This window comes from Deltaproteobacteria bacterium RIFCSPHIGHO2_02_FULL_44_16 (assembly GCA_001798185.1).
Classification (GTDB): Bacteria; UBA10199; UBA10199; order 2-02-FULL-44-16; family 2-02-FULL-44-16; genus 2-02-FULL-44-16.
This window is the reverse complement of sequence record MGRM01000007.1, coordinates 1-53,010: the sequence shown is the minus strand read 5'-3', so window position 1 is coordinate 53,010 and position 53,010 is coordinate 1. Positions and strand designations below refer to the sequence as shown.

40 protein-coding genes are annotated in these 53,010 nt (G+C 44.3%); 12 read left to right on the top strand and 28 right to left on the bottom strand.

The window, feature by feature from the left end; all coding sequences use genetic code 11:
* Window positions 1–117: 117 nt before the first annotated feature.
* The gene (locus A3C46_06635) at window positions 118–507 is read right to left on the bottom strand and encodes a hypothetical protein (protein OGQ23111.1); all 390 of its coding nucleotides are present in this window, start codon (window positions 505–507) and stop codon (window positions 118–120) included.
* A 219-nt stretch (window positions 508–726) separates the two neighbouring features.
* On the opposite strand from A3C46_06635, the gene A3C46_06630 reads away from it, so the two are divergent.
* Entirely contained in the window at window positions 727–1,014 is a 288-nt protein-coding gene (locus A3C46_06630; GenBank protein ID OGQ23110.1) for a hypothetical protein, read from the top strand.
* A 155-nt stretch (window positions 1,015–1,169) separates the two neighbouring features.
* Here A3C46_06630 and A3C46_06625 read toward each other — a convergent pair whose 3' ends face one another.
* The 13 genes from A3C46_06625 to A3C46_06565 form a co-directional block, all read right to left on the bottom strand.
* The gene (locus A3C46_06625) at window positions 1,170–1,454 is read right to left on the bottom strand and encodes an addiction module antitoxin RelB (protein ID OGQ23109.1); all 285 of its coding nucleotides are present in this window, start codon (window positions 1,452–1,454) and stop codon (window positions 1,170–1,172) included.
* Entirely contained in the window at window positions 1,435–1,656 is a 222-nt protein-coding gene (locus A3C46_06620; protein ID OGQ23108.1) for a hypothetical protein, read from the bottom strand. The genes A3C46_06625 and A3C46_06620 overlap by 20 nt, the downstream gene beginning before the upstream one ends.
* A gap of 104 nt (window positions 1,657–1,760) precedes the next feature.
* Window positions 1,761–4,418, bottom strand: a complete 2,658-nt coding sequence (locus tag A3C46_06615; GenBank protein ID OGQ23113.1) for a DNA polymerase I — start codon at window positions 4,416–4,418, stop codon at window positions 1,761–1,763.
* A 147-nt stretch (window positions 4,419–4,565) separates the two neighbouring features.
* The gene (locus A3C46_06610; GenBank protein OGQ23107.1) at window positions 4,566–5,531 is read right to left on the bottom strand and encodes a delta-aminolevulinic acid dehydratase; all 966 of its coding nucleotides are present in this window, start codon (window positions 5,529–5,531) and stop codon (window positions 4,566–4,568) included.
* Window positions 5,464–6,717, bottom strand: coding sequence for a hypothetical protein (locus A3C46_06605; protein ID OGQ23106.1), 1,254 nt, complete (start codon window positions 6,715–6,717; stop codon window positions 5,464–5,466). The genes A3C46_06610 and A3C46_06605 overlap by 68 nt, the downstream gene beginning before the upstream one ends.
* Window position 6,718: 1 nt before the next feature.
* Window positions 6,719–7,981 (bottom strand): hypothetical protein, encoded by a 1,263-nt coding sequence (locus A3C46_06600; GenBank protein ID OGQ23105.1) that lies wholly within the window; start codon window positions 7,979–7,981, stop codon window positions 6,719–6,721.
* Entirely contained in the window at window positions 7,974–8,405 is a 432-nt protein-coding gene (locus A3C46_06595; GenBank protein OGQ23104.1) for a hypothetical protein, read from the bottom strand. The genes A3C46_06600 and A3C46_06595 overlap by 8 nt, the downstream gene beginning before the upstream one ends.
* A 5-nt stretch (window positions 8,406–8,410) precedes the next feature.
* Window positions 8,411–8,749 carry a hypothetical protein gene (locus A3C46_06590; protein ID OGQ23103.1) on the bottom strand — a complete coding sequence of 113 codons (339 nt, stop codon included), beginning with the start codon at window positions 8,747–8,749 and terminating at the stop codon, window positions 8,411–8,413.
* A gap of 112 nt (window positions 8,750–8,861) precedes the next feature.
* Window positions 8,862–10,244: a hypothetical protein gene (locus A3C46_06585; protein ID OGQ23102.1), complete on the bottom strand. Its 1,383-nt coding sequence runs from the start codon at window positions 10,242–10,244 to the stop codon at window positions 8,862–8,864.
* An 11-nt stretch (window positions 10,245–10,255) separates the two neighbouring features.
* Window positions 10,256–11,677, bottom strand: coding sequence for a hypothetical protein (locus A3C46_06580; protein ID OGQ23112.1), 1,422 nt, complete (start codon window positions 11,675–11,677; stop codon window positions 10,256–10,258).
* A 2-nt stretch (window positions 11,678–11,679) separates the two neighbouring features.
* Complete coding sequence (locus A3C46_06575; protein OGQ23101.1) at window positions 11,680–13,086, bottom strand: Fis family transcriptional regulator; 1,407 nt, start codon at window positions 13,084–13,086, stop codon at window positions 11,680–11,682.
* Between the two features lie 9 nt (window positions 13,087–13,095).
* Window positions 13,096–14,283: a hypothetical protein gene (locus A3C46_06570; protein ID OGQ23100.1), complete on the bottom strand. Its 1,188-nt coding sequence runs from the start codon at window positions 14,281–14,283 to the stop codon at window positions 13,096–13,098.
* Window positions 14,284–14,407: 124 nt separating this feature from the next.
* Window positions 14,408–17,575 (bottom strand): hypothetical protein, encoded by a 3,168-nt coding sequence (locus A3C46_06565; protein OGQ23099.1) that lies wholly within the window; start codon window positions 17,573–17,575, stop codon window positions 14,408–14,410.
* A gap of 106 nt (window positions 17,576–17,681) precedes the next feature.
* Here A3C46_06565 and A3C46_06560 point away from each other — a divergent pair, with 106 nt between their 5' ends.
* Window positions 17,682–20,219 (top strand): hypothetical protein, encoded by a 2,538-nt coding sequence (locus A3C46_06560; protein OGQ23098.1) that lies wholly within the window; start codon window positions 17,682–17,684, stop codon window positions 20,217–20,219.
* 352 nt (window positions 20,220–20,571) lie between these two features.
* Here the strand turns inward: A3C46_06560 and A3C46_06555 are convergent, their stop codons facing one another.
* Window positions 20,572–23,592, bottom strand: a complete 3,021-nt coding sequence (locus tag A3C46_06555; protein ID OGQ23097.1) for a hypothetical protein — start codon at window positions 23,590–23,592, stop codon at window positions 20,572–20,574.
* A gap of 146 nt (window positions 23,593–23,738) precedes the next feature.
* Here A3C46_06555 and A3C46_06550 point away from each other — a divergent pair, with 146 nt between their 5' ends.
* Window positions 23,739–27,536, top strand: a complete 3,798-nt coding sequence (locus tag A3C46_06550) for a hypothetical protein (protein OGQ23096.1) — start codon at window positions 23,739–23,741, stop codon at window positions 27,534–27,536.
* 4 nt (window positions 27,537–27,540) lie between these two features.
* Window positions 27,541–29,295, top strand: a complete 1,755-nt coding sequence (locus A3C46_06545; GenBank protein ID OGQ23095.1) for a hypothetical protein — start codon at window positions 27,541–27,543, stop codon at window positions 29,293–29,295.
* Here the strand turns inward: A3C46_06545 and A3C46_06540 are convergent.
* Window positions 29,292–29,840, bottom strand: coding sequence for a hypothetical protein (locus A3C46_06540; protein OGQ23094.1), 549 nt, complete (start codon window positions 29,838–29,840; stop codon window positions 29,292–29,294). The two genes, A3C46_06545 and A3C46_06540, sit on opposite strands and share 4 nt — an antisense overlap.
* 48 nt (window positions 29,841–29,888) lie before the next feature.
* Here A3C46_06540 and A3C46_06535 point away from each other — a divergent pair, with 48 nt between their 5' ends.
* Window positions 29,889–30,722, top strand: coding sequence for a hypothetical protein (locus A3C46_06535; protein ID OGQ23093.1), 834 nt, complete (start codon window positions 29,889–29,891; stop codon window positions 30,720–30,722).
* Here A3C46_06535 and A3C46_06530 read toward each other — a convergent pair.
* The gene (locus tag A3C46_06530) at window positions 30,669–31,802 is read right to left on the bottom strand and encodes a hypothetical protein (protein OGQ23092.1); all 1,134 of its coding nucleotides are present in this window, start codon (window positions 31,800–31,802) and stop codon (window positions 30,669–30,671) included. The two genes, A3C46_06535 and A3C46_06530, sit on opposite strands and share 54 nt — an antisense overlap.
* 9 nt (window positions 31,803–31,811) lie before the next feature.
* Here A3C46_06530 and A3C46_06525 point away from each other — a divergent pair, with 9 nt between their 5' ends.
* Both A3C46_06525 and A3C46_06520 read left to right on the top strand, forming a co-directional pair.
* The gene (locus A3C46_06525; GenBank protein ID OGQ23091.1) at window positions 31,812–32,081 is read left to right on the top strand and encodes a hypothetical protein; all 270 of its coding nucleotides are present in this window, start codon (window positions 31,812–31,814) and stop codon (window positions 32,079–32,081) included.
* Window positions 32,082–32,105: 24 nt separating this feature from the next.
* On the top strand, window positions 32,106–33,494 hold the full coding sequence (locus A3C46_06520) for a hypothetical protein (protein ID OGQ23090.1): 1,389 nt from the start codon (window positions 32,106–32,108) through the stop codon (window positions 33,492–33,494).
* A 17-nt stretch (window positions 33,495–33,511) separates the two neighbouring features.
* Here A3C46_06520 and A3C46_06515 read toward each other — a convergent pair whose 3' ends face one another.
* On the bottom strand, window positions 33,512–35,131 hold the full coding sequence (locus A3C46_06515) for a hypothetical protein (protein ID OGQ23089.1): 1,620 nt from the start codon (window positions 35,129–35,131) through the stop codon (window positions 33,512–33,514).
* Between the two features lie 132 nt (window positions 35,132–35,263).
* On the opposite strand from A3C46_06515, the gene A3C46_06510 reads away from it, so the two are divergent.
* Complete coding sequence (locus A3C46_06510; protein OGQ23088.1) at window positions 35,264–35,536, top strand: hypothetical protein; 273 nt, start codon at window positions 35,264–35,266, stop codon at window positions 35,534–35,536.
* 134 nt (window positions 35,537–35,670) lie between these two features.
* On the opposite strand, the gene A3C46_06505 is transcribed toward A3C46_06510, so the two are convergent.
* The 7 genes from A3C46_06505 to A3C46_06475 form a co-directional block, all read right to left on the bottom strand.
* Window positions 35,671–38,793, bottom strand: coding sequence for a hypothetical protein (locus tag A3C46_06505; GenBank protein ID OGQ23087.1), 3,123 nt, complete (start codon window positions 38,791–38,793; stop codon window positions 35,671–35,673).
* Window positions 38,790–39,923: a hypothetical protein gene (locus tag A3C46_06500; protein ID OGQ23086.1), complete on the bottom strand. Its 1,134-nt coding sequence runs from the start codon at window positions 39,921–39,923 to the stop codon at window positions 38,790–38,792. The genes A3C46_06505 and A3C46_06500 overlap by 4 nt, the downstream gene beginning before the upstream one ends.
* Before the next feature lie 331 nt (window positions 39,924–40,254).
* A complete protein-coding gene (locus A3C46_06495; GenBank protein ID OGQ23085.1) occupies window positions 40,255–41,310 on the bottom strand; it encodes a hypothetical protein in 1,056 nt (351 codons plus the stop codon).
* Between the two features lie 18 nt (window positions 41,311–41,328).
* Window positions 41,329–42,132 carry a hypothetical protein gene (locus A3C46_06490; GenBank protein ID OGQ23084.1) on the bottom strand — a complete coding sequence of 268 codons (804 nt, stop codon included), beginning with the start codon at window positions 42,130–42,132 and terminating at the stop codon, window positions 41,329–41,331.
* Window positions 42,132–43,049, bottom strand: a complete 918-nt coding sequence (locus A3C46_06485; GenBank protein ID OGQ23083.1) for a glutathione ABC transporter permease GsiC — start codon at window positions 43,047–43,049, stop codon at window positions 42,132–42,134. Before A3C46_06485 ends, A3C46_06490 begins: the two co-directional genes overlap by 1 nt.
* An 8-nt stretch (window positions 43,050–43,057) precedes the next feature.
* Window positions 43,058–43,957 (bottom strand): hypothetical protein, encoded by a 900-nt coding sequence (locus A3C46_06480; GenBank protein OGQ23082.1) that lies wholly within the window; start codon window positions 43,955–43,957, stop codon window positions 43,058–43,060.
* A gap of 12 nt (window positions 43,958–43,969) precedes the next feature.
* Window positions 43,970–45,520, bottom strand: a complete 1,551-nt coding sequence (locus tag A3C46_06475; protein ID OGQ23081.1) for a hypothetical protein — start codon at window positions 45,518–45,520, stop codon at window positions 43,970–43,972.
* Between the two features lie 46 nt (window positions 45,521–45,566).
* On the opposite strand from A3C46_06475, the gene A3C46_06470 reads away from it, so the two are divergent.
* From A3C46_06470 to A3C46_06460, 3 genes are all read left to right on the top strand, one after another.
* Window positions 45,567–46,982 (top strand): D-alanyl-D-alanine carboxypeptidase/D-alanyl-D-alanine-endopeptidase, encoded by a 1,416-nt coding sequence (locus A3C46_06470; GenBank protein ID OGQ23080.1) that lies wholly within the window; start codon window positions 45,567–45,569, stop codon window positions 46,980–46,982.
* Between the two features lie 7 nt (window positions 46,983–46,989).
* Window positions 46,990–48,495 carry a hypothetical protein gene (locus A3C46_06465; protein ID OGQ23079.1) on the top strand — a complete coding sequence of 502 codons (1,506 nt, stop codon included), beginning with the start codon at window positions 46,990–46,992 and terminating at the stop codon, window positions 48,493–48,495.
* Window positions 48,496–48,675: 180 nt separating this feature from the next.
* Entirely contained in the window at window positions 48,676–48,990 is a 315-nt protein-coding gene (locus A3C46_06460; GenBank protein ID OGQ23078.1) for a hypothetical protein, read from the top strand.
* Here A3C46_06460 and A3C46_06455 read toward each other — a convergent pair.
* From A3C46_06455 to A3C46_06445, 3 genes are read right to left on the bottom strand one after another with little or no spacing between them, the layout of a single operon-like run.
* Window positions 48,959–51,319 carry a DNA internalization-related competence protein ComEC/Rec2 gene (locus A3C46_06455; GenBank protein OGQ23077.1) on the bottom strand — a complete coding sequence of 787 codons (2,361 nt, stop codon included), beginning with the start codon at window positions 51,317–51,319 and terminating at the stop codon, window positions 48,959–48,961. The two genes, A3C46_06460 and A3C46_06455, sit on opposite strands and share 32 nt — an antisense overlap.
* The gene (locus A3C46_06450) at window positions 51,276–51,920 is read right to left on the bottom strand and encodes a hypothetical protein (protein OGQ23076.1); all 645 of its coding nucleotides are present in this window, start codon (window positions 51,918–51,920) and stop codon (window positions 51,276–51,278) included. The genes A3C46_06455 and A3C46_06450 overlap by 44 nt, the downstream gene beginning before the upstream one ends.
* An 8-nt stretch (window positions 51,921–51,928) precedes the next feature.
* The gene (locus A3C46_06445; GenBank protein ID OGQ23075.1) at window positions 51,929–52,306 is read right to left on the bottom strand and encodes a hypothetical protein; all 378 of its coding nucleotides are present in this window, start codon (window positions 52,304–52,306) and stop codon (window positions 51,929–51,931) included.
* Between the two features lie 164 nt (window positions 52,307–52,470).
* On the opposite strand from A3C46_06445, the gene A3C46_06440 reads away from it, so the two are divergent.
* A complete protein-coding gene (locus tag A3C46_06440; GenBank protein OGQ23074.1) occupies window positions 52,471–52,659 on the top strand; it encodes a hypothetical protein in 189 nt (62 codons plus the stop codon).
* The last annotated feature ends 351 nt before the right edge of the window (window positions 52,660–53,010 follow it).

Genomic DNA, 53,010 nt, shown 5'->3' with positions numbered 1-53,010 from the left:
CTCTTTCCAGGGCATAAAAACCTCCTTTATGCCCCCGTATCATGTGTTACCGATGTGCCTTGTATTGTTTGTTACCTATGTACCTTGATTGGACCAACGATAGAGTGTTGACTCATGTCAAGACTTGACCCCATCACCTGGCTGAGGCTTCTGCTGTTTTCGCTCTTCCCAAAATCGTCGATCATCCAACTGAGTTACTTCCGTTTTTTCGATACAAAAAGCAGGTTCATCCGGATGAATCTCTCCACCTTTATCAATAAGCACCGTCCCTTCTGGACAATTCTGAGAGTTTTCCGGAGATGGTATGAAATGATCTTCTTTGCGGAAAAGAAAAGATATTTCTTGCACCTCAAGCAAACGACAAGAACTTTTTACTTGAATGGAAGTTGCGCGCACTCGCAACTCTTCGTGCGTTTCGCCTTCATTCACAGCAATCACCACGTTGCGCCCATGATCACAATCGGTCAGAATGGCTCTTAAAAAAGGTCTGGTCAAATGAATGTTCAAGCAACCTCCATCATTGATGCTCCTATTATCGACTCCATTTTAAAAAAGTTTCGGGTTCCTATAGTAAATTAACTTTTCATGAGTACGATGTCATTCCTGCGAAAGCAGGAATCCAGATGTTTATCAGCCTTTCTGGATCCCCGCCTACGCGAGGATGACAATATCCTAGTTGAAAGTTAAACGACTATAGCTTCAACTTTGCAAACAGGCCTAGAGCCTTTGACATTTCATGCACTTCTTCCTGATAAACCATTTGTGTATGGCACGTACTATTATCGTATTGGAAATCATTATGGCTTTTGGAATAATGCATCCAATAGTATCAACAACAAAAAGTGTACTTCAGATGGGTCAGGATTGTATGTGAAAGAGATTCCGCAAGTAGACTCTACACCTGACGACCCGGACAAGATTCAGTTTCGTATGGATGAAGTGTATGGAAGTTTTTTATTCGATGTGTTTTTCAGAAAACATTATCCAAACTCAATGAACATTATGCGTCGATAGTTCAATGCGTATTATCCCGGTTGAGGTCAATTTCCACATCAACAAGAGCCGCGTTTTGAATAGCACCGCTTGTGCGTTTCATCAAAGATAACAATTCTGTAGCAATGTAGGACAAAAAAATCCTCATCGATCACGCTCATCACACCGATGACAGTCTATTCATCGTACACATCTTTTCGGTGTTTGATCACAACAATGGTTACGATATGTTTTGTGTGATCGATACGATAAACAATACGATAATCACCTACACGCAACCGTCGATGACCTTTCAAGCTGTAACGAAGCGGCTTTCCAAGTCCGATAGGATCTATCGATAACCTTTCTTCAATAGCTCTTTTAATAATGACGCGGATACTCTTCGGGAGTCTCGGAATATCTTCTTCAACCACGGAATCCAAATATTCTATAGTGTACGGGCTATTTCCATGCTTTGTCATGAGAAACGGTCCTTTTCGCTTTGCTTTCCCGCTTCATGGCAAGACCGGAAAGAAGTCTGTCTTCATGACGATCAAGAGCATCAGCAATAAGCTCCTGGGCAACAACGGATAAAGACTTATCTTCATTCCGAGCAATTTCAGAGAGCATCTGAAGTAGGTTTTTTGGAAGAAGAACATGTAATCGAGGATGTTTTGTCGGCATAAGCACTCCTTTTATGAAAGAGACAAACAGAGTGTGCCACTAGTGGATCACCTATGTCAAGTGCTTTTATTGAAGAAATGTTTCACTAAAACAATCTGCTCAGTTCAATGCGCGTCGTCCCAGTTGGGACCAATCCCGGCTTCAACGAGAAGTGGCACATCTAATTGCGCGGCGTTCTGCATCTCACTCACGACAAAGGTTTTTACCTTTTCGATCTCATCTTGGGGAACTTCAAAGATCAGCTCATCGTGAACTTGAAGCAACATTTTTGATCGAGGAGAAATATTTGGCAATTTTTCATGAATCGTAATCATCGCGCGCTTAATGATATCCGCTGCAGTCCCCTGAAAAACCGTATTAAACGCAGCGCGCTCCGCAGCCTGGCGCACCATATGATTTGGATGGACAATGTCGGGCACCAACCGTCGTCTCCCAAAAAGGGTGCTGACGCACTTTTCCTTTTTTGCTTTCGCAAGAATTTCATCTCGATAAAGAGAAACCTTTGGATACGTCGCAAAATAGCGATCAATATACGCATTGGCCTCTTCAGGATGAATGTCCAATTGCTTCGAAAGCCCAAAGGCCGATTGTCCGTAGATCGTCGAGAAATTAACAGTCTTACCCACGTTGCGTTGCTCTTTCGTCAATTTTTCAGCGGCGATACCATAAATCCCTGACGCCGTAATCGCATGCACATCGAGATTCTTCGTGAATGCATCGATGAGAGCTTCATCACGACTCATATGAGCAAGGACCCGAAGTTCAATCTGACTATAATCACAATCGAGTAAAAGAAATCCCTTCGGAGCCACAAAAGCTTTTCGTATTCTTCTCCCCTCTTCACTGCGAATCGGAATATTTTGAAGATTCGGATCTGAGGATGAAAGTCGACCGGTTGCCGCAATCGCTTGATTGAGAGAAGTATGCAATCGTCCGGTTTGCTCATTCATCAATTTTGGAAGTGCGTCGACATACGTCGATTTCAGCTTTGAAATCGATCGATACTCCAGAATGAGTCGCGGCAACTCATGGTGAAGCGCCAGCTCATCGAGAACCTCTTGACTCGTCGAATATCCTGTTTTCGTACGTTTCCCGCCAGGAAGCTGAAGTTTCCCAAAAAGAATTTCACCCAGTTGTTTCGGACTCTTGATATTAAACTCTCTACCACACGCTTCATAAATTTTTTGTTCAAAGCTGCGAAGTTTCAGATCAAATTCTTGAGAAAGCGCTGCGAGGAGTTGAACATCTAAAGCAACTCCGTGCATTTCCATGGCCATTAAAACACGAAGCAAACGCATCTCCATCTCATCAAAGAGCGAAAGAAGATTCAGTTCTTTAAGTTTATTTCGAAAAATTTCTGAAAGTCGAAATGTGACATCAGCATCTTCAGCCGCATATTCGCACGCTTGCAAAAGAGGAACTTCGTCAAAGCAAATTTGTTTTTTTCCTTTTCCTGTTACATCTTCATAACTGATATTTGTGTGATGTAAGTGAACCTGCGCAAGCGTATCGAGATTATGCGGTCCCGAAGAAACGAGATAAGATGCCACCATCGTATCAAAAATTTTTCCTTTCACTTCAACATCGTGTCGTTTCAAAATTGTCAGATCATATTTGAGATTTTGCCCAACCACTTCGATATTCGGATCTAAAAAAAGCGCGCGCAACGCTTCGAGCACAAAGTTGAGTTCAAGTTGTTGTTCGCCGAGCTGTAATCGATGCCCCACCGGAATATAAAAAGCATCGTGATTCGCAAAAGCAACAGAGACACCAACGATTTTCGCTTGCATCTGATCCAAGGAAGTTGTTTCCAAATCAAGCGCACAGCTGCGCTGTTTTTTTATAGTCTCAAGTAATTGTATGAAATCCACTTTTTGTTGAATCAAGCGATAGCCACTTCGATCGATCTCCTTAGTCGGAGCAAGTTGTTGCAACAGTTTTGTAAACCCAAGTTCCGAAAAAAGGGATTGCATCCTTTCGGGGTGAGGAGGAGTAAGCTTGAGTGATTCGAGAATATAAGGAAACGAAACATCGATATCAATTTTCGTTAACTGCTTATAGAGTTTGAGTTCTTCTTTTTTCTCTTCAATTCGTCCTCGCACCGATGTTTTTATTTTTTCAAGATTTGCCAAAATATTTTCAACGGAATGATACTCCTGAATGAGCTGCACTGCTGTCTTCGGCCCAATCCCAGAGATTCCGGGAATATTATCAGAGGCATCTCCCGCAAGCGTTAAAACCTCTACGACTTCAGCTGGAGGAACACCCATTTTTGTTTCTACTTCTTTCGCACCGTAACGAATCGCTTTCATCGTGTCGTAAACAGAAACATGATCGTTGACGAGTTGGAGTAAATCTTTATCTCCAGAAACAATTACGACCTGCAACTCAGATGAAGCTTCTTTCTGCGCAACCGTTCCCATCAGATCATCGGCTTCAAATCCTGCTTTCTCCATGATCTGAATATTCAAGGCTTCGAGCAGAGGACGAACATACGGAAACTGCGGAATCAGATCTGACGGTGGTTCGCGGCGATTGGCTTTATATGCTGAGAAAAGCTGATGGCGAAACGTCGGTTCAGGTCGATCGAGCGCAACCGCAATATAATCTGGCTTTTCCTCGCGAATAAGCGAGAGCACCATTTGCGCAAAACCATAGAGAGCGTTCGTCGGGAGCCCTTTTGAATTACTCAGTGATGGAATCGCATAAAAAGCTCGAAACAGATAATTGGCACCGTCGATTAAATATAATTTTTTAGTCATAACTTTATGATGAAAACTCAATTTCAAAACATTTACTGTTACGGGTCCTGTCACCTCCGTCGTTCCACCTCCCCGCTGACGCGGGGCGCCCCTGGGATCCGAACGTCGGTGCCACCCGAATCATTTGTCAGTTTTGCAATTGAGTTTTCACTCCACGAAGCCTTTTGCAAAATACGTAATAATCATATCAGCACCAGCGCGCTTAATCGCCATGAGTGATTCTATCATCGCCGCTCTCTCATTGATCCAGCCTTCTTTTGCGGCTGCTTTGATCATGGCATACTCACCACTCACTTGATACGCAGCAATCGGAGCATCGAAGCGCTCACGTGCTTTACTGATGACGTCGAGATAGGGCATCGCCGGTTTCACCATCACGATATCTGCCCCTTCTTGAAGATCAAGCTCCATCTCACGCAACGCCTCGCGTCCATTGCGCATATCCATCTGATATGTTTTGCGATCACCGAATTGTGGGGTCGAATGAGCAACATCACGAAAGGGACCGTAAAAAGCAGAAGCAAATTTTGCAGCATAACTCATAATCAATGTCTGTTGATATCCATTGTGATCAAGCGCTTTGCGAAGAGCGGCAACGCGACCATCCATCATGTCTGACGGAGCAATGACATCGACACCAGCACGAGCATGTGCAAGCGCCATAGATGAAAGAATCTCCAGCGTTGGATCATTCAGAATATTTCCCTTTTCATCCACCACGCCGCAATGTCCATGCGTGGTATACGCACAAAGGCAAACATCAGTAATGACACACGCCTGCGGCACTTCATCTTTTACGGCGCGAAGAGCTTGAGGAATAAGAGCATCATCGCGACAAGCGCTTTCTCCTCTTTCATCTTTTGTATCAGGAACTCCAAAAAGCAAAAAGGCATGAATGCCTTTCATAAATGTTTCTCTCACCTCTTTGACAAGTTCATCAACCGAAAGATGAAACTGTCCAGGAAGTGAGGGAAGCGGACGACGCACTCCTTTCCCCGGAACAACGAACAGAGGAAACACCAAATTGGAAGCCACGACAGTGGTCTCAGCGACGAGATGACGCAACGGTTCGCTCACGCGAAGTCGTCGCAGTCGTGTTGTGGGAAATGCCATAATGTTCTCCGACATGTTTTCGAACGGCTCCAACCACACTCAACGAGCCAGCAATGACAAGCGTTTCATCAGGAGCAAGCGAATAAAAACAGTCATCGAAAGTTTCTTCAATCGATTCTTTGCACGAGACTTTTGCCCCCTCTCGCACCGCAATGGCCGCAATCTCATCGGGCTCAGCCGCTCTATGTGATGGAGCTCGTACAATGACGATCTTGGCAACGCAAGGCTGAAGAAACCGTAGCATCGCTTCGTAATTTTTATCGCGAAAAACACCAAAAACAAGAATCGTTTTGAAAGGATCGCAGTGTGCGCGGAGATATGCTGCTAGTTTTCGACAACCATCTTCATTGTGCGCACCGTCCAGAAGAACATTGGGTAAAAGATATTCCAAACGCCCAGGCCACGTTGTTTTCAATAAAGCTTTTTCAATGTTGGAAAGAGAAAAACCTTTTGTTTTTAAAATAGACGTAGCGACTGCCGCACATGCAGCATTTTGTTTCTGATGTTCTCCCGCAAGCCCAAGTGGCGATGAAATCATTCGAGGATCTGCAACAAAAAGTTCGCATCCCCTTTCACGCGAGATCTGTTCGATCACTTGCATCACTTCATCCGGTTGCTGCGCCGTGACGACTGGCATTCCTTCTTTGAGAATACCGCATTTTTCTGTGGTAATCGCTGTAAGCGTATTTCCTAAGTGACGCATATGATCAAACGAAATAGAAGTGATCACCGCAACATGAGGCTTCACCACGTTCGTCGCATCCCATCTTCCGCCCAGGCCCGTTTCAATCACCGCGATGTCGATCTGTTGACGCTGAAAAAAAAGAAAACCCATAAGCGTTAAAAATTCAAAATAGCTTAAGTCATTTGTCTTTTCTCGAATCTCATCCGTTAAAAGAACAACACTCTCTTCATCAATTTCTTGAGCATTGATGTGAATGCGTTCCGTCAGCCGAATGAGATGAGGAGAAATCATACGTCCAGTTTTGAAGCCATTGAAGGCACAGATATTCTGAAGAAAAGCGCAAGTTGAACCTTTGCCGTTTGTTCCGCAGACATGAACTGTCGGATAAGAAAGCTGAGGATTCCCAAAATGATCACAAACTTCTGCCATCGGTTTCAGATCAGCGCGAAAATCTTTGGGGATCAGCGTTTCAAGATAAGTCTGACTTTCAAAAAAATTCATCCTAACAGACCTTTATGACAAGCGCTGTAATATCGTCGCGAGGATGTTGAGGTTTCATAAAATCAGTGACGGACGAAATAAGATGATCGAGCAAGCGCAAAGCGCTCTCGTGCGCCCTTTCTCGAAGCAACTGTTCCAGACGCTCAAGACCAAAACGTTCCCCTTCATTATTCGCCGCTTCTGTAATGCCGTCAGTATAAAGAAGAAGAACATCTCCCGGACTCACCACCATTTTTTTCTCATGAAAGGTCGTATGTTCATCAATCCCAAGGAGAGGGTCTTCCGTGATCAGATGTTCAACGCGCTTTTCAGTTGCTCTCCACAGAAGTGGCGCAGGATGACCGGCATTCGTAAACTGAATCATTTGTCGCGCGCGAAGATACTGCACATACGCCATGGAAATAAATTGTTCTGCTTGATAAAGATCCGCGTAGAGAATGTGATTCACACGTTGAGCAAGAGTCGCTGGCGAAAAATCTGCATCTTGCTGTGACTTCACTGCAGCTCGAAACGCAGCCATAATCATAGCAGCGCCTACTGAATGTCCTGAAACATCCGCAATGATAAACCCCGGACGACTTTCACGAAGCATATAGTAATCGTAATAATCTCCTCCAACACGATCTGCGGTCACAAGCTGTCCGGCAATATCAAGACCATCGATGGCAGGAGGATCACCCGGCAAAAGTCGATATTGAATATGTCGCGCAATCTCCACTTGTTGTCGTAAACGTTCGCCCGATTGAATTTTTTCAAGAAGTTGACAGACATGTAAATAAGAAGCTGCTTGATTTGAAATAGTCATGAGCAATTGCAAATCTTCTTGCGTAAAATCTTTTCCATTCGAACGATCTGTCACATTAATAACGCCTAACGTTTCTTTTCCCATTTTCATCGGGAAACAAGTCACTGGCGCTGACATCAGCGAATGCGTGCGATAGCGATCACGTTTCGGCCCCAAGGTTTCACCTCGGATATCATCGACGAGAAGCGGTTCGTGACGCGCAAAGACTTTTCCACTGATTCCTTCACCCACTCGCACAATCGCTTTCTCCATCACTTCACGCGACATGCCACGAGCAGCAACGACACGAAGAGCGTCAAGCGAAGGATCATAGATCATGACCGACGCTTTTTCGACGTGAAGAAGTTCAATGACTTGATCCAGAATCAAGTCATAAACTTGTGTCAGCTCCGTCGCTTCCGCAATCGCTGTGCTTAAACGATGGATGACTTCGAGCGCTTTTGTTTGATTTTCAGACATGAGTTTTCTTCCAACACATCATTTTTAAGACATGACGATTCTCTCGTCGGCGTGATTGAACCGAATCTACTAATTGCCGAATGAGAAAGAGGCCACGTCCATGCGTTTCCAGCTCGTGGGGCGCGCGCCCCTTTAATTTCTTGCGAGAGAGTCCTCGTCCAGAATCTTCGACTTCTACTGCAACCCACTTGGGTCGTATCTTCATCATCACCTGAATCGGTTCACTCCGTCGCCCGTGATGGGCATGAAAGATGGCATTATTGACTGCCTCGATCAAGGCTAAACTGAGCGGTCGTTCGAGTGCGCGAGGGAATGCTTTTCTTCCGACAAGCCGCGCAGAGGACTTCACCAAATCACGAAGAAATGAGAGGTAGCGCGTGTCGCTCCCGATCGTAACGGAGACGGTGAAATGACGATAGACCATAGGGTCTATCCTTTAAATGATTTGCATGCGGCTTTTGCATCAGTGCAAACTTCAAAGAGCCGATGCAAACGGGTAATCTCAAAAATCGCTTTCACATCTGCATTCAAAGCAGAAACTTTAACATCGCCATCGCGACTCCGAACACGACGCAGCAATGAAATCATAGCGCCGAGCCCCATACTGTCGATAAACTTGAGCAATGAACAGTCCACGACCAATCGCACAGATCCTTGATTGACGAGCTCTGAAGTTATCTTTTTAAAAACGGCCACAGAGTCAGCATCGAGATTGCCACCGCATTTCACGACCGAAACATCTCCTAACGATTCAACTTTGATATTCATATCCTCTCCTCTTCTTTAGCGCCGGAATAATCTGTTGTCATTCCCGCGAAAGCGGGAATCTCATGAGATCCCCGCCTGCGCGGGGATGACATAAGTTCATTTCAACTAGCTTCTAAACTCGTAAGCCATACTGTTTAATCTTCCTATATAATGTTGCCTGACCAATTTTGAGTTTTCCAGCGGCTTCGCCTACATTTCCCAAGCAACGTTGGAGCGCCGCTTCAATAGCATATTTCTCCACAAGCTCCAAGGGGAGGATCTTTTCCATATCAATTGGCATCACATCTGTAAATGAGGACTGCATGGTTGCTTTTTTGCGTGTGGTTTGAATTTGCGCTGGAAAATGCGCAAGCTTTACACGACTATCGTTATTCAGAACAACAACGCGCTCAATCACATTCTCAAGTTCTCTCACATTTCCCGGCCAGTCATACGCAAGCAACGCTTCCATGGCCTGGGGAGCAAAATCGAGAAAGATTTTTTCATTTTTCATAGAATATTTTTCGAGAAAAGATTTGGCAAGCACTGGAATATCTTCACGTCGATCTCGAAGTGGAGGAAGATTAATCGGAACCACATTTAATCGATAAAAGAGATCTTCACGAAAACGTCCCTCTTCCACTTCTTTCACCAAATTGCGATTCGTCGCCGTCACAATGCGCACATCGACTGAAATTTGTTCATTGCCCCCGATGCGATTTAAGGTCCGTTCTTGTAAAAATCGCAAGAGCTTCACCTGTAGCGACATATCCATCTCGCTAATTTCGTCGAGGAAAAGAGTTCCTCCATGCGCTCGTTCAATACTTCCAATATAACGCCGATCCGCTCCGGTATAAGAACCTCGTTCATGTCCAAACATTTCATTTTCAAGAAGCTCGCGCGGGATCGCGCCACAATTAATGTCGAGAAATATTTTCTTCTCGCGATCGCTATGCCGATGAATAGCTTTGGCAATAAGCTCTTTCCCCGTTCCACTTTCACCCTGAATTAAAACCGTGGCATTACTTTTTGACACCATTTGCACCATTCCAAAGATCTCTTGCATCTTTGAACTTTGGCCAATGATATCATCAAAACGACCACGCCATCCCATCTGACTTTCCAGAAGAAAAACTCGCTTGGTCAGTTTATACAGTCTCACGGCATTCGAAACCGAATGGCGCAACTTTTCATGATCAATGGGGATCGAAAAATAATCGTAAGCGCCCGCTTTCATCACATTCACGGCATCTTCCAGCGATTGAGATTCGGACACCGCAAGCAGAGGAAGATTATCATCATAAAATTTCATCGTTTCGAGCACACGAAGAATAAGATCGCGATCGTTTTCCTCGAGCATCACAATCACGCAATCCGGAGAAGAAGAGGTCAGCGTCGGTTCAAGATTCTTGATCGAAATCTTCACGGTCTTCCAGCCTACTTTTTCAAGCGCTTTGAAAATAGTAATGGGAGGATTTTTCCCCGCAGAAGCAATGACAATCGTAGCATCCTTCATAGAGCCCCTTCCTATTTTCGTGATGAATGACGATATTCATCAATATTAATGTTGTATCGCTTAATCAGTTTTTTAAAATTACTTCGATCCATTCCTGCTTTTTCAGAAGCGGTAGAAACATTGCCATGCGTAAGTCGCAATAAGTTCCCAATATAGGCTCGATTAAACGATCCAAGCGCTCTCCCTTTGGCCTTTTGATATTCAAGATCCGAGAGATCAGCATCCATGACTTCTCCATCGACATAAAAAGATTCTCCTAAAATTTTTGCGGGAAGATCTTGAGCTTGGAGAATATCTTCTTTGGCCATCACCACTCCCCGCTCGATGACGTTTTCAAGCTCTCGAACATTGCCACTCCACGAATAATTTTGAAGCGCTTGAAGCGTATCAACTGATATTTTTTCGATCTTTTTCTTTGAGCGCTTCGAACATTTTTCCAAAAAATGATAGGCAAGCAGAGGAATATCCTCGGCACGCTCACGTAAAGGAGGAATAAAAAGATTAATCACATTGAGCCGATAATAAAGATCTTCGCGAAACTCTCCTTTTTTTACGAGCATCGGCAAATCACGATTTGTCGCGGCTATGACACGTACTTCTACTTTACGAACATCAGTCTCTCCAATGGGTCGCAACTCACCTTCTTGAAGAACACGAAGAATTTTGACTTGAAGGGGAAGAGGAAGTTCTCCAATTTCATCAAGAAAAACAGTCCCCTTATCTGCTTCTTCAAAAAGTCCCTTTCGGTCAGCAATAGCTCCCGTAAAAGAGCCTTTTCGATGTCCAAAAAATTCAGACTCTAATAAATTTGCGGGGATGGCCGCACAGTTAATAATGACAAAGGGATTTTCCGTTCGTTTCGATCGCCGCTGAATCGCATGAGCAATGAGTTCTTTTCCGGTCCCACTTTCCCCATAGATCAGAACTGTAGAATCTGTACTGGCTATAGCATCGATCGTCGAAAAAATTTCCTGCATTTTTTTACTTTTCCCAATGATATCTTCATAGGAAGTCGAACCGGAATGTTGTCGCTCGAGCTGCGTTAATTTTTGCGTCATCTCATAACGTTCGTGTGCTTTCTGGATCACAAGTGCGATTCGCTCAATATTATCGAAAGGTTTGGTCAGAAAATCATAAGCTCCTTGCTTCATCGCAGAAACAGCCGCTTCAACGGAGCCACCACCTGTAATCATCAGAACTTCAGTAGGGATTTTATTTTTTTTGATATATTCCAGCACCTGAAGACCAGAATACCCGGGAAGTTTCATGTCAAGAAGCGCGACGGCAAAAACATTCTTTCCTAATTTTTGAACTGCTTCATCTCCGCCACGAGCAATCTGATAGCTCCATCCCCGCTCGCGCGCCAGACGTTCAAAAACACGGACAAGCGTTTCGTCATCATCCACAATAAGTAAATCGGTTATCTTCGTCATCATTATCCCGTCGTTCGTTTTTCAAGTTGTTGCTTTTTAATTTTTTCGACAAGTGTCGTTCGATTTAATTTTAAAAGTGATGCTGCTTGATTTTTATTCCCACCTGTTTTTTCCAAGGCTTGTAGAATCAATTGGGCTTCAAAATCCGCAACTGCGTGTTTAAATGAAATGCCTTCATCGGGAATACGAATCCCCACATGCGCTGCCGTGGTTGCATCTTTTCGTTCTCCCAAAACTTTTGGTTGCCGCAATTTCTCCTCAAGGGTTTTTGCTTGAATTTCTCCATCGTGTTGTAACACCACTGCGCGTTCAATCACATTCTCTAACTCACGTACATTTCCGGGCCATGCATAATTCATCATGGCATCAAGAGCATCAGAGGAAAGACCTCTGACATGATGATTATTTGCCTTATTAAATTTTTTCATAAAATGTTCCGCAAGAAGTGGAACATCAGCGAGCCGTTCCCGCAAGGGTGGGACACGAATGGGAATGACATGTAAGCGATAATAAAGATCTTCGCGAAAACGTCCCTCATTGACCGCTTTTTCTAAATCTTGATTGGTGGCAGCAATAATTCGAACATCAACTTGGTGCGTTTTATTCGAACCAACAGGTTCAAATCGGTGCTCTTGAAGAACACGAAGGAGTTTCACCTGAAGCTTTAAACTCATATCTCCAATTTCATCGAGAAAAATACTCCCGTGATGAGCTGCATCAAATCTTCCGGGTCGAGTTTGCACCGCACCCGTAAAAGCGCCTCGCACATGTCCAAAAAGTTCCGACTCTAAAAGATCTTCAGGAATCGCAGCGCAGTTTACGGTCACCAAAGATTTATCTCGACGCGGACTATTATAATGAATGGCTCGAGCAATCAGTTCTTTTCCGGTTCCACTTTCACCTAAAATCAACACGGTGCTATCAGTTTCTGAAACCCGTTCGATCATATCAAAAACAGGACCTAAGCCTTCGTTGGTCCCAATGATATTTTCAAATCGATATCGACCATGAAGTTGGCTTTTGAGGCGACGATTTTCTTGTTTGAGTTCACGATGATCAAGTGCCAATGAAATGAGCGAAGCAATATCATCAAGCTCAAACGGCTTCGTCAGATAATGATACGCGCCAGCACGCATGGCTTCGACCGCAGAGGTGATCGTTCCAAAACCGGTCAGGACGATCGCCACAATATTTGGATCGTGCTGCTTCAAACGTCGAATGAGTTCGATGCCATCGATCTTCGGCATCACCAGATCAACGAGCGCCAAATCGAGCGTTTCGGTTTGAAGAATATGAAGCGCCTCCTCGCCATCAGCCGCCACAAAAACTTCATGCCCCAACTCTCGCAAAAAACGCTCAAGCGCTTTTCGGATCGAAGCTTCATCATCAACTACCAAAATGCGCGACATACAACCTCCTTAGACAGAGACCGCTTTGGGAAGCGTCATCCGGAACGTTGTCCCCTTGCCAAGCTCACTCTCGACATCAATGGATCCGCCATGCTCACGAATAATGCGATAGCAAATAGAAAGTCCTAACCCAGTCCCCTTCCCGGGATCTTTGGTTGTAAAAAACGGATCAAATATTTTGGAAAGATGTTCTGCTGCAATTCCTTCACCGGTATCAATCACACTGACCACGACATCATTTTTGGAAGAGGACGTTCGCATATCGACCGTTAGACTTCCACCTTTGGGCATCGCATGACAGGCATTGGTCAGAAGATTTAAAAAAACTTGTTGAAGCCGATCCGATTCTGCAGCAATGGCAGGAAGATTTTCTTCAGCATGGAGTTCAAAATGAATGTTTAAATTTTTCATCTCAGCATGCACAAACGGAATCACTTTTTCAAAAACATCTTTTAAATGGCACATCAGTTTTTTTCGTTCTTTTGAAACTCTCGAAAATTCGAGAAGATCAGCCACAATGCGTTTGCAACGCATGGCCGCTCCTTCAATCTCTTTCAAATCGCTTTTTAATTGATCGTCTTCTTTTTTTACATTGCGAAGGATAAGTTGCGTGAAGGCAACAATGCCACCGAGTGGATTGTTGATTTCATGCGCCACACCACCGGCGAGCATTCCGATTGCTGCCATCTTTTCTTGCTGCACGATCTCCTGCTGAAGACGCTGTTCTTCGGTCACATCACGATAGGAGAGAATGACCGATCGTTTGCCGGTCGTCGCATCATGCACATAGGGATAAGCAGAAACTTGAAAATGGCGTCCGTGGATTTCATCCGAAAGAATGGAATTCACCGTGGTATTTTTTCGAAGCGATTCTTGCAAAGGGCAGCCACCGCAGGGGGTTTTGCGACCTGCGAAAACTTCATAGCAGTGATGACCTGTAAAGTTCACGATATCGCCCCCACCCACTTCTGCACAGCTCACATTGGCACGTTGAATTTCGTATTCTTCGGTCACGATTTGAACCGGTAACGTAATCGCATCGAAAGTTGATTCCCACATATACTTGCCACGCGAGATGACCTGCACCAGCCGCTCGAGTCGCTCGACGCGTTCAGCCAAAGAAGAGGCCACTTGCTTGAGTTCGTCACTATTTAAGGTTCCAAGTGACGAAGGATTGACGCTCCACGTGGTTTCCATAGCTTTTTTATGAAAAAGACTCCTCGATATTTCTAGAGGTTACGCGAATTTTTCTCAAAATGAAAGGTTGTTTTTCGGGAGACTGCTAAGGAATTGAAATACTGTCATTTTTTTGACGATTCGTTTATGGTTGCTCCGCTTCTGTTTCGTTGAAGTCAACTACACCTTTTGTTGAAGATTTCTTTCGTACTTTATTTCTCTTCTTCCCACCTTCTGCGACAGAGAGTTCAACCTCAATTGCAAAACTCCGTTTTTCATCACTCAATCCCTCTTCTGGACGAAACCATTGCGCTATCTCACCTGCTGTTACCGGAAGTGTATATTCTCCGTTTTCAATCGCACTGAAAAGTCTTTTTGCCCTCGTTCGATCCATCCCTTCAAAATAGGTACCATGCGTTTGAGGTTGTGTACCATTTTTTGCACGTGTTGTATCAGCTTTGATGGTGGCATGCACATTCTGATTGTTCCCCTGGATGCGTGAAAGCGTTACAATCACACGCAGTTTTGCGTTTCGTTCTATCCTTAATTTTTTTACCAATGCTGCAAGCTTTGATCGATTTGGCTCAAGAAGACGCTTGAGAATATCTTTTTTTACCTCATCACCAGCCCAATGATAAAGATCACTTGGCACAGCAGGCTTTTTTTCTTCAGCTCCTTCGCCCTCTAAAACCCCGCGATCTTCAATCGCAATGCTTTTTCCTGGCTCTATTGGTAGGGCATCAGTTTCATCATCTTTTTCTTCCGCAGGAGGTGGAGGTGCTTTAGGAGTTTTTTTTGGTGCTGCTTGTGGTGGAGGAGCAGATGGAGCAGCAGGCGCTGAGTCATCAGGAGACGTCATCACTCTTCGTGAAGAACTCGAATGAACTGACCTGTCAACGACATAAGACGTTGTTTGAATTTTATCTTTTGCGGGGATGAGCGGCGTTTGATCTCCCAACTCTGCTTCTGTAACGAGTGCTTTATTGGGATCGAGAAGCACAAGGGCGCGTTGTTCTCCAGGAGAACTATCTACATTAAAAACAAGAGGAAAACCTTTTTGCGTAACTGTTGCGATATCAATAGCAGCAATTCTTGCTGCTTCGGTTCCAGATTCTCGATCCCTCATAAACACAAAAGGACCTTCCTTTTTAAGAAGAGAGAGAGAGAGAAAGTAAACTTCTTGAACAGGCTCAGCATCAACACCAGCAGCTGGTTGTACACGGAGGTCGCTCTTCGTATAAGCTCTCAAAGTATACCCGAGCAATCGGCGTGTTTCTGGATCAGTAGGGTTTCCAGCAATAATAAGCTGATTTTTTTCTGATTTTATAATTCGTTCTTCTACATATTTCTTGGAAAGGATCGATCGAAGAAGAGGACCACTGCCGCGATCTTCCCAATTTCCATCATTCTTCTTATCTTTTTTATAAAGAGTAAAGGTTGGCGTATCTTTTTCAGCCTGAATAAAAACAATAGGATACGTTCCCTCAACAACATCTCTCGCAAGAAGAGCGCTCGAGAGAACTGCTAATGTACTTTTCGTACGCTCGGGGTTTTGATCCGCAAACTCACCTGCAATCACCAAAGCCTGCTGAGCATTATTGCGTTTCGTGATTCTGGTTAGATAATTATTCCGCGTTTGACGTGGCCCAAAAGTGCTATTTTCAGCGATCTCAAAAGGCAACATTCCTTGCATCCCTTCATACGATTTGAAATCATCGAATGAAAAAAGTTCTCCCGCATGTTCAACAAGTTGATAATTTTCAAGCAGTAAATTTTCTCCTTCAAGCTTTCCTTTGATATCGATGACAACTGATTTTCGATGCCACATATCCCATGGGTCAAGGCGAAGCTGTTCAAGCAATTTTGCACGCTTCTCGAAAGGGACCTTGCTCCAGTCGATCCAAAAGGCTTTCTTTTTCCTGACATCGTCGTTTTCTACATAGTTCGGCAATACACCACGAGCCTTTTCATCATGTCGATCGTGAACCACGAGGATGCGAGCTGTATTTCCTCCTTCAGTCAGTGTTTTTTCAGCAAGACCTTTCCCAACACGTTCTAAGAAGTTATCGGCACTCAGCTCCTGATAATATGCACCTACCGTCTGTAGAGAACGCGGTGCAAGCTCACCAACATTTTGTCGAGGTTTTACAAGTTTTATTCCTTCGTCAGGATAGTTGCTCCATTTTTTCCTCATTGCAGAAGCAAGTGGATGAGCATGCTTATGAGTTTTTTTATCTTTTGAACCTACCGGACCCATACCGAAGGATTGATGCTCATGTGGCTGTGCTCCAGGAACGCTTCGTTTTCCTCGAAATACTTTTTTATGGGTGTGTGGTGAAATGGCAATCTCGAGCTTTACCAAAAGTGGTTTCGACAAACGAGCACGAGTCGGAACTACAGGTGTCAAAAGATCATCCAAATCTTGCAGTGCTTCATAAACAGATGATGCTTCATCTGAAGATGAGTTATACACATAAAGAATAGTTTCTTTTGAACCTGCAAGCAGTCTCGCTGCGTCCTGCTCTTTACTTGCCCTTAATGGAGACAAAAGAACATAGACATCTTTTCCACTTTGAACTGCAGCAAAGGCATCATCTAATTGATCGGTGGTAGTGAGTTCAATGTCCGTTACATTTTTGGGAGCTCGTGTTTCAGGCACTTCTGGAACTTGCGCAACTGGCGCTGATACTGGAGGTGCTGAGGGGGATTTCATTTCTACTGTGCCACTTTCAACAGAAAATTGAGGAGATGAAGAGCCCGGAATATTTTGAACCATTCTCCAATTCTCTCCCTCCTTCACGTATGCTGTAGCTTTATCCGAGTTTTCATATCGAATATAAATGACAGCAAGACCCTTTTTTTTCAAACCGAGGAGTGTCTTCAACATATCTGCACGCTTCAGTGAAGCGTCAGAGGTATCAAACTCGTAAAAAAGAGCGTTGTTTTGCATAGCCGGCGACCACGATTTCATAAAATCCGCTATACGCTCTTTCCCCTCTCTCATCTCCTCTACATTCTCTGCTGCGATGGCCACCATCACCTGATTCTGAGGATTGGGTTCTGTCAAACGTAATGCAGTTCCGGTTAAGAGTTCTTTATATACTGGTTCTTTCGGCTGTGCGGCAAATAAAGAAAGAGCTGCTCCACCTACATTCCATGTAGGCAATGCTGAAAAAACATGCCGTGAAAAAGAATCTTGCCCGGTTGCATCGAGGCCCTTTTTTACTGATGAAGATGATCCATCATCAAAAATATCCCCTTGAAGGAAAGAACCTTTAAAATGTCCGATTTTTACTTCCCCAGATGACTTCATAGGTATCTCTCATCTCGGCTTTCTGACACCAAAAGTTGCTCAATTTCTTTTCATCTGATAACTCATTATTTTCAAATAGATTTACCTGTGCTACACACATCTCACTATGCTTCATTGTTTACTGTCAATCCCCCTTCTTTTGTTTCTTCTCACCCCTCTTTCTTGCAATAAAAAAGAGGAGTTAGAATTAAAAAGCAGTGAAGAACCAGCTCAGACCACTCTGAAAGCAGAACAAACAGGCGACATTCCCATTCTCGGTGGACCTGAAGAAGAAGAGCTCCTTCCACCCTCTCTTCCTCCAGAAGCCCTTCCCATGTCAGGGCCTTCAACACCTCAAACCCCTGTCACTTCTTTGCCTGGAACAACGGATACCACGACACCTCTTCAGGAGGTCCCTTCTCTCGCTGCTCCCAATATTCCTCTACCAGCAAAAATACCGGAAGTTTCGAAACCAGCGCCGCTTCCTTTTGTTCCGAAACTGATGACCTCAAAAAGTGACATTGTCATTCTTCTTGATGCTTCCGGAAGCATGAATGCTCCTTTTGGAAAAAGTTCTGTCTTTAAATTTTCTCTTTTGCGCGAAACTTTAATTGACGTTTTAGATGAAGTGGCTCTTCAAAAAGATTTTCCTCGGAATGTCAGTTTACGTGTTTTCGGTTCTGAAGCTCCTGCTGAAGCGAAGAAGTGTGATGATACCAAATCTCTTTATTCTATGGGCGAAGCGGATCCAAATGGAATCCGCCAGGTGTTGGAACCACTCAAAGCACAAGGAACAAGTCCGCTTGCTTTGGCATTAGAACAAGCCGCAAAAGATTTTCCTGCTGAAAGTGGAGCTGATCGTTTAATTGTCGCGATTGTAGATGGAGGCGATACCTGTGACGCAGATCCATGTCTTGTTGCTGAAAAAATTCAACAGACAACGGGCAAAACAATGATCCACGTCATCGGATTTGACATTGAACCACAAGAGCAGGAAAAACTTTCGTGTATCGCTTCAAAAGGCGATGGGCGTTTTTTCCTTGCACGAACAGAAGAAGAACTCAGAACAGCCTTCGATGAAGCCATTAATTCCACGGTCCCCTATAATTTGAAAATCATGACCATGGTGGGAGCAACTCCACTCCCCACAACACTCAGCATCCTGCAGCCAGGAGCGGAAAAAGTGTTCCGCAAGGAAAACAGTTTTGGAACGAAACTTTTGCGTCTCGATCCAGGAACCTACGATATTCTTATCGAATATCCGCAATCCCCCGAATCACGCAAACCTTCAAAAATTTTGAAGGGAGTGGAAGTTCTCGCAAGCACAAAAGTGGAACAAACCGTCACGTTTGATTTAGGATCTTTAACACTCTCTGCAATTGATGATTCTGGACAACTTATCGGTGCTCTCTATCGCATCACTCGCAAAGGTGAAGGAGTTTCACTTCCGGAAATGAAAACAGATGCAAAACCCGCGTCACTTTTTCTCTCGCCAGGCACGTATGACATTACAGCAGAACGTGCCGATGAAAGTCCTGATCAATTTACGCTCACGCATGAAGAAATCATCCTTGGTGTCGGTGAAGCAAAAGAAGAACGATTTAAATTTCAACATGGCGAAGTCATTCTCAAAGGTATCACCTCGCAAAAAAAATCGATTCCCTTTCTTTTCCAAGTCTCCGTCAGCGGAAAACCAGAATCGCTCGTCGCAAGCGGCGCCTTTAATGCTGAGGGTGGCTCCATTACGCTTTCACCGGGAAGTTATGATTTCTTTCTGCAAGCTCAAGATCCTGAAATGCCCGCATATCCCGGAACAAGGCTCACAAATATCATCGTCAAAGCAGCTGAAACAACAGAGGCAATGGCAACGTTTGAACTTGGAATCATGCGTCTGACGGCTACAGATAATCAGAAAAAACCACTTCGTGCTCACTTTGTTCTTCACGAAGATAATAAACAGGAAATATTGACGGAAGTTGATTATGAAGGAACAAAGATAGTGGAACTTTCCATCCCACCTGGAACGTATGATCTTGAGGCGTTCCTTTCTCAAGCTCAAACAGAACCAAAACCGATGCTTCTCTTGAATGATATGAAAGTAACGATCGAAAAACCGATCGATGTGAATGCTCTTTTTGCGCTCGGAACGTTGCGACTTCGAGGAAGAGATTCGAAAGAACATCTTTTTGAAACGAAATTCACCCTTTATCGAGAAGGGACTGATGAAGTGGTCATGTCAGCTCCACCGGCGAAGAATTGGAATACATTCGAAACACTTCCCGGAGTATATGATATTCGCGCTGAAAAAATAGAAACGCTCAAGCCCGAAGAAGAACCTCGCACGGTATGGCTGCAAGATGTGCGCGTTGAAGAATCCAAAACCGTCAGTCACGAAGCCATCTTTACACAAGGAAAAATCAAAATCATAGGACGTGGACCGAATAGTAAGATTATCACCTGTCATTTCAAAATTTTCCAATACGGCTCTGATCGAGAACTCATCAATGGTTCGACGGCAAACGATTGGCAAACGTTTGAAATTGAACCCGGGAAATATTACATGGAAGCTGCGTACCACGACACCGACTCATCTCAAATGCTCAAAAAGTGGATCAATATTGAAGTAGGTGAAAATCAAATCGTCGAGCAAGTCATACGTTTTTAGAGCCCACTTCATAAATGGCTTTTGATCTTTTTTTGTCATGCCTGCGAAAGCAGGGATCCAGTGTTTTCGTTGTTTTCTGGATTCCCGCCTTCGCGGGAATGACAATAGACCTCTTGCGTAACCCTGGGTGACACTCGTTGTCATTGCGAGCCCGAAGGGCGTGGCAATCTCCTCTGTTTACTCGGGAGATCGCCACGCTTCGCTCGCGATGACATCCAAGTGTATCTCTTTGAAAACAAAAACTTTATAGGCTGGATTCTATTGAGGTTATGCAAGAAGTCTAATGACGGAATGCCGCAGGCGGCAGGACCCTCAAACGATAAAACGTTTTGAGAGAGGTTCTTTTTCCTTTTTAAGGCAACTGATATTCTTGAAGTTTTCCTTTTTGATGCAAGAGCTGCAACATGAAAGCATCAATCGCCATATTGATTCTCTGCCGTTCTACTTCCAAAGAAAACATGAGTCCATCATTGCCCCATTCGAGTTTTTGAATTCCCAATTGAGAAAAAAGACTTTGGTCATCTGAAAAATCGATTCCTTTTGGAAGTGGGACAGAAAATCCTGTCTCTTCTCCTGAAAAAAGAGCAAGCGCATATTGCAACGTCTGTCGAAGTTGAAGCACCAAACTTTCTGCAGGAATCGTTGTCGTATTGGTTGACGGAAGAGGAGTTAAAAGAAAAGTAGCCTCTTTCCCATGAGGAATAATTTTCAGAGATAATTGTGATGGATCCTCTGACAACGGTTCCAATGCGCCAAGCTGGATCGGCAAAAGGAGTGTGAGTTCAAACATAATAATTTGCGAATCACGCGCATTTTTTGAAATTTTACGAATCATGGGATTGCTGTGATCATCCAATTTGATTGTCCAATTTCCAAATTCATTGCGACCCAGGTCTTCATCCACTTCGAGAGCAAAAAAGCTGGCACGAAGTCCGCCAATTTGAAGTTCAATACGATCTTTCTCCAAAATCTGCAGACGTGGCGCAAGCGCTTGATGTGGCTCAATGCGGACCATCAGCGGATGATTCGCATCTTCGACATCATACCCATAAGAAACAAGGGATGTTCCTAAAAGCCCGCTGACCGTTGGTCGTAGGGGACAAAAGGTATCCTTTTTCTCTGCACGATCACATTTCTCCAGAAAACTATAACCAAATTTTTCCAGCATCACTTCATGAAGATCAATACGAAGATGCGATGATAAAGCAAAAAGAAGCGCATTGATGGTATTTGCAGAAAGTTCCAAACTCATCATACGACGATCTGCAAAATTCGAAGGAGAAAATGTTTTCGTTCCAGGAGAGACAATGACTCCAACCGTTGGAAGCTGAAGTGGCGCAGGAATATTTTGATAAAAAATTTCACTCCCTACTTGAAATGCAGCATCCAAACGCATGTGGTTTTCATCCACACTGACCCCATTATCAAATGAAAATGAAAACGGAAGATCAATGTTCGCAATTTTTTGTCCTTCTATTCCATCTCTTAAAAAATGTGTCAGGTACGCCGATCCTTGACAATAAAAAGCGCTGTTGAGCGCATCGAGAACTTTTTCACTGACCGCTCCTGTTTGTGCATCAATACTGTTCAAGGATTTACAAACATCTTTGATATCATCTGCGGCAGCCTCAACATCGCACGCTACAAAATGACCAAGTCGTCCCGCGCTCCCGACAAATCGTTGCGGAATGAGCGAGGCAGGACGATCAAAACAAGCGCTTTCACTTTTATAAACACAATCGGTAAAAGGACTCGCAACTAAATATCTTCCCCGACCTTTTTCATCTTTCTCGACTCGAAGCTCGATATCAAAGAGGGCTTTTTTGAATGCTATCTTTAAGGGAAGTGGACTATGATCTGGAATCGAATCGTGATTCATGTCGCGAATAAGATGAATGCCCACATTGAGATCATCGGCATTGATCGTAAAATTGATTATATTATTGGCAAAAAGAAGTGTCTCAATTTTTGCTTTGCTTATTGTGGGTTGCGTTCGAAGTGCAATCCGGAAACCTTCAAGTGCCTTCTGATCACATCCAGGTATGGAAGCAACGATATTTGCAGGCAGTGTCCCTTCTTCTGATGTTTCTTTTTTCTCACCCATGCTTTCAAAGAGAGACGAGAGCATTGTTTGAAATTCATCTGCCATCATAAAATTATTAAGAAGAGGAAGAAATATGTTCGTAAAGGTCGTGGTTGGAATTTCAACTCCAAGTGCTGAAGGAAGATGAAGTTTCTTTTCTGGATGTAAGAATGGACTTACCATATCACCCCATCCAAAAATCCATGAAGAGTGTTGTTCGTTCGCTTCGATCTTCACGACATTGATCCCTACGTGTGGTTGAAGAGTGACATTGTAGCGAGCATCCCCATTCTTCTCCAGACAACCTACATTTTTTCGATTCAGCGTCACCTGAACGCATGCAGCGTCGGTCGTCAGTCGAAACGAAAGTTGAATTGTCGGATATTGTGAAGCCGGATAAGAAGGTAAAGGAGATGGCGATAGAATTTCAAATGGTTTTACTTCACTCTTGCCTTCAAATGTAATGCCCGTGAGATGAGGACAATTTCCTTTTGTCGCAGCATTACAAGCAGTCATGGTCAGAATATTTGTGCCCGCAAGAACTGGGACACCGATCTCAAATCTCCCGATACTCTCTGGTGAAACATTGGTTTCACAATCAATTTGTCGGATATTATTTCCTTCTTCCACCTGATTTGAAACCGTTACGGTAACTCCACCTGTCGAAGCACCAATAAAATCACAAAATGCACAGCCGGGTTCAAGAAGATCAACGGTGACATTGACATGCGTTGCATCCACTTTTTTTCCCTGAAGAATGTTCGGATCAAAGACAATTTTTTCAGACACCAGCGAGAGAGCCTTAACACGACTCATAGCCACCGTGCGACTTTCTGGTTTTCCTGAAATTCGCGTGGCGCTGACAAAAATGGTATAAGGTCCGAACTCCTCTAATTCAATGCGTGCTTTGAAAGTTCCATCGGCATTCAAACAAAAAGGTGATTGCGCCGTAAGTTCACCTCCACAATTTTCTTGAGGATGACGCGTGTCGAGAAGAGTGGTCTGTTTGGTATAGTTATGTTGCACACGAAAGGAGAAAGAACTCAGGGCCGATTCTTTTTGATCAACTCGTCCCGTAAGAATAAAACTTTTTTCTGCCACTCCTCCTTCAGGAGTATCGACACAAAGAAATCCACCATCACCCCTACAATGCACCTGTAGCATCGGTTTGGAGACTCGACATGCCCCATAAGGTGTCGTCTCTGACTGTGCGAAAAGGCTCGTCGTGTGCACAAAAAAAAGAGGGAGCACAAAAAGAAAGGTGATTGTTTTTTTGAAGAAGAAGCTCATGTCGTTCCCATTTCGGCAATAAATCTGAAATGTTTCGTTAAAAAAAGGGTGAGCGCGTTAGAGGATAACGCATCACGTCAGAACAGTGCGGCTTGCAGAATCTTGCGGCGCAACCTTTTCTCTTCTTCGGCGATAAGGAGACAATGATGAAATTGCATGAAGAGAGAAATGATTTCGAAACTGATGAGATTCGGGTGACGTCGGAGTGTGTTCCGGGAGGTCTCCCCCGCGGTTCATGGGGGAGTGCCGGAACACCGCAGACGGCAGGACCCGTTACAGCGAAGCGTTTTGAAATCATTTCTCTCTTCTTTGTTGTATTTTTTTTCATCTCAAGCTGCGTTGGAGAAGACAAACCACTTCGTTATTTTCCTTCAACTGATGTCGCTGAAAAAAAAGAGCCGCTCCCAGGTGAAAAAGTAAAGGGACGCAAATGTAATGTCACCTTTACGTCGAAGCTCTGTGTCACTCTCAAAGGAGATCACTTTGAAGCCGGCACAGAAAAAGAGGGACCCATCTGCACCGAAGTCCCTCCGTTTCCTCTTCGCATCACGGGCGCAACGGTCACCATTCAAGGCGACGAATTTCCTGACATTGCAGTTGAAGGCAAAGCTCTTCCTGTTCCCATTATTATTAATGGCAAGGGAGATGGAACGGGCGAAGAGAATAAAGGCGAGGGGACGATCGATGCTGTCGGCAATATCGTCATTCAAGATTTCTCTCTTTTCATTAATATTATCGGCTCTTCCGCGGAGGTCCCAGGCCTCACCCTCACAACAGGGACAACTCCAGAACTGAAGTATCTCCCTTCTCTCGCCGGTTCTCCTCCTGATTCAACCGGAGCTATGCGTCTTGTTACCGCAACAACACTCCCTCATCTTTTTGATGCGACTGATGATCTTCTTCTTGATGCGTCTCTCACGGCTTCCTTTGAAGGTTCCATCAAGCCAACACTTGAGGAATGTGGAGATTCAGGCCTTCCTCGTTCACTTGAGGTGAACAAAATACAGTTGAATGAATCTGGACACGAGAGCGCGTCGCCGATTCCTGAAGGAAAGTATCTCGAAGTTTCGAATGGAACCTATATTGCTCAAAATGAGCAAGACGTCGGCGCAAAGTTTGAAACAGCTGCGCTGTTTCGAATCAAGAATATCAGTTCTCAAACACTCGATATTGATCTTCCTTCCAAAATTGGCGCTTTTGCTCTCGATGCGCGTGATCCCCTCACTCGTCAACTCAGTCCTCAACAATCATTTCTTCTCTCCATTACCTTTCATCCTCACGTCAATGATGTGCAACCAGGAAAAGTGATGGAATCAATGATTATCGGCAACGATGCCTTTCAACTTGTTGCCGCTGCTTTGAATCCGCAAGGGAAACCTTCACTCGATGCATTGAGTGAAGAAGGAGAGATTCTTCAATCGCGAATAGAAAAAATAGATCTTGGAGAAATGACGGTCACCACAAGTTCAGAAAAACGTTTCTTCCAATGCACTCTCATCAAGTGTGAAGAAACTGAAACGTTTACGAACTGTAAACCGTGTGAAGATGCCACTTCGAAACAGTGCCAACTCTTACCGGTTTCTGTTGAAGGCAATCCTTTAGGCGAAGTCACATCAACATGTGAAGCGCGTTATCCGAATGCCACGCCCCTTCTCACCATCGATCTCAAAGGGACAAGCGAAATGAAAATTGTGGCGGGAAAACAAGTGCTCGCGCTTCGCAATAATGGCGTCACGCCGCTGACAATTGAATCAATTACATTAGAAGATATTCAACATTCTCAGTCCAAAGGGGAATTTTCACTCCCTGTTCAAGGAGTATTTGTTGCTTCGAATATTCGTGATATCCAACAAAAAATTGAAAACGCATTGAATGGAAAAGAGGCACAGCCTCAACAACTTCCCTTTACGCTTCCTCCGTTTTCTTCGGAAAAGAAAAATGCTTCTGCTTTTGTTGTCGTCGCTTATCATCCTCACGACCTACGAGGAAGTGATGGATCTTCTGCGGGCATCGGAAGTGCTGCGATCGACCGAGCCCTTATCACCGTCATTACTGATGTTGGAAAAATAGAAGCTCGCGTCTCTGGGAAAACCACGATTCAAGAAATTCCGGAACTCGAACTTTTTGTAAAAACAACGAAACGGCTGCGACAAATTGCGCATGGGGAAAACTTTCCCTTTCGTGACATTACCGCTGAAACCAAGGATCAAGTTGTCCCTCTTTTCTTAAAACTTTCAGAAACAGCGACTCAACCACTTCGCATTGTGTCAATAAATATTGAAGGAGAAGATGCTTCAAAATTTGAGCTTCTTGATACTCCAGAAAAAATAAAAGGGGGAAATTGTTCCACTGATCTTTCTCCTGTTTCGCGGGGAGCAACCGGTTTTGATCTTCTTCCCGGAGCACATTCGAAAGAAAACCTGCCTCTTTTTGGATGTCTCCATTTTCATCGTGAACCTACGGATGAAAAGAGAGTTTCCAAAGCCACCCTGACGGTAAGCGCTCTTCAACTGAGTGAAACGCGAAAACCTCTTCGCAATCCCGATGGAAGTTTTAAGGAGACAAAATTTACGATTGATCTCATGGCAGCGGTCAATCCTCTCCAAGGCATGGTTGTGGTGAGAATCACCCAGGCGATGGCAATTATTCTTCATCCTCAGGTATCTGGAGTTTCATCTGCAGATAAACATTCTTATTTTATTCAAGAACTCAAAAAAGGAAATGCAACCGAGAGTGACACACAACTTTTCATCGCTGCCGTACTTCTCGATCCCTTTGATGATGACACCTATCCGATGACCGATTCCAATGAACCAGCCACCATTCCCGGAGATGGAGTCACAGCGGTTTTACGAAAGGTTGCGACTCATATTCGAAGTGAGAAATATGAAGATCCTCTTTTGTATGACTATTCAGGTTTTCTTCATGACGAAACCAAACCTGAAGGGAAGCAGGGAATTTTTGAAGGATATCCAAATATTCCAGCAGGATTTCAATCAAATGGTTTTCGTATGTTTACCACTTCTCTCTCGTATCCTGGACCGCTCACCTCAAAAGCAGGCCCGCCGTGGCCTTCTCACTGTGTCACCATCAATCCCTGTTCCAATGAAGAGATGAAACTTTTGAGTGATATCGGTGTTCCTCCGGGAGGAAAAGGAGCATGCGCCTTCTTCTTTGGAAGTGCCGGACGATACGATAGTCCCGAGTTTCATACTCCAACAGAATTACCCGGCGGCATACGTCGTCACTTTTGTGATGCCGTCAATCAAGAGCCTGCACTGATTGATGGGAATACCGGCATTTACACACTTGATGGACACATTACCTTTGAAGAGTTAGGTTTTCGTCTCTTTGGGCCGACATACTTCCACAATCCCTATGGTCCATTTGAAAAAGTTCGACCTCTTGATGCTGTTTCACTCACCGCCGTCACGACACACACGATTAAACCCCAAGAAAGTCCGCAGGACCCAAATGTGCTTCCCAATGAAGCGATCGATCACGCGCGAGAGATGTACAAAATAAATCTTACGGATTCTGCGCACGTCAATCCTCCACTGTGCGAAGGAACGGTGAAAAATAAAACCATTAACGGGAAAGTGTTGAGTACATGGCGTTATCTCGCTCCACTTCTTTCAAAAGATCCTGAAGGAAAAATTCCAGCGGGCTGTCCTCAAGACGATCCGAAAATCAGTGGCGGCACTGCCTTTCTCCATGGCCGTCCTGTAGATCATGAAACCGGTGTGGTGACATTTGTGACGGCAATGCATTTTGGAAGTTCAAACGATCTCACCTTTGCGTTTAAAGAGGTTCCTATTTTTATCATCTTGAACGGTTGGGTCTGCAATCCGAATGGCGATCCTGAAAATTTCGAAGGCGAGCGCTGTTACGACATGATGCAAAACGAGCGCGACGAAGTCGGACAAATTTCTATCTTGGAGTAAATAAATGGCTGCGTTAAAAAATATACAATGTGGTGGTGGCGTGGAGTGGATTCCATTTCAAACCACCATTACCAATCAAGGTTACGGTGGTTCTCTTGGATGCAGTCTCAATCTGGGATTCCCTACCAAGAATGATCAGGATATCGCTTTCCCAGATCAGAACCAGACTTTCGGTCTCTCGCTCGGCTGGCATGGGATGTCGAGTAACATTAAAACTGTGACTTCCGGTATTGATGACATTAGCCTCGTCCGTCCTGAGATTTTAGCTGATCTCCCCCCTCTGGAAGAAATCAAACCTCTTCACGTTGATCTCGGCCGCATTGGACTCATCTCAGGTCATCACCCTTGGGAGAAAAAAGAAACTTTTCATCGCACGACCTCCATAACACGATACTTGGGCTTTGGGCGTGCCGTGCAACCGGTCCACGAGGGGCAATCTGGTCGTGAAGCGTTGATTTGGGAGGTCTCAAAATCCTGGAACGGCGATATCACCCATTATTTCTCGGATTCGTTTTCGATACATGCTTCTTTCGGACTGCTCTATGGAGCGCTCTATGAAAATGATCGTAGCGAATTCAATCGCCTTCTGCTGACTCCAAGTCTCTCTTTAAGCTTCGGTCTTTTTGGAGAAGGGCCTTCGGAGACAGAACCAAATGATGCAGAAAATCAACTTCCAACTTCTTACTCTTTTTTTGAATTAGCATTTTTAGCTTACGATTGGCTCATCTCCTATTTTGTACGCAAAGTGATTATTACTCCAAACTCTGATATCGATGCGTTGGGGATTACCGAAGGAAAAGTGGAGCCAGAAACAAAAGATGTTCCGCCAATTCTCGGAAGTGTTTTTGTTTTAACTTCTGCGGATAAAAATTTTCATAACGCAGTCCTCAGAAGTAATACCGCTGGGAAAGCAATGCTTATCGGAACCAAACTTGCTGGAGCGCTCGGTTCGATGATTGATAATGCCTTTGAAGAACCTCTTCCGCAGCTTCAAGTAGAACTTGAAGACAACCGTCCCCGAAACGTAAATGGATATATTGCGGGTTTTGCTGATGGACTCACCGTTGCAAACACTGCACTCTACTATATCTTCGATGCAGATCTGACGAACAAAGATCAGATGATGGATGTTGCTATTGCACGACTCGTTCTCAATGGCGGCATTATGGCTCTTGGTGGCATCGTTTCAAGTTTTGATCCTGACGCTGATGGTGCAAAAATTCTCTCAACCGTTGGCGCCCAAGCTTTGACAGGATTGGCGCTTGCCCCATTTCCTCTCAAAAAATCGAATCCATTGAAAAACGCCCGATACTCTCTCTTTCTTCCAAATCTTTCTCTGGATGAAAGCAATTTTGGACCTTCGATGGGTGGACGGATTACACATCAACAAAACGAAGATGGAAAAATCACAGCGTATAGCAGCGCGACATTTATAACGCCCGCAACTCAACTTGGTGACCATCGCTCCTATCAACGTACTTCTGTTGCTGCAGCATTTGGAGCAAGTTTCACCAAACAATTATCAGAAAAAGTGAGCTTTGAAGCTCAAGCAGGCTTAAGTCTGGAACTTACCTATCCCAAACAACTTGCAGCAGCTGGCCTCGAAGGAGCTGCAGAATTTGAATATCAACTTGCGGATGGAAAAGCCGGCATCGCCGCTGGAGCTTATCTTTCTTTCCACAAAATCGCGGGTCCAGGGGCCATGCTCAATATCGCTCCAACCCTGAGCCTTAGATTCCATGATGACTTTGGCTTCTAACGATATAAAGCATGCGTAATCATATAGACTGCAACCGACATCGGAACGAGTTCTGCAATCGACTCTCCTTTGGTCATCCGTTCACGAATATCTGACGATGAAATATCAGAGATAGGAGAATCATTTCCTCGCGGAATAAGAATGATCGGAATGATACGCTTCATCTCTTCAAAATGAAACCACTCCCGCAATTGTTCTTCATTATCTTCTCCTACAATCAACGAAAATGCATACTCAGGATGCGTTCGCTTCAGATGCATAATCGTCCGAATCGTATGACTAACACCGCCAAGCTCCATTTCCACATTGCTGATCGCCACTCGTTTGCCCAAAGGATCAAAGGCAAAATGACACATCGTTTTTCGATGTTCATAGGGTAATATCGGTTTCCCAAATGGATGGAGAAAACAGGGGATAATCCAGATTTCATCGACTTGATTGCGGAGAAGGAGACGTTTGCAGATCTCGACATGACCGAGATGAGGAGGATCAAACGATCCCCCAAAAAGACCGATACGCCGTCGTTGTGTGCTTACAAAGACCATCGTCTTCGCTCTTGCAAGGAGTGCATTGCATCATTAATATCGAATGTGATGACAAAATACAAACAGATCCTTATTGTTTATAAAAATATAGCTTCTCCTGATGCTCGACATAAGAAACTTTTTCATCAGGAAAAACGGGAGAAAGCGCATCAAGAAACACTGCAGACCATTACCACCACACTTGAGAGCTTGAAACTCTCCTACCACCTCCTCGACCGCGGGGGGCTGCGCCCCTTTCTAGGGTATGACCTGATCATTACCGTCGGTGGCGATGGGACTGTGATCGCTGCAGCACATGTCGCTGGTGATATCCCCGTTCTGGGAGTCAATTCTGTTCCTGAATTTAGTACCGGTTTTTTTTGCTCAGCGACCAAAGAAAATTTTAAACCTCTTCTCACCGCAATTCTGGAAGAGAAAATGATCCCAACCAAACTCCCTCTTCTTCGAGCAACCATCGACGGAGAGCCGATTGAATCTCCGGCGCTCAATGACATCTTGATTGCAGGAACATCTCCTGCGGATACGGTCTACTACACTCTTCACATCGATGGGAAAAGTGAAACGCAGCGAAGCTCTGGAATTTGGATTGCGGCTGGTCCTGGATCAACGGCTGGTTATCATTCTGCTGGCGGAAGGGCTGCGCCCCTTACTTCGGATATCATTCGATATCTCGTTCGAGAACCATGTCCGCTTCCTCATGCAACATACCATATGCTCCAAGGAGAGGTTTCTCGCGGGAGAACATTTGCTCTTACCTGCGAAGGGACCAATGTCATGATTTATCTGGATGGAACATCACTGGTGAAAGAATTGCCGCACAAACAGACCCTAACTATTGAGATAGAGCGACGGCCCTTCTTCCTTTTTCTCGTCAAGGGCTAGCGCCCTTTCTGGTGGGTTTTCAAATTGTTGAAGGCGATCATCAATGCGCGTCAGTCGCTTCTCTGCTTTTCCATAAGCGCTGGTCGCATTGGAGAGATGTTTTCCAATCGTTGCAAATTCATCGGTAAAATTTTTCACTTCAGTTCGAATGCGGCCCATGTCATTCAAAATTTCTTTTGCAAACTTCTCCACGCGCATTCCGCGAAGACCTAAAAGTATAGTATGAAGATAAGCATAAAAGGTATTCGGTGAAACTGGGATCACCTGTTTTTTCAGTGCAAGCGCTGCCGATGAGGCCTCTTCTCCGAGATTTTCTTCACGCGCAATAATTTCATAATAAACATTTTCCGCAGGAACATACATGAGCGCAAAATCAAACGTCCCCTCTCCCGGACGAATATATTTTTTCGCAATATCACTGACATGTTTTTTCACATCAGAAACAAAAAGTTTTCGACATTTCATTCGGTCTTCATCAGTTGACGCACTGATGAGACGCTGAAAGTTTTCGAGCGGAAATTTGGCATCAACTGGGACAAAACCGTGTGCCGTACGAATAATCGCATCAACGCGCTCCCCATCTTTGAAAGAATGTTGAAGCGCATACGCATCCTGCGGAAGCATTTGAGCTAAAAGATCGCCCAAAAATTGCTCTCCCAAGTTTCCGCGCAACTTCGGAGCGCGAAGAATTTCCTGCAAACTTGCGATATCCTGTCCTACTTCAAACACGCGCTTGGTCGCCTCTTCCACTTTTCCCATCCGTTGGTCAAGCTGCATCACCACCCGCGCAGCGTTATCGAGCCGTTGTCCAACGGTTTGCGAGACATTATCGAGCCGCTCTCCCACCGTCTGATGCGTCTGTTGCCACTGTCCTGATTGTTGTTGCAAATACTCAGAGATACGAGCGGTCGACGCTTCAAGACTTATGCGCAGCTGTTCCTGAAGACTTGTGATCTGTTGTTGAAATAAAGAAAGCGATTGATCACTTCCTTTTTTTGATTTTTTCCAAATAACCAAAAAAAGAAGAAGACCAATCGCGAAGAATGAAACTACCCAAGGGAGAAAACTTCCAAGATTCATTACATCTTCATGAGGTTATCGAAGAAAATTGACAAGAAAATTCTCTATGAGCGTCTCTCGGAGGCGACCTTTCGCTTACGGCAAAAATCCTCACACGCCGGATTTTTGCCTGCGCTTCATCCGCTGGACATTGAGGCTTCGTTCCCAGCTCCTGAAGACGCCGCTCAAGGCTCGCCTCCTACGGCCGTTTTCGAACAAAAACGACTAACTTTGATTACGTCATATTCAGAAGGCATTTTATTAAATAATAATACTATTAATAAAATTGACTTTTATTGATAGTATGTTTACTCTTAAATACAAATGCTTGATAAGACTATACTTTTACAGGAACTCAATGACTTTAACCCTTGGTGGAAAGGTTCTTTCCCCACCGAAGGAAGGCTTTATCATCGCCATGGTTTTGCATCTCTTCTCAAACTCCTTCCGCTCGAACCCATAGTGGCCGTGACAGGTCTGAGGCGAACAGGAAAAACAACGCTCCTGTTTCAATTGCTTCATCACCTCATTGAACACGAAAAAATTTCTCCCCAGCGCATCTGTCGTTACCAATTTGAAGAACGATTAATTCCGCCAACTGACCGGGATCTTGATCTCATTATCCGTACGTTTCTTGAATCAATATTGAATGAAGACATTCATACAACAAAAAGAACATTTTTTTTCTTTGATGAACTGCAATTTGTCGAAGGATGGCAGGCTGTTCTCAAAAAATATTATGACCTGAACAAACATCTCAAATTTTTTGTCTCGGGCTCATCATCACTCTTTCTTCGCAAGGCTACGAGGGAATCGCTTGCTGGCAGAGTCTTTGAAGAAATGATTTCACCTCTCTCCTTTCGGGAATATCTGGAGATGACGGGACAATTTCAGGATGACATGCCGCACACTCAATTCTCCTTCAATGAGCTTGATGACAAACTGTTTGAAACATATCGTCAAATGTTTTCCCTGCATCAGGAGAAAAGAGAAAAAGCATTTACAACATTTATGGTTCGGGGACAATTTCCCGAAGCGGTTTCATTTCCCGACAGCTCGCTCGTTTTTCGATATCTTCGTGAATCAGTGATTACAAAGATCATCGAATATGATCTTCCAAAACTCTATGGTTTTCGAAAATCGGGTGAGCTTGCAACTCTTCTCTTCAGTCTTGCAAAAGAAACCGGCAATATTCTGGAATACAGCAATCTTGCCGCTGAAATCGGCATCTCACTCCTCACCATCAAAGAGTATATTTCCGCCTTCAAGGATTCTTATCTGCTCGATCTTCTCTTTTCCTACACAAAAAAACATCGCCGTGGACCGCGACAGCTAAAAAAGGGATATATTGTTTCACCCAACTTTACCTGCGCTCTCCATGGAATGAACGAATTCAATCTCATCAATAACCCTGTGATGGGCCATCTCGTAGAGACAGAAGTTTTTAATCATCTGCGACAACACCACCCGATTTCATTTTGGAATTCCAAGGGAAAAGAAGTCGATTTTCTTCTCTCTCTCCAAAAGGAGCTTCTTCCGATTGAAGTAAAATATACAAATCGACTCCGCAAAGAAGATCTTGCAGATACTCTCTTTCTGATGAAAAAGAAAAAATTATCTGCAGGATTGGTCATCACAAAACATATTTTTGATTCAGTCACGGTTGACGGAAAACGCCTCTACATGATACCTGCGTGGATAGTGATGATGTAGGCAATCGGTGACAAACTTCACGATTTCAATTGGTTCACCATCTTCTGTACCAACTCTCGTGCAATAGCCTGAGCATCAGACGATGTTTTGACACGTTGCTTCTTCCGAGTTACCGAAACCCGATGCAGTTCAGTCGCATTTTCTGTCTGCACATAACTGAGTGAAAAGCGTAATTCCTGAGATACCGGAATCAAAGTTACAGCGCCAAAAAAGCCACCTTCGAGATCCATGGCTCCCGCAATTTCTGCCGTACATCCAGCCTCCGTACATTCATATCCTTGCAACTTGTCGCTGAGAGATTCAATATTTGGCAAGCTCACGCGTATCCAGTTCGCTTTGAGCTCTCTTAAAATTGAATCAGTGATTTCCTTTTTTAATCCTTCATCGAGCAACGACTTTGATTTCCTTCCTATATTTTTGTCGGTAATTTCCTCACCGGCATCCTGAAAGTCTGCAAAGCCAATAAAAACAGTTGGAGGAAGAAAATTTCTTTGACGTTGCACCTCCTCAAGCTCTGCCAACAAACGTTTTGCCGCCAAGCCGTCGCAATCGCTGCATATCGCAATTGATTTTTTACAATTTGTTATCGCTTCTTCAATTCTTCCAAGTTTTTGATAGACTTCAGCTTGACGGAGAGGATAGGTAAAATCGTTTGGGCGTTTTTCTATGAGATGGTCATAATAAACAATTGCATCCGCATATTTCCCTGTATCAATAGCTTTTTGAGCAGCAGATTTATAAATAGCAAGTTCCCATTCTTCTCCTCCATACTCCTTTAGCACTTTTGCAAATGCCGGGTTTCCTCTTTGTACGAGAACTTCTGCTGCTTGTCTCAACAAAGAATTACTCCTGTAATCATCTGGGTCTGGCTTTTTCCCTTGTAAGTGAGAAACGATAATATCTATCGCTTCACTATAACCGAGATTTACTAACGATATAGCTGCAGCTAACTGAATATTTCCATTGCTATCTTTTAATACCGGTTTCAGAAATTCGATGGTTTTTTCCCCTTTAAAATTCGAAAGAGCTTGGACAGCCTTCAGTCTTACATAATCATCTTGATCTCGAATACTCATCACAAGAACAGCAAAACTTCTCCGATCCATAATCTGACCTAGAGAAGCCGCAATGGCTCCTCTTACAGAACCATCTTTATCATGCTTTAAACCGTGGATAAGAGAAAGCACTGCATTTTTATTTTTTAACCTCCCCAATGCTCGCGCCACAACAACTCGAACCCAATGTGATTCATCTTTTAACATTGAAACAAGTGCGGGAACAGTTCGTCTATCATTACCACCCACGTCACCCAACGATTCAGCTATCTTTCCTCGAACCCATTTTTCAGGGTCATTTAAGCTCGATATCAAAGCGCTCACGCGTTTTGTTGTAGTTAATGGTGTTGTTCTAAGAACCCAAGAACCTAAGGCACCAACTGCTGAGGCTCTGACGAAGGAATCCTGATCATGATGAAGAATGCGAATTAAGTGTGGAACGGCATTTTCTCCTGCCCAAACCGACCATGTTACAGCATAGGACCGTACATTTGAATTGCGATGTTCAAAATAAGGAAATAGATTTTGAGCAGCTTCTTCTATTTTGAACAAAAAATTCTTCCAAAGTCGCCTCTGCAACATCTCTTATTGCAGTTTGATCATCATCAAGAATTCTAAAAAGTGGTTCAATGGCTCTTAGGTCTTGCTTTTTCCTAAGCGCCTCTGTTGCTGCAAGGCGAACCGAATTATCTCGATCTTCAAGCATTTTAATCAATGCGGGAACAGCTCTGTTATCTGAAGAATTTGCAAGAATCAGTATTGAGTCTCTTCTCTCTGAAGCATCAGAAGATTGAAGTTTATGAAGCGCAGCGCTTACTTGCGCTTCCTCTTGATTTGGAACTTGAGCCAACAATATCGAATTTGAAAACCGAGAAAGAAATCCACCGCCAATGTGTTCTCTCGCGGGAATATCAGGAATCTGTGAATCATGTAATGAAGGGGTTGTTTTTTTCAGCCGTTGTAGGATTTTCAGCTATAAGATTTTGAGTCGTACGTAGAGCAATGGAGGTTGTGCTAAAAGACATTTGTTCTCCTTAATAATTGCTCTTCTCTTTTCGTCAAGTCTTCTAAAAGGTTGTGGGGAAATTCAGGCAATAATTCCAAAAAACAAACTATATCCGTTAACTGATCCTCAGAGGAACAACACGATGGATGCGTTTTGAAGGATTTCGAAGAGTCACGCTTTGGAGATCCTTGTCATCAAATGTAGCTGTTTTTCTACCAAACCATTCATTCGAAACATCTCCTGGAAGCGGTACGAAAAAAGATAAGTCTTGAAGCATTTTTTCTGCAGTTTTCTCAGTAATCCCTCTTCCTTTGAGATCACGGACCCTGGCGCGGTCAAACTCAAGACGGACAATGGCCTGGGTTTTGGATGCATCTGGTGTCACGACAAATTGAAGAGGAATAGAATATTGACCCGCACCTAATCGTTCTTCTTTCGCACGTTTTTTTAAAATGCGATCAGCGCGATCAGTGATGAGATCCACAAACTTTTTCCCTCCAGCACTTTTGATAGCATAGCGCTCTGAAGAACCATCGATCATATCAGCCATCGCTTCATTTGGCGGGAGTGCTGTACTTGGAGGCGCTTCCGCGCTTTCTAAGTTTTTTGATGGTGCTTGAACTCCAGTGCCCGCAAAGACTGCATCACCTAATGATCCACTCTCCGGTTTAGTTGTTGTGACAGCACGAATTTTTTGATCATACTCTGATAAAATTTCTTGTACTTCATCTGATGCTTTAAATTTTTCCCACCTTTCATGAACAGCAAGAAGAGTTTGAGCTCGTTCTTCTTGTGATAAATGTCTATTATCAACAATTTGCTGAAGATATGCTGGAAGTCCTTCTTCTTCATTCTCTTCATACATTTCCATTTTCGCCCTTGGGTCAACTCCATCTCCACTCAGATCTTCTTGAAATTTTGTTAACGAGTCTTCAAAACTTATCACAGCTTTTGTCACACGTTGCTTCATCGCTTTCGCACGTCGTTCAGCTTCAAGGGGTTCAAGAACTTCTTCTTCTGGTGAAGCTGCAATCGCGGCGGTTGTAGATGATTTAACACTTGGGGGTGATTCTCTTCGTTTCTCTTCGACTCTCGTTTTTGCCAGTTGAATGAGTTCATTAAATGGTTTTGCAGAATTTTCTCGAATAAGTGTTGCAGTTTGAGCTGCTGCTTTACTCCCATAAATAGGTTCCATGATGCCGTGAATAGTTTTATAGTGAGTGAAGTGCATTGAAGCTGCTGTAAATGTGCCATCCATCTTTGCAAGAGTTTTCTTTTTTACATCAGGCGTATTGAACTCCAGACTTAGAAGATATCGTGCGCGTTCTTGATACGTTTCTTGTACATCGCGATACTTTGAAGTGACGGAAGCAAGTGTCTCTTCTGGATTCGTGAGACTTTTCTTCAACTCCTCCTTTTTTTCTTCCAAAGGTTCAATTGCTTCTCGAGTTTGTTCGTTTTCAAAAGCTACTTCGGCAGTTTGAAGTTCATCCCACAATTTATCAGACGTCTCTTTGAGGATTGAACGATCTGATATTTCGTTTTCTACTTCCTGCTCAACTGTGTCAATCTGTCTTTGCAGTCCACCAAGTTCACGCTCCATCTTTGAAAGATCTTCACCTCTTTGACCTTGAACGCGCGTCGTGAAATCATTCACCGCCAGTAAAAATGGCTCTATCATCCCTTCTGCTAAGTCTCGTTGATCTCTTGGAGACGAAAAGTCATCGGGTATGGCTGGTGATTGAAGAGAATCTCTCTGTACATAATATGCTTTAGTAAGTTCTTCACTTAGAGCGATAATGCGCGCACGTTCAGGCGAATCTTTTGGCAATGAGGCATTGATATCATCCAATTGAAATAAAATTTCCTGTTTTTTCCGTTCTAATTCCGAAACGTCACTCATGGAACCGATCTCTGCGAGATAATCATTCTTTTGATCTTCAAATTTTTTGATGGCTTGTATCTGCGCATTCGGATCAGGCTGAGGCGGTGGCGGTGCTGGTTCAGGCGCCGGCTCTGGTTCAGGTTCCGGTTCGGGTGCTGATTCTTCTGGAGCTGGCTGAGGCTCAGATTCAGCAGGTGGTGCTGCTGGAGGTGGTTCTGTGGCAGGTTCAGCTGCTTCAGGTTCATCGGCTGATGCTGCTTCTGCATCTGCTTCAGGCTCAGAGGCCGTCGGTGCTTCCGGTACAGGGTCAGCTGCAGGTGGTGGAGAAGCTTCTGGAGCTTTTTTGGGGAGAGTATTCATTTTGGCTTCAAATATTTCACTCCCTTGAGTCTTCACAGCTTTTAGTTCTGACAACGCATACTTCATCGCATCTTCGCTCACATAGGAAACTGATTTTATTTCTCCGCGAAGCTCGTCATATTTCCTGAGGAAGTTTTGATATTTATCGCTCAACGCTTGCTGAGAACCAGCTCTCTTCGCCTCTTCTTCTAAAGTTTTTTTCTCTTGTCTCAATGCGCTAATTTTTTGTTCAATCTCAGAAGGGAGATTTACCTTTTCGGGAGCCTCTTCATCTTGGGCATCCAGATAGGTTTCATAAAGAGTATCTCCCTCTTCTTTGAGTTCTTCAACTTGCTCAAGCGCCGACTCCATGGCCTCTTCGCTTAAATAATCCTGTTTCTTCACATTTTCGAGCGTTTCCTCATAAAATTTTTCAAACTTTTGATATTGATCCTCTACTTTTTCATCTCTATTCACTGCTTTTTGTAACTCTTCTTTAGCACCCTTAAGATTTGTAATCATGTCTTTAACAAATTCAGGAAGTCCCACTGGTTTGGATGGTTCGGCTTTACCTGAGCTGACATCAAACGAACTTTGACTTGCAGGGGATCGCATTGCTCCATTCTCTGTCTGCGCTCCTGCCATCATCGGCGCAAAGGGTTGGTTCTGTGGGGCAAAGAGATTGGCGAAAATGTGTTGAGCGGATTGTGCAAATTTATCAGCAACAGACATTGCTGATTGACCATCCCCAAGTCCAAAAAAATCCCAAGCCTGACCAAATTTTTTCGCAGCACTGCCAAGTCCCTTGTCAGCGAATGCGGCTGCATCCATTCCTCCGCGCAGAAGTGTATCTAAAAAATTTCGGCTATAGAAAGATTGCTCAAATGGGGCTGGCGCCCTTTCTTCTTGTGTTCTCTCGAGAAGTGAGCGGACACTTTTGAGTTCACCGTTGTTAAATTGAACCGGTGACCCAGCGCGACGAAAGACATCATCGATTCTTCCTGCCGATTTCATGCGCGTGTTCCTCCATAAATATTTTTGATGAAATCCGCGGTCGAGAGTTTCAGATCTGGGTCATCGGTTAAGACACGTTTTGCGAGTGATTGAAGTCCCATCTCAAGTTCTTCGTCAAACTCACGAATGGCATTGAGCTGATCGCGTGTCTTTTCAATAAAATATTTATATTGTCGTCCCTTGGTGACAACGGCTGTTTCTGCGGCTTCTGCATTGAAAGTTTCAAAAGGTTGAGGAAACTCTTCAATCGTCAGAGAAGAAAGAACATCTCCATCCTGAACAATAATATTCTCTCCGGATTCGCCACCAAAACGACTTGAGACACCGGCTTCAAGTTCGCCGAGGTTTTCCTTGCGTGAGCGGGAAAGTGGAGAAGCGGATGCTGCAGTAGACGAAGCATTCTTTTTTGTTTCATCTTTTTTAAATTCTTTTTTGTTTTCAGAAGTACTTTCAAAACGATCTTTCGTAACGGGCCCTGCCTTTACCGTAAGAGGTTGTCCTGCCTCAGCAGGTTTGCGAGAGATATTTTCAAAAGATTGTTTTGTTTCGCGAGAAACGCTTTCAAAACTTTTTTTGGTTTCGGGTCCTGCCGCCTGCGGTGTTCCGGCCCTCCGCTTTTCGCGGAGGCCTCCCGGAACAGCCTCCGGCGTCACCCGTGTCCCATCTGTTTTGAAAGTGTTTCTCGCTGGCAAAGAAGAAGATGTTTTCTCAGTCCCCTGTTTTGCAAGAGTCGGTTGTTTTGGTTCAACATTTACTTTTGGGATCTGCTTTGTAGAAAGTTTTTGTAAATTTGTTGCTGCTTGCGCTGCTTCAACAAAATTCTTTCCGGCCTTTTCTTTATGCCCCTCACGAGAAATTTCGGAGTTCGACATGGCAGAAGAAATTTTTTTGTCAGAGGACGATGTTGATTGTTGCAAGGTTTCCGTGCGTTGTACGGTTTGTTTTGCTTCCCCTTGTTTTATATCACGTGTTTGATGGAGAAGCGCATTGGCAACATTTTTCGCCTGTTTGCTTTTTTGCATGAACTCATCATGACGGTCTCGATTTTCTTCACGCGCATCTTCGCCCTTTTTGCGAATGCGACTCGAGAAATTTCCGGTCAATTTCCAGTCTTTACCGTCCACACTCATAGGACTCCTCTCACCACCCCCAAAAAGGGTGAGATTATAACTATATGAAATATATACATATTTTTAGATCCCTCCGTTGAGAGAGAAACTCTATGAGGTAGAAATGCAAAAGGTCTGCCAAAGAATGGTCCTATTGAAAAAGTCTCTCAGAGGCATTGTTTCCCTACGGCAAAACACTCTTTCTTTATGGATGGGTAGTCATCGCGAGCCGCCAACGGTTCAGTGGCGGGCGTGGCGATCTCCTGACAACCATATATACAGGAGGAGATTGCTTCGTCGCTTGCTCCTCGCAATGACATACGAGAGTTTTGCAAACACGCACTAGGTATTCTTAAGACAATTTTGTTAAAAATTCCCGATGTTCAGAGGAACCGATAACACTTAAAGGAAGACGTTCAAGTTCATGATGACAGTATCGTTTTTTCACGTGTTTGATGCGGGAAAGTGATGCTTGAAGCTGCTCTTCTGGAATGCGACCTTGCGCAACCGCGTTTTTCAGTTCCGCAAGCGACTTCTTCTGGATTTCCAGATCACGACTAAAAAGAAGCATATCAGCTCCAGCGTGGAGAGAGCGAACCGTTGCCTCAGGAATCGGCATCATGCCAGCAATTCCTCGCATCAGCAGATCATCGGTAAAAATGAGCCCATCATATCCCAACTCATGCCGAAGAATGGTCGTGGTCACCTGTCGCGATATCGTCACCATATTTTCGCTATCGAGAAGAGGAATGTGAAGATGTGCGGTCATCATCGAGGGAATGCCCGCTGCAATCGCTGCACGAAAAGGAATAAACTCGCAAATCTCAAAACGTTTTCGCGTATGCGCAAGAGAGGGAAGCGTTTCGTGACTGTCATGATTCGTATCTCCATGCCCGGGGAAATGTTTTCCGCACGACATAATCCCCTCTTCTTCAAGTCCTCTCATGAGCTCACACCCGAGGTTTGCTACAAGATGCGGATCATTTCCAAATGAGCGCTTGCCGATCACCCGATTAAAAGGATTTGTCAGGACATCAAGGACAGGAGCAAAATTACAGTGAATGCCGACAGCGCGAAGTTCTCTCCCCATAATTTTTCCGATTTCAGCGACGATATGCTCTCCATGAGTTTTTGTCTTTTGTGCGACTTCACTCATGCTGGGAAATTGCGTAAAAGGTTTGGACATCCGAAAAACATTTCCTCCTTCATGATCGACCGTGATGAGCAGCGACGTTCGCACCGCATCTTGCAATATTTCTGTCAGTTCTAAAATTTGCTTTGGCGTTTTGACATTCGCGCCGTAGAGCAAAATACCACCGATATTTTCGTCATGAAGAAAGCGCAGAAATGCGTCTGAGGGTTTGGTTCCGGAAAATCCAACCACAAACATTTGTCCAAGTTCTTTCATTTTGACCTTTCATGGTTGTCATTTCCCACGTGGAGCGAGCTTATCTCTCAGACCATCTCCTAAAAAATTAAATCCAACCACAATCAACATAATAAAAATTCCAGGAAAGATTGAAAGATGGGGGGCTACAAGAAGATACTGTGTCCCTTGATCGAGCATGCCACCCCAGCTCGGAGTATCAATCGGAACTCCAAGACCCAAAAACGAAAGCGCGGATTCAATAATGATCACTCCTGCTAAACCAAAACTAATATTCACGACAATGGGACCGACCATATTCGGAAGAAGATGTAACAAGCACAGACGCAGACTGCTTGCGCCGAGCGCTCTTCCTGCTCTTATATAATCTCTCTCTTTCAGAGAAAATGTTTGACCTCTCACAAGTCTCGCAAAGGTGACCCAACCTTTGAGCGAAAGAATTAAAATAATATTTCCAATGGAAGGAGAAAGAAAAGCAGCAATCGTAATCGCAAAGAGAATGCTCGGAAACGCAAGAAAAACATCAGAGACAAAAGAGATCGTTTTATCGACAACGCCGCCAACATAACCAGAGAGAAGTCCAATAGCACAGCCGACCACAAGAGAAATCAAAGTCACCGTAAATCCAATACCGAGAGAGACGCGAGCACCATAAATAATGCGCGAGAAAATATCACGACCATCCGCATCTTGGCCAAACCAATAACCGACGCGTGGTGGAGCAAACGCTTCTTGGATGGCAAAGAGATTCGGATCATGGGGCGCAATCCACGGAGCAAAGATCGCTACAAAGAGAAGTGTCACAATTAAGAACGCGCCAATTTTCGTGGTCAGTGAGTGCATTACAACTCCACTCGTGGATCGATCACTTTATAAAAACAATCGGTCACGGTATTAATGAACACAAATAAAAATGAAATCACCAGAATGCATCCTTCAACCACAGGATAGTCGCGTCGATGGATCGCGTCGAGCAAAAGCATCCCCATTCCAGGCCAACTAAAAACTTTCTCGGCAATAATCGTCCCCGCAAGGAGCGTTCCGACTTGAAGACCGATAATCGTAATAATCGGATTGAGCGCATTTCGAAATGCATGTTTGAAAATAATGCTTTTCTCCGACACTCCTTTGGCACGAGCTGTTGTCACATAGTCGCGACCAAGTTCTTCAATCATAGAAGAACGAGTCATACGCGAAAGCATGGCCGCAAGCGCAGCACCCAAGGTGATCGAAGGGAGAATCAGAGATGTCAGCGATTCTTTTCCAGAGATCGGAAGGATTCCCAGATGAACCGAAAAGATAAGAATAAGCACTGGTCCTAACCAAAAATTCGGAATGGAAATCCCAATCAAGGCAAGAAGCATCGTGAATTGATCAAAAAATCGACCCCGCTTCGTTGCGGCAAGAATTCCTGCGGGAAGCGCAATGATAATGGAGACAAACATCGCGCAAAAAGCGAGAAGGAGCGTCGCTCCAATGCGATTGCCAACATGGGTTAACACCGGCTGTCGATCAAAAAGTGATTTTCCCCAATTCCCTGTGATTAGTCCTTTCAAAAAATCGAGATATTGAACCAAAATCGGACGATTGAGTCCCAACTGCTCTACCAGAGCTTGGCGATCAGCCTGCATCGCCTGCTCTCCAAGCATGAGATCAACAGGATCTCCGGGGATGGCATGAAGCAGAACAAAAACAATCGTCGAGACCGCGAGGAGAACCGGAATGACAGATAAAAAACGGCGTAAAAAATAAGCGAGCATAAATAATTTTATTGAGCAGCATCCATAATGGCATAGACTTGAGGCATTCGATCTGCCCCTTCACCACCCACCCAAACATGCAGAGACCCATTAGGACGCCGTTCTACCATTTGAGCTGATTTTTTTCCATCGAGATTAAGTGCAAGAGGAACTCCTAGATTGGCAAGAAGAAAACTAAACTCTCTTAATGTCACCTCTTCCTCTGTAACCACAAATGAAGCAAGATCCGCAGAATAAGCAGCGATGGCTGCGCGTCTTTCTCTAAAATTGTTGTTATTATCTCCCTCTGGTTTTCCATCCATTACCAAGACTGGTTTGGACTGAAGAATGAGGCGATAGTTGTTGAGCGGCTGACATTGTTGCTTTTGATGATCACAAATCTGCCTTGGAGACATTTTGTCTTCGTGAGAAATAAACTTTGTCCGAATAAGCTCAGGTGAACCGGCATAAGGGAAAAGGAGGTAACCACCCTGAGTGAAGTGTTCAATATCCTCCGAAAAAACAATTCCATTGAGAGAAACAAATCCGCTTGCTTGACGAGTGCGATATTGCGGATGTCTTTCATCAGCATAATAGATTCCGCCAAAAGCTACTTGAATTGCATAAAAATCAAATGGTGGAAACCTCGTGATATCAACAGCTCTAAGACCATCGACGTCACGGAGGAGTGGTGGGAGTAATTGTTCAAGCGCTCCCCCACTGACATGATGCTTTGAAGCAATACGATCTCGCCACTCATTAATATCCAGCACACGTAATTGTGAAGGATGAAAGGATACTTCAACGAGTTCAAAGGTGTCTCCCCATGTGGGAAGTGGTACATCAAACGAATCAATACGAGAATCGCCATCAAACTGACTGAGCGTCACCGTTACTTTTCGAATCTTTATTTCACCAACAGCAATCATTTTCTCTCCGATTTATTTTGTAGAAATACTGGCAAGAGGTTGAAAGGACGCATCGGGCCAGAGAGCTACATGCTCGAGTCCCTTGCGATAGACGAGGATATTATCTTCGTGCCAGAGTGGAATCTGCGGAAGGTCATCGAGCAAAATTTCTTGAACATTCGCATAAATCTCACCACGTTTTTCAATATTGATCTCTCTTCTCCCTGCTTCGAGGAGAGGATCGAGCGCAGGATTTTTGTAACGACCTCGATTGGCCCCTTCCGGCGGAGTCTGTGTTGAATGAAAAACAGAATAATACATGTCAGGATCAATGATGCCGACCCATGTCAGTGAGTAAAGTTGAAAATTCCCTTTCTTGATATCATCAAAAAGTGTTGCCCATTCGAACGATTCTACTTTAATGCCGACTCCAATTTTTCCCAGTTGATGCGCAATCATGCGAACCGTATCCACACGCTCTTTTACGGTTGAAGTCTTGAACGAAAGCGTAAATCGCATCTTGGGACCATCTCCATCAGGATCGTGATATCCCGCTTCATTCAAAAGTTTTTTCGCTTGTTCTGGATCATAGGGAATTTGAGAAAGACGTTTATCAAACGCCCAGTTTACGGGAGCGAGCAGAGAGTTGGCTTTCTCCGCGAGCCCATACCGACGATGTTGAATGAGCTCATCTCGATTAAGTCCCAAAGCAATCGCTTTACGAACATTTTTCTTTTTGAGGATATTGTCCGTCATGTTGACGCCGATATACGCCATCGTCAATCCCGTCTCTGTTCGCGTCACAAGTTTTTTATCTTCTTTTACTTTTTCCAAAAGAAGTGGAGGAACACCATTGAGCACAATATCAAGATCCCCTTTTAAAAGTTTCAACACGCGCACATTGTCATCTTTGACAATCTGAAAAAGCAGTTTTTGCGATAGAGGTTTTTGCCCAGAAAATTTTTCATGTGCCGCAAGTTCTACAACGGTATCGTCCATCCAACGAACAAATCGGTATGGGCCGGTTCCAATCGGTTCACGTCCAAAGCTCTCCCCTTTTTGTTGTGCAACATCCTGAGGGACAATGCCCACGCACAAGGAAATCAAAAGAGGAGCAAAGGGCTCGGTCAGTTCAAGACGGATCGTATAAGGATCAATTTTTTCAAGTGTCTTGATGCGGGCAAAAACACTCTTATGAGGCGAGATTACCCCTCCATCGCGCATCGAGGTAATCGTATAGATGACATCATCCGCCGTGAGCTCCTTTCCATGATGAAAGAAGACCCCTTTTTTAAGGGAAATCACATAGGTCGTGTCATTGGGCTGTTCGACATGTGCTGCAAGGTCCGGCACAATTTCCATCCGTTCATTATTGTTAAAAAGACCGTTAAAAATGAGCTCTGAGATCTGTTGTCCATAAGCGTCCGTGGCTGTCCGTGGATCGAGCGTAATGGGTTGTGTTCGAATCGCAATTTCGAGTTTGGATTGCTGCTTCGCCCCTTGTGAACAAGAAAAGAAGCAGAGGGAACCTGATATAAGATAGAAAAGGGCGCAGCCCAAAAAGGCGAAAGCTTTGACACTCATCAGATTCTCCTTTATTATGAAGAACTTCAGGGGGAATTTACGAGCAATGAAGCCACATGTCAAACTTCTCACGGCATTGATCCTCACTTTTTTTCCTTCCCTTGTGATGGCTTCTCCCAAAGCAACGTCATTGGAACTGATCTTGCGTCAGACGTTAGGAAAATCTCATGTTGATGCGGCCAAAACTTCGATTGCAGTTGCAGATGTCAGCAGTCAAACAGAACTTGCCACGATCAACGGTGATGTCCTGCGTAACCCTGCCTCTTGCACCAAAATCGTCACCGCAGCAGCACTCCTCTCTTTTTTAGGACCAAACTATACACTTCCGACTGACTTCTTCAGCTCAACTCCACCTCAACAGGGAACCATTCAGAATCTTTACGTCAAAGGAACCGGGGATCCTTTTCTGGTCAATGAGGAACTCTGGAAAATCGTCCATGAGCTTTCCGTAAAGGGATTGAAAACCATTTCAGGTGACATTGTCATCGACAATAGTTTTTTTGAAAAAAATGAATATCCCCGCATGTCAGGAGAGAGTCGGCGCGCATACGCAGCCGTAACAAGTCCTTTTGCCGTTAACTTTAACTCTCTTGCGATTCACGTCACCCCTGGCGCAAAGAGAGGTGATCTCGCAACTGTTTCGCTCGATCCGAATATCGACTTTTTTCAGATCGTCAATTCTCTTAAAACAGGAAGTGAGTACCGCCTTCAGATTGATCCCGTCGAAACAGCTCAAGGAGAAAAGTTGATCATCAGCGGTACCATTCCTGTATCGCTCGGAGAAAAAGTTTTTTATCGGAATGTGACGAATCCCACATTTTATGCCGGCTCCATTCTTCGTCTCCTCCTTCTTCAACATGGTATTTCTGTTTCCGGAAATATCAAAGAAGGGAAAACGCCGGAACATGCACATCTTCTTTTAAGCGCTTCTTCCAAACCTCTGAGTTTGCTGATTCGCGACATGAATAAATTTTCGAATAATTTTACCGCGGAACAACTTCTCAAGCATCTTGCCGCGGTCAAAAAAGGGATTCCAGGGACAACGGCTCACGGTGTGGAAGTGTTACAGGAATATCTCGCCTCCATCGGCATTCCTCGATCCAGCTACACCATCGAAAATGGTTCAGGTTTCTCGAGCATTACCCGTTTTACGGCATCTCAACTGGTTCAGGTGTTGATGGCAGCTTACCACGACTTTCGCACCAGCGCTGATTTTGTCGCCTCTCTCGCCGTTTTTGGGGCAGATGGAACGATGAAAGACTGGAATCACCATGAAGCTCTTCGCGGAAAAATGCGCGCAAAGACAGGATCACTCAATGGCGTCAGCGCACTCGCTGGTTTTGTTTCGATAAAAAACGGAGACGTTCGTGCCTTTGCCATTTTAGGAGATCATTTAAAACAGGGTCACGATGTGATGCGTCAGATACAGCTTGATGTGGTGGATAAAATCGCCCGTCATTAAAGGATCTATGAACCGAGAGCGAAACATCATTAATATTTTTATGTGTGTCTGCCTTACTCTCGGCCTGCTCTCTCTGGTATTTGGTTATCTTCCGGACAAATTGAAAGAACCTTCATCTGCATCACACGCTTCCCAAAAAAATCTGAACGATGTGGTTTCCTTTGAAGCGCTTGATCCTTACGATTTCACGAAACCCTCTTCAACAGCGAGAGAAGTTCAAGGTATCATTGCTCGCTTTACTCCAGAGCCTTTGCCGAAATTAACACTTCCTCAAGAAAAGCTCCCTCAACTTGAACCTGATGCCGCTCCTTTTATTCCGGAGTCGACTCCTTTTACACGTCGATTTCGTTCTTCGAGCCTTGCAACCTATAATCCCGCCGGAACGTCGATGGCTGCTCCAGTTGTGGATCGCTCTTGGCTTGATGTTCCGAGCGGTCTCACTACTGAAGTCAAATTCTGGAAAAATATTTACGCTCGATATTCAACGCATCAGATCGTGATGCACGACGCCCTCTTTCTCGACATCATTTATAACGTTTTAGATATAAGTGACATCGCTCAGAATGAAGCACTCACACCACGAGAAAAACAAAAAGCTCTTGATGAAGCGCTCGAGGAAGAACGCGATCGTATTAAAATGATGCTCGAAAAAATTCAGAACCAGCAAACTGCTTCACAAGGAACAGATGAAGAGTGGAAAATTCGAAAAGCATTTCAAAAAATTGATGATCCCCTCAAATTTCGCAGCGCCATCGATCGCGTTCGTGGACAAAAAGGACTGAAAGACCAATTCGAAGTGGGGCTTTGTCGCTCTGGTCGTTTTCTCGGTGAAATTGAACGGCTCTTTGAAGAAGCTGGACTCCCGAAAGAAATCACCCGACTGGTGTTTGTGGAATCGATGTTTCAAATGGATGCTCACTCCTCTGCTGGAGCCCGAGGGATTTGGCAAATCATGAAAGGAACCGCACATCATTATAGTCTTCGCGTAAATAATGTTGTCGATGAACGACTTGATCCGATTCGTTCCACTTCCGCCGCGATACGCCTCTTAAAAGATAATTATGAAATGCTCGGAACATGGCCTCTTGCGATTAATGCCTATAATGCGGGGCGAGGACGGTTGAAAGGAGCCGTCAATCTCCTGGGCACGCAGGACATCTCAACGATTATTAAAAAATTTGAACATCCAAGTTATGGTTTTGCGTCGCGCAATTTTTTCCCCTCTTTTCTTGCAGCTTCGCAAATCATCGACGAGGTAACGCAACACTTCAACGCTCTTCACTATGATCAGCCGATTGCGTTTGACGAACTTCAACTCGAAGTTTCTCTCTCCCTTCCTGAAGTGGCGCGTGCAAGTGGCATTTCCATCCTTCAACTCGAAGAACTCAATCCCATGCTTCAAAAAGCGGCCTTTACCGGAACGGAAAAAATTCCTTTGGGGACTACCATTCGCATTCCCCTGGGAAAAGGCAACCGCTTCGCTTCCGCAATGAGAAATGTCATCAGAAGTTAGTTCTCAAAATATATTGAACCTTTTAATTGTAACGGGTCCTGCCGCCTGCGGCATTCCGTAAGCTCCGCTGATATGCGGTAGCTTCCGAAATAGCCTCCGGCGTCACCCGAATGATGATCTGTTCAATATATTTTGAGAACTCTTGCACGACATTATTGAAGCTGTTAGGAGCTAATTCTCATGAAACAGTTGTTTTCCATCCTTATTATTTGTTTTCTCTTCGGTTGTGCAGCTCGGGTACCGAGTGAAAATCGGGCTCAACAATCGCTTCGCCATTTCTTCAAAAATTACGGCAAAAAATATCCTGAAACTCCTTTTGGAAAAGGCGTTGAAAAAGTCGAGATTCTGAAAATCAGTGAAATTCGAAAACATGTGGCAGCAATCGAAGCTTTTATCACGCTCAAAAGCGGTGATCTGAAAAAAGTAAATGCCACCCTTCAAAAGAAAACACTCCTGTGGTCGTTCACTTCGTGGGAAGATCTCGAAGGGTCGTAATCGAAATCTCTTTTCCATCAGTGCTCATCGTAATCGCACCCTGGCGATCCGTTCGATAAAGAGCGACTCCCCTTTTTTCAAATCGATGCAAAACCTTTTCGTGAGGGAGCCGAAAGCGATGATGCTTTCCCACCGAAATCACAGCATAGCGCGGTGAAATCATATTGAGAAACTCTTCTGTCGAAGAAGTTTTGCTGCCATGATGCGCCACTTTCAAAACCGTAGGTGAATCCAAATCCGCCTGTTGCACGATCTGTTTTTCAGAAAAAGTTTCGATGTCTCCGGTAAAGAGAAACGAGACATCGCGATATCGAAGAAATAAGACGAGCGATTGATCATTAATATCATCGATACGGAGATCGGCGTGAGGATAAGAGACTGTGAATTCCACCTCTCCTTTTTTCCATCGTGGCGTATTCGCGTCTAAAAATCGAACCTCGAGCTGATGCTCTTTCATTTCTTGAAAAAATACTTTCCACTCTGGTTCCTGTGAAGAGGTCGCTGATGAAAGAAAAAAGAATTCGGGATGAAAGAGTTGTCTTAAACTCGAAAATCCTCCGTAGTGATCAAAATGGGCATGGCTTAAGATGATGGTTTCTAATCTTCGGACTCCGAGCTGCCATAGAGCAGGTGCGAGAATCCGCTTCCCCGTATCAAATGAAGAGGAGGGAAAACCTCCTGCATCGATCATCCACGACGTTCCGTCAGGAAATCGGAGAAGCACAGCATCTCCATGGCCCACATCGAAAAACGTGACTTCAAGCCTTTTCGTGATTTGGGGACGATACATGGGCCAGACAAAAGAACAGAGAAGCACGAACATGATGAAGAGAGAGCCTCGGTAAGCTCTTTTAAAGTTCATGAGCGCTACGATCAAGAGAAGATAACAGAGAGCGAGTTGAAACAACGTTGGAGCGGCAAAGAATGTTGTCTCCTCTGCCGCGGGGAGAAGAGCTTGAAACACGATAAGGAGCTCTTCAAGGAGAAACCCCGAATATTTCCACACGATACATCCATACGTGTGAGAAAAAATGGAAAGAAGAGAAGCAGCAAGAAAGAGCGGCATGAGGACAAATCCAAACAACGGGATAACGATAATATTCGTTATAAGTCCAAGAGGAGTGAGTTCATGAAACGTCAAAAGAATGAGAGGCGCAGAAAAAAGATATGCTCCTACAGTGCTCCCCGTTACTTGCATCCACTTTTTCTTCGGCAAGAAACGACTCGTGAGAATAATTCCCAACACCGAAACGATCGAGAGTTGAAACGAAATATCCATCAGCGCTAACGGCCACAGGATACACATCACCAACACCGTTCCCGCAAGGGTGACAAGGGAATCGTGACGACGAAAAAAGAAAGTGCTGATCAGAAAAAATGTGATCATGCATGCTGCACGAATTGCCGAGATAGGAGCTCCGACAAAAAGAACATATACCCACAGCATCGGAAGTGAAAGAAGCGCTATCATATAGCGACGGGGAATGGATAAATAAACGAATGCGCATCGATTCAGGATAAGCGAAAGGATCCACGAAAGAATGACAACAATAGAAACCACATGCAGGCCTGAGATAGAGAGAATATGAGCGATGCCGAGAAGTGAAAAAAGTTTTTGATGTTCGTCATCAATATCCCCTCGCGAACCCAAAAGAAGTGCGTTCACAATAGAAGCAGCGTCCGGAGACATGGAACTGTTAATGCGTCGCAAGAACTGATGACGAAGCGCAACCATACGTTGAAAAAAAGATTGCTCTCGCTGATACAACCGAACAAGCGAACTCCCTTCTGCAAAACCCGAGAGCGAAATATCGCGGCTCGCTAGATGAAACCGATAGGAAAATGCAGCGGGATTGAAAAAATCTTGCGGCTTTTGAAAGGTCGCTTCAAAACGGAGAGCGTCTCCCTGCCAGAGTTCCTCGGTCTCTCCTTTTACAAAGAGACGAACGTACGCAGAGACCTTTTCAAACGGTTTGTCTCGTGCAGGTTGACATCGCACAAGCATCACCTCGAGCGATACACCTTGTGCTCTCGGTGCAGGATCATCTCGCAGAAATCCTTCACAAAGGGGTCGAGCGCGGACGTGATGATGCAAAAGCGAGCTTGCTTGATCCTGAAGGATCTCCAATTTTTTCGTCGAAAGAAATGCGCCGAAAACAAAAAAGGAGAAGAATAAAAAACAACGTGCGATCGATTTTCTTTTTCGTCGTGAGAATAAGATCGTACATGCAAGTGAAGCAAAAAAGAGAGCTAAAAAAACAGAAGGACGATGAAAGAGCGCAAGCTCAAGGGCTTCCCCACTCAGCAGACATAAGGTGAGGAGTATCAAGGGTTGGGGTCGTGGCAAGAACTTCGCACAGTTCATCAAAGACATGGAACATTTTCTGGCGCAGCTCTTGGTGATACTGGTTACTCTGCTCTGCCTGGAGAATCAAGGAGAGTTTGTCGCGGAACGTGGTGAGATACGCACGTGCCTTGGATGTTGGACGAAGACGATAGAGACGCATGAGCGACATCACATCGATATTGTTGAGCCAGATATGATCATCGGTGAGTTCGATATCGACGCCACTGGTGAGGCAGGTATAAATTCCATTGAGACTACGAAAGACTTGATGCAACGAAATATCAATTGCTGCCCGAAATTTTTCGAGCTCGGTGACATAATTTTGCTCTACAAAATCGCGATACTCAGAGAGCCCGTTCGAAAGGTTCATGAGAACACGCGAGTCTCTGCGATGTGCGCGGATGATGTCAGCGACTTCATCTTCATTGAGAGAGATGCGTCCCTCTTCATAGGTCCAGCGTTCGTCATGTTCGGAATCAAAAGGAAGTTTTGGATCAACTCGAAAAGGGGTGGCCTCAGAAGATTCGGATTCGAAAATGCCTTTGCGGCGAAACAACCCAAGTCTTCGTAAACGATCGGACATGCTTCTCCCTATTCCCCCACTTTCTGTTTATCGGCTAAAGAGCGCTCTAAAGTTGCGGAATATGCATTCAAAAATTCTTTTCCCTTCGCATCCCCCTCTAAAACCATGAGAAAGCTCTTTAAGACCTTCTTTTGATTCTCGCTCAGTTCGAGATTGATAATATTATGGCCTTTATAAAAAATTTCTCCTCGATTTCGATCGAAATGGATCGAGGCCACTTCACTGTCGAGAATAAAGGTATAGGTGAGTCGATCCTTAAAGACCGCAAGTCGGGTGTCGACTGGCATGCTCGCAGGTTTTGCCTTTGGCATCGCTCCTGCGATGCGCTGAGTCTCTTTGCGCGTGACGTCATGATCCTGAAGATGTTTCTGCATTGTTGGTTTCATAGCTCCCCCAATAGTATGAACTACGCACCTTCCTTTTGTGCAGAATCCATGCCATGATCATGTCAAAAGGATGAAAACATAAAGTATTGATTTTATTGATCTATAACTACCCAGAAAGGAGCGCTTGCGATCTCAAAAGGGTAAATTTCTCACTTTAGAAATGCATGTTGAGAAAAAATAAGCTGATAAAGGGTATTTCGTTAACACTGGGAAAAGATTCGTCAAAAGCCAAAAAATCTATATTCGCGATTCAGGTCTTTTACATTATTTTCTGGGGATTCACGATCAGGACGACCTTGAAAACCATCCCAAACGCGGAAGCAGTTGGGAGGGATTTGTCATTGAGCAGGTGATCTCCGCTTTCTCGCTGGCACATCCAGGAACGGAAGCTTTCTTATGAGTTTCTGAAAAAATCTCTCACTCTTCAAAAGGAAAGGGCCAAGACTTGATCCCTTTCTCCTTAACCTTCAATCTTTCAATGCGTCGCTCATAGTCCTTCGATCGATTTCCTGGAACGCACCAAACCTTTTGAGCATGGCATTTACTTGTTCTTTCGTCGCTTCTGGAATGTAGTGCATGATTCCTTCTATATCTTTAAACCTCTGGCCTATAGCCCGCGCAAAACAAGATGTCAGATATGATAGGCGAAAGTTTTGTGGTGGATGTGTTTCACAAAAGCGGTTTTTGTTTCTAAAAGCGTCTCA

Excerpts from the sequence above, each read along its gene's own strand:
- A3C46_06450 (OGQ23076.1), bottom strand. The coding sequence starts at position 51,920 with ATGTCCGATCGTTTACGAAGACTTGGGTTGTTTCGCCGCAAAGGCATT.
- A3C46_06460 (OGQ23078.1), top strand. The coding sequence starts at position 48,676 with ATGAAACAGTTGTTTTCCATCCTTATTATTTGTTTTCTCTTCGGTTGT.
- A3C46_06560 (OGQ23098.1), top strand. The coding sequence starts at position 17,682 with ATGCTTCATTGTTTACTGTCAATCCCCCTTCTTTTGTTTCTTCTCACC.
- A3C46_06520 (OGQ23090.1), top strand. The coding sequence starts at position 32,106 with ATGCTTGATAAGACTATACTTTTACAGGAACTCAATGACTTTAACCCT.
- A3C46_06595 (OGQ23104.1), bottom strand. The coding sequence starts at position 8,405 with ATGGTCTATCGTCATTTCACCGTCTCCGTTACGATCGGGAGCGACACG.
- A3C46_06615 (OGQ23113.1), bottom strand. The coding sequence starts at position 4,418 with ATGACTAAAAAATTATATTTAATCGACGGTGCCAATTATCTGTTTCGA.
- A3C46_06620 (OGQ23108.1), bottom strand. The coding sequence starts at position 1,656 with ATGCCGACAAAACATCCTCGATTACATGTTCTTCTTCCAAAAAACCTA.
- A3C46_06550 (OGQ23096.1), top strand. The coding sequence starts at position 23,739 with ATGAAATTGCATGAAGAGAGAAATGATTTCGAAACTGATGAGATTCGG.
- A3C46_06490 (OGQ23084.1), bottom strand. The coding sequence starts at position 42,132 with ATGCACTCACTGACCACGAAAATTGGCGCGTTCTTAATTGTGACACTT.
- A3C46_06505 (OGQ23087.1), bottom strand. The coding sequence starts at position 38,793 with ATGAAATCGGCAGGAAGAATCGATGATGTCTTTCGTCGCGCTGGGTCA.
- A3C46_06515 (OGQ23089.1), bottom strand. The coding sequence starts at position 35,131 with ATGTTGCAGAGGCGACTTTGGAAGAATTTTTTGTTCAAAATAGAAGAA.
- A3C46_06580 (OGQ23112.1), bottom strand. The coding sequence starts at position 11,677 with ATGACGAAGATAACCGATTTACTTATTGTGGATGATGACGAAACGCTT.
- A3C46_06590 (OGQ23103.1), bottom strand. The coding sequence starts at position 8,749 with ATGAATATCAAAGTTGAATCGTTAGGAGATGTTTCGGTCGTGAAATGC.
- A3C46_06610 (OGQ23107.1), bottom strand. The coding sequence starts at position 5,531 with ATGGCATTTCCCACAACACGACTGCGACGACTTCGCGTGAGCGAACCG.
- A3C46_06445 (OGQ23075.1), bottom strand. The coding sequence starts at position 52,306 with ATGAAACCAACAATGCAGAAACATCTTCAGGATCATGACGTCACGCGC.
- A3C46_06480 (OGQ23082.1), bottom strand. The coding sequence starts at position 43,957 with ATGATTGCTGTTGGTGAAATAAAGATTCGAAAAGTAACGGTGACGCTC.
- A3C46_06575 (OGQ23101.1), bottom strand. The coding sequence starts at position 13,086 with ATGTCGCGCATTTTGGTAGTTGATGATGAAGCTTCGATCCGAAAAGCG.
- A3C46_06495 (OGQ23085.1), bottom strand. The coding sequence starts at position 41,310 with ATGAAAGAACTTGGACAAATGTTTGTGGTTGGATTTTCCGGAACCAAA.
- A3C46_06500 (OGQ23086.1), bottom strand. The coding sequence starts at position 39,923 with ATGAGTGTGGACGGTAAAGACTGGAAATTGACCGGAAATTTCTCGAGT.
- A3C46_06625 (OGQ23109.1), bottom strand. The coding sequence starts at position 1,454 with ATGACAAAGCATGGAAATAGCCCGTACACTATAGAATATTTGGATTCC.
- A3C46_06545 (OGQ23095.1), top strand. The coding sequence starts at position 27,541 with ATGGCTGCGTTAAAAAATATACAATGTGGTGGTGGCGTGGAGTGGATT.
- A3C46_06605 (OGQ23106.1), bottom strand. The coding sequence starts at position 6,717 with ATGAATTTTTTTGAAAGTCAGACTTATCTTGAAACGCTGATCCCCAAA.
- A3C46_06530 (OGQ23092.1), bottom strand. The coding sequence starts at position 31,802 with ATGAATCTTGGAAGTTTTCTCCCTTGGGTAGTTTCATTCTTCGCGATT.
- A3C46_06565 (OGQ23099.1), bottom strand. The coding sequence starts at position 17,575 with ATGAAGTCATCTGGGGAAGTAAAAATCGGACATTTTAAAGGTTCTTTC.
- A3C46_06525 (OGQ23091.1), top strand. The coding sequence starts at position 31,812 with ATGAGGTTATCGAAGAAAATTGACAAGAAAATTCTCTATGAGCGTCTC.
- A3C46_06585 (OGQ23102.1), bottom strand. The coding sequence starts at position 10,244 with ATGAAGGATGCTACGATTGTCATTGCTTCTGCGGGGAAAAATCCTCCC.
- A3C46_06555 (OGQ23097.1), bottom strand. The coding sequence starts at position 23,592 with ATGAGCTTCTTCTTCAAAAAAACAATCACCTTTCTTTTTGTGCTCCCT.
- A3C46_06465 (OGQ23079.1), top strand. The coding sequence starts at position 46,990 with ATGAACCGAGAGCGAAACATCATTAATATTTTTATGTGTGTCTGCCTT.
- A3C46_06570 (OGQ23100.1), bottom strand. The coding sequence starts at position 14,283 with ATGGAAACCACGTGGAGCGTCAATCCTTCGTCACTTGGAACCTTAAAT.
- A3C46_06535 (OGQ23093.1), top strand. The coding sequence starts at position 29,889 with ATGACAAAATACAAACAGATCCTTATTGTTTATAAAAATATAGCTTCT.
- A3C46_06470 (OGQ23080.1), top strand. The coding sequence starts at position 45,567 with ATGAAGCCACATGTCAAACTTCTCACGGCATTGATCCTCACTTTTTTT.
- A3C46_06485 (OGQ23083.1), bottom strand. The coding sequence starts at position 43,049 with ATGCTCGCTTATTTTTTACGCCGTTTTTTATCTGTCATTCCGGTTCTC.
- A3C46_06440 (OGQ23074.1), top strand. The coding sequence starts at position 52,471 with ATGTTGAGAAAAAATAAGCTGATAAAGGGTATTTCGTTAACACTGGGA.
- A3C46_06475 (OGQ23081.1), bottom strand. The coding sequence starts at position 45,520 with ATGAGTGTCAAAGCTTTCGCCTTTTTGGGCTGCGCCCTTTTCTATCTT.
- A3C46_06510 (OGQ23088.1), top strand. The coding sequence starts at position 35,264 with ATGCGGGAACAGCTCTGTTATCTGAAGAATTTGCAAGAATCAGTATTG.
- A3C46_06600 (OGQ23105.1), bottom strand. The coding sequence starts at position 7,981 with ATGTCTGAAAATCAAACAAAAGCGCTCGAAGTCATCCATCGTTTAAGC.
- A3C46_06540 (OGQ23094.1), bottom strand. The coding sequence starts at position 29,840 with ATGGTCTTTGTAAGCACACAACGACGGCGTATCGGTCTTTTTGGGGGA.